General features: G+C 73.8%; 50 protein-coding genes, 1 pseudogene and 1 riboswitch (1 of these 52 running past the window's edge). Of the genes and pseudogenes, 31 read left to right on the forward strand and 20 right to left on the reverse strand.

Features of this window, described 5'->3' with window-relative positions; translation table 11 throughout:
• The 8 genes and pseudogenes from V2J63_RS12670 to purU all read right to left on the reverse strand — a co-directional run.
• A pseudogene (locus V2J63_RS12670) lies at positions 1–622 on the reverse strand (hypothetical protein); the annotation flags it as partial.
• 116 nt (positions 623–738) lie between these two features.
• A complete protein-coding gene (locus tag V2J63_RS12675) occupies positions 739–2190 on the reverse strand; it encodes a SulP family inorganic anion transporter (RefSeq protein WP_331231537.1) in 1452 nt (483 codons plus the stop codon).
• 140 nt (positions 2191–2330) lie between these two features.
• The gene (locus V2J63_RS12680) at positions 2331–3929 is read right to left on the reverse strand and encodes a peptide chain release factor 3 (RefSeq protein ID WP_331231412.1); all 1599 of its coding nucleotides are present in this window, start codon (positions 3927–3929) and stop codon (positions 2331–2333) included.
• 397 nt (positions 3930–4326) lie between these two features.
• Entirely contained in the window at positions 4327–5256 is a 930-nt protein-coding gene (locus V2J63_RS12685) for a carbohydrate ABC transporter permease (protein WP_331231413.1), read from the reverse strand.
• Position 5257: 1 nt separating this feature from the next.
• Positions 5258–6160, reverse strand: a complete 903-nt coding sequence (locus V2J63_RS12690) for a carbohydrate ABC transporter permease (RefSeq protein WP_331231414.1) — start codon at positions 6158–6160, stop codon at positions 5258–5260.
• A 92-nt stretch (positions 6161–6252) separates the two neighbouring features.
• The gene (locus V2J63_RS12695; protein ID WP_331231415.1) at positions 6253–7539 is read right to left on the reverse strand and encodes an ABC transporter substrate-binding protein; all 1287 of its coding nucleotides are present in this window, start codon (positions 7537–7539) and stop codon (positions 6253–6255) included.
• Between the two features lie 217 nt (positions 7540–7756).
• Positions 7757–8971 (reverse strand): ROK family transcriptional regulator, encoded by a 1215-nt coding sequence (locus V2J63_RS12700; RefSeq protein ID WP_331231416.1) that lies wholly within the window; start codon positions 8969–8971, stop codon positions 7757–7759.
• A gap of 323 nt (positions 8972–9294) precedes the next feature.
• Positions 9295–10158, reverse strand: a complete 864-nt coding sequence (gene purU / locus V2J63_RS12705) for a formyltetrahydrofolate deformylase (protein WP_331231417.1) — start codon at positions 10156–10158, stop codon at positions 9295–9297.
• Between the two features lie 182 nt (positions 10159–10340).
• Here purU and V2J63_RS12710 point away from each other — a divergent pair, with 182 nt between their 5' ends.
• The 4 genes from V2J63_RS12710 (at position 10341) to V2J63_RS12725 (ending at position 14046) form a co-directional block, all read left to right on the forward strand.
• Positions 10341–10838: a GNAT family N-acetyltransferase gene (locus V2J63_RS12710; RefSeq protein ID WP_331231418.1), complete on the forward strand. Its 498-nt coding sequence runs from the start codon at positions 10341–10343 to the stop codon at positions 10836–10838.
• A 43-nt stretch (positions 10839–10881) separates the two neighbouring features.
• Positions 10882–10970: riboswitch (ZMP/ZTP riboswitch) on the forward strand.
• Between the two features lie 57 nt (positions 10971–11027).
• The gene (glyA, locus tag V2J63_RS12715) at positions 11028–12329 is read left to right on the forward strand and encodes a serine hydroxymethyltransferase (RefSeq protein WP_331231419.1); all 1302 of its coding nucleotides are present in this window, start codon (positions 11028–11030) and stop codon (positions 12327–12329) included.
• Entirely contained in the window at positions 12326–13213 is an 888-nt protein-coding gene (locus tag V2J63_RS12720) for a bifunctional methylenetetrahydrofolate dehydrogenase/methenyltetrahydrofolate cyclohydrolase (RefSeq protein WP_331231420.1), read from the forward strand. Before glyA ends, V2J63_RS12720 begins: the two co-directional genes overlap by 4 nt.
• 8 nt (positions 13214–13221) lie before the next feature.
• Positions 13222–14046, forward strand: coding sequence for an exodeoxyribonuclease III (locus V2J63_RS12725; protein WP_331231421.1), 825 nt, complete (start codon positions 13222–13224; stop codon positions 14044–14046).
• A gap of 206 nt (positions 14047–14252) precedes the next feature.
• On the opposite strand, the gene galK is transcribed toward V2J63_RS12725, so the two are convergent.
• The 3 genes from galK to V2J63_RS12740 are packed head-to-tail and all read right to left on the reverse strand — an operon-like array spanning position 14253 to position 17531.
• Positions 14253–15479: a galactokinase gene (gene galK / locus V2J63_RS12730; RefSeq protein ID WP_331231422.1), complete on the reverse strand. Its 1227-nt coding sequence runs from the start codon at positions 15477–15479 to the stop codon at positions 14253–14255.
• The gene (gene galT, locus V2J63_RS12735) at positions 15476–16687 is read right to left on the reverse strand and encodes a galactose-1-phosphate uridylyltransferase (protein ID WP_331231423.1); all 1212 of its coding nucleotides are present in this window, start codon (positions 16685–16687) and stop codon (positions 15476–15478) included. Before galT ends, galK begins: the two co-directional genes overlap by 4 nt.
• Positions 16677–17531 carry a DeoR/GlpR family DNA-binding transcription regulator gene (locus tag V2J63_RS12740; RefSeq protein WP_331231424.1) on the reverse strand — a complete coding sequence of 285 codons (855 nt, stop codon included), beginning with the start codon at positions 17529–17531 and terminating at the stop codon, positions 16677–16679. Before V2J63_RS12740 ends, galT begins: the two co-directional genes overlap by 11 nt.
• 156 nt (positions 17532–17687) lie before the next feature.
• Between V2J63_RS12740 and V2J63_RS12745 the strand changes: the two genes are divergently transcribed.
• Both V2J63_RS12745 and V2J63_RS12750 read left to right on the forward strand, forming a co-directional pair.
• Positions 17688–18323, forward strand: a complete 636-nt coding sequence (locus V2J63_RS12745) for a 2'-5' RNA ligase family protein (protein ID WP_331231425.1) — start codon at positions 17688–17690, stop codon at positions 18321–18323.
• Positions 18320–19537: a YihY/virulence factor BrkB family protein gene (locus V2J63_RS12750; RefSeq protein ID WP_331231426.1), complete on the forward strand. Its 1218-nt coding sequence runs from the start codon at positions 18320–18322 to the stop codon at positions 19535–19537. Before V2J63_RS12745 ends, V2J63_RS12750 begins: the two co-directional genes overlap by 4 nt.
• An 88-nt stretch (positions 19538–19625) precedes the next feature.
• Here the strand turns inward: V2J63_RS12750 and V2J63_RS12755 are convergent, their stop codons facing one another.
• Genes V2J63_RS12755 through V2J63_RS12765 form a run of 3 tightly spaced genes read right to left on the reverse strand, consistent with a single transcriptional unit; the run spans position 19626 to position 23049 of the window.
• Entirely contained in the window at positions 19626–20369 is a 744-nt protein-coding gene (locus V2J63_RS12755; protein ID WP_331231427.1) for a succinate dehydrogenase/fumarate reductase iron-sulfur subunit, read from the reverse strand.
• The gene (locus V2J63_RS12760) at positions 20366–22333 is read right to left on the reverse strand and encodes a fumarate reductase/succinate dehydrogenase flavoprotein subunit (protein ID WP_331231428.1); all 1968 of its coding nucleotides are present in this window, start codon (positions 22331–22333) and stop codon (positions 20366–20368) included. Before V2J63_RS12760 ends, V2J63_RS12755 begins: the two co-directional genes overlap by 4 nt.
• 20 nt (positions 22334–22353) lie before the next feature.
• On the reverse strand, positions 22354–23049 hold the full coding sequence (locus V2J63_RS12765) for a succinate dehydrogenase cytochrome b subunit (RefSeq protein ID WP_331231429.1): 696 nt from the start codon (positions 23047–23049) through the stop codon (positions 22354–22356).
• Positions 23050–23157: 108 nt separating this feature from the next.
• Between V2J63_RS12765 and V2J63_RS12770 the strand changes: the two genes are divergently transcribed.
• From V2J63_RS12770 to V2J63_RS12800, 7 genes are all read left to right on the forward strand, one after another.
• Positions 23158–24279 (forward strand): mannose-1-phosphate guanylyltransferase, encoded by a 1122-nt coding sequence (locus V2J63_RS12770; protein ID WP_331231430.1) that lies wholly within the window; start codon positions 23158–23160, stop codon positions 24277–24279.
• Positions 24280–24325: 46 nt separating this feature from the next.
• Entirely contained in the window at positions 24326–25549 is a 1224-nt protein-coding gene (locus V2J63_RS12775; protein ID WP_331231431.1) for an amidohydrolase, read from the forward strand.
• 177 nt (positions 25550–25726) lie between these two features.
• Positions 25727–26938 carry a BMP family lipoprotein gene (locus V2J63_RS12780; RefSeq protein WP_331231432.1) on the forward strand — a complete coding sequence of 404 codons (1212 nt, stop codon included), beginning with the start codon at positions 25727–25729 and terminating at the stop codon, positions 26936–26938.
• Positions 26935–28512, forward strand: coding sequence for an ABC transporter ATP-binding protein (locus V2J63_RS12785; RefSeq protein ID WP_331231433.1), 1578 nt, complete (start codon positions 26935–26937; stop codon positions 28510–28512). The genes V2J63_RS12780 and V2J63_RS12785 overlap by 4 nt, the downstream gene beginning before the upstream one ends.
• Entirely contained in the window at positions 28509–29816 is a 1308-nt protein-coding gene (locus V2J63_RS12790; RefSeq protein ID WP_434056332.1) for an ABC transporter permease, read from the forward strand. The genes V2J63_RS12785 and V2J63_RS12790 overlap by 4 nt, the downstream gene beginning before the upstream one ends.
• A complete protein-coding gene (locus tag V2J63_RS12795) occupies positions 29813–31096 on the forward strand; it encodes an ABC transporter permease subunit (protein ID WP_331231434.1) in 1284 nt (427 codons plus the stop codon). Before V2J63_RS12790 ends, V2J63_RS12795 begins: the two co-directional genes overlap by 4 nt.
• Before the next feature lie 41 nt (positions 31097–31137).
• Complete coding sequence (locus V2J63_RS12800) at positions 31138–31563, forward strand: cytidine deaminase (RefSeq protein WP_331231435.1); 426 nt, start codon at positions 31138–31140, stop codon at positions 31561–31563.
• 13 nt (positions 31564–31576) lie between these two features.
• On the opposite strand, the gene V2J63_RS12805 is transcribed toward V2J63_RS12800, so the two are convergent.
• Complete coding sequence (locus V2J63_RS12805) at positions 31577–33100, reverse strand: threonine/serine exporter family protein (RefSeq protein WP_331231436.1); 1524 nt, start codon at positions 33098–33100, stop codon at positions 31577–31579.
• 117 nt (positions 33101–33217) lie between these two features.
• Between V2J63_RS12805 and V2J63_RS12810 the strand changes: the two genes are divergently transcribed.
• Genes V2J63_RS12810 through V2J63_RS12850 form a run of 9 tightly spaced genes read left to right on the forward strand, consistent with a single transcriptional unit; the run spans position 33218 to position 41099 of the window.
• Positions 33218–34153, forward strand: a complete 936-nt coding sequence (locus V2J63_RS12810; protein WP_331231437.1) for a hypothetical protein — start codon at positions 33218–33220, stop codon at positions 34151–34153.
• Positions 34150–34569, forward strand: coding sequence for a GntR family transcriptional regulator (locus tag V2J63_RS12815; RefSeq protein WP_331231438.1), 420 nt, complete (start codon positions 34150–34152; stop codon positions 34567–34569). Before V2J63_RS12810 ends, V2J63_RS12815 begins: the two co-directional genes overlap by 4 nt.
• Complete coding sequence (locus tag V2J63_RS12820) at positions 34566–35879, forward strand: thymidine phosphorylase (RefSeq protein WP_331231439.1); 1314 nt, start codon at positions 34566–34568, stop codon at positions 35877–35879. The genes V2J63_RS12815 and V2J63_RS12820 overlap by 4 nt, the downstream gene beginning before the upstream one ends.
• Positions 35879–36727, forward strand: coding sequence for a hypothetical protein (locus V2J63_RS12825; RefSeq protein WP_331231440.1), 849 nt, complete (start codon positions 35879–35881; stop codon positions 36725–36727). The genes V2J63_RS12820 and V2J63_RS12825 overlap by 1 nt, the downstream gene beginning before the upstream one ends.
• A complete protein-coding gene (locus V2J63_RS12830; protein WP_331231441.1) occupies positions 36717–36920 on the forward strand; it encodes a hypothetical protein in 204 nt (67 codons plus the stop codon). Before V2J63_RS12825 ends, V2J63_RS12830 begins: the two co-directional genes overlap by 11 nt.
• Positions 36921–36933: 13 nt before the next feature.
• On the forward strand, positions 36934–37947 hold the full coding sequence (deoC, locus tag V2J63_RS12835) for a deoxyribose-phosphate aldolase (protein WP_331231442.1): 1014 nt from the start codon (positions 36934–36936) through the stop codon (positions 37945–37947).
• A gap of 8 nt (positions 37948–37955) precedes the next feature.
• Positions 37956–39449, forward strand: coding sequence for an aldehyde dehydrogenase family protein (locus V2J63_RS12840; RefSeq protein ID WP_331231443.1), 1494 nt, complete (start codon positions 37956–37958; stop codon positions 39447–39449).
• Entirely contained in the window at positions 39449–40303 is an 855-nt protein-coding gene (locus V2J63_RS12845; RefSeq protein ID WP_331231444.1) for an aldehyde dehydrogenase family protein, read from the forward strand. Before V2J63_RS12840 ends, V2J63_RS12845 begins: the two co-directional genes overlap by 1 nt.
• 25 nt (positions 40304–40328) lie before the next feature.
• Positions 40329–41099: a CDP-alcohol phosphatidyltransferase family protein gene (locus V2J63_RS12850; RefSeq protein WP_331231445.1), complete on the forward strand. Its 771-nt coding sequence runs from the start codon at positions 40329–40331 to the stop codon at positions 41097–41099.
• Here the strand turns inward: V2J63_RS12850 and betT are convergent.
• Both betT and V2J63_RS12860 read right to left on the reverse strand, forming a co-directional pair.
• Complete coding sequence (gene betT, locus V2J63_RS12855) at positions 41056–43104, reverse strand: choline BCCT transporter BetT (RefSeq protein WP_331231446.1); 2049 nt, start codon at positions 43102–43104, stop codon at positions 41056–41058. The two genes, V2J63_RS12850 and betT, sit on opposite strands and share 44 nt — an antisense overlap.
• Positions 43105–43140: 36 nt before the next feature.
• On the reverse strand, positions 43141–43620 hold the full coding sequence (locus V2J63_RS12860; protein ID WP_331231447.1) for a pyridoxamine 5'-phosphate oxidase family protein: 480 nt from the start codon (positions 43618–43620) through the stop codon (positions 43141–43143).
• A 344-nt stretch (positions 43621–43964) separates the two neighbouring features.
• Here V2J63_RS12860 and V2J63_RS12865 point away from each other — a divergent pair, with 344 nt between their 5' ends.
• Positions 43965–45206: an ice-binding family protein gene (locus V2J63_RS12865; protein ID WP_331231448.1), complete on the forward strand. Its 1242-nt coding sequence runs from the start codon at positions 43965–43967 to the stop codon at positions 45204–45206.
• Positions 45207–45265: 59 nt separating this feature from the next.
• On the opposite strand, the gene V2J63_RS12870 is transcribed toward V2J63_RS12865, so the two are convergent.
• A complete protein-coding gene (locus V2J63_RS12870) occupies positions 45266–46996 on the reverse strand; it encodes a phospho-sugar mutase (RefSeq protein ID WP_331231449.1) in 1731 nt (576 codons plus the stop codon).
• Positions 46997–47046: 50 nt separating this feature from the next.
• Positions 47047–47889 (reverse strand): purine-nucleoside phosphorylase, encoded by an 843-nt coding sequence (locus V2J63_RS12875; RefSeq protein WP_331231450.1) that lies wholly within the window; start codon positions 47887–47889, stop codon positions 47047–47049.
• 176 nt (positions 47890–48065) lie between these two features.
• Between V2J63_RS12875 and V2J63_RS12880 the strand changes: the two genes are divergently transcribed.
• From V2J63_RS12880 to V2J63_RS12900, 5 genes are all read left to right on the forward strand, one after another.
• Positions 48066–49490 (forward strand): NAD(P)H-quinone dehydrogenase, encoded by a 1425-nt coding sequence (locus V2J63_RS12880; RefSeq protein WP_331231539.1) that lies wholly within the window; start codon positions 48066–48068, stop codon positions 49488–49490.
• A gap of 44 nt (positions 49491–49534) precedes the next feature.
• On the forward strand, positions 49535–50653 hold the full coding sequence (gene dapE, locus V2J63_RS12885) for a succinyl-diaminopimelate desuccinylase (RefSeq protein ID WP_331231451.1): 1119 nt from the start codon (positions 49535–49537) through the stop codon (positions 50651–50653).
• Complete coding sequence (locus V2J63_RS12890) at positions 50650–51459, forward strand: LOG family protein (RefSeq protein ID WP_331231452.1); 810 nt, start codon at positions 50650–50652, stop codon at positions 51457–51459. The genes dapE and V2J63_RS12890 overlap by 4 nt, the downstream gene beginning before the upstream one ends.
• An 80-nt stretch (positions 51460–51539) precedes the next feature.
• Positions 51540–51707, forward strand: coding sequence for a DUF3117 domain-containing protein (locus tag V2J63_RS12895; RefSeq protein ID WP_331231453.1), 168 nt, complete (start codon positions 51540–51542; stop codon positions 51705–51707).
• 21 nt (positions 51708–51728) lie between these two features.
• Entirely contained in the window at positions 51729–53312 is a 1584-nt protein-coding gene (locus tag V2J63_RS12900) for a leucyl aminopeptidase family protein (RefSeq protein WP_331231454.1), read from the forward strand.
• A 53-nt stretch (positions 53313–53365) separates the two neighbouring features.
• Here V2J63_RS12900 and V2J63_RS12905 read toward each other — a convergent pair whose 3' ends face one another.
• Positions 53366–53998 (reverse strand): O-methyltransferase, encoded by a 633-nt coding sequence (locus V2J63_RS12905; protein ID WP_331231540.1) that lies wholly within the window; start codon positions 53996–53998, stop codon positions 53366–53368.
• Between the two features lie 130 nt (positions 53999–54128).
• Between V2J63_RS12905 and sigE the strand changes: the two genes are divergently transcribed.
• The 3 genes in view from sigE to V2J63_RS12920 are tightly spaced (at most 36 nt apart) and all read left to right on the forward strand, a layout consistent with a single transcriptional unit that may run on beyond the window.
• On the forward strand, positions 54129–54734 hold the full coding sequence (gene sigE, locus V2J63_RS12910; RefSeq protein WP_331231455.1) for an RNA polymerase sigma factor SigE: 606 nt from the start codon (positions 54129–54131) through the stop codon (positions 54732–54734).
• Positions 54731–55564, forward strand: coding sequence for a zf-HC2 domain-containing protein (locus V2J63_RS12915; protein WP_331231456.1), 834 nt, complete (start codon positions 54731–54733; stop codon positions 55562–55564). The genes sigE and V2J63_RS12915 overlap by 4 nt, the downstream gene beginning before the upstream one ends.
• 36 nt (positions 55565–55600) lie before the next feature.
• On the forward strand, positions 55601–57179 hold the 5' portion of the coding sequence (locus V2J63_RS12920) for a S1C family serine protease (RefSeq protein WP_331231457.1). It continues 113 nt past the right edge of the window; the window shows 1579 of its 1692 coding nt (coding positions 1–1579); its start codon is at positions 55601–55603; its stop codon lies off the right edge, out of view.

Genomic DNA, 57179 nt, shown 5'->3' on the forward strand with positions numbered 1-57179 from the left:
TCATGCTCGGGCGCCGGGCCAGGTCCGCGGCGCTCATCGCGGCACGGGCAGCGGCCCAGGCCTGCTGGCGGCGGTAGGCGGCCACGACCTCGACCGCGGCGTAGTCCCCGACCCCACCGACGTCGATGCCCTCGAGCGCGGCGGCGAGCTGCGGGCCGGGCGCCAGGCCCGCGAGCCACTCACCCAGCGCCTCCCCACCATCAGCATCCGCCGCCGGCGGGACCAGTACACCCCCAGCCGGGGCAGCGGGCGCGGGCCCGGTCTCCTGGAGCCAGGCGGGCGGAGCGGCTGCGGGCACCACGGCTCCGGCCCCGGCCCCGGCTGCGGGAGCGGGCGCCGGGTCGTCCAGCCTGGCCGGACCAGCGGGGGCGGGCTCGGTCTCCTCGAGCCAGGCGGGCGGGACGGCGTCCTCGCCCGCGGACCACCCACCCCCGGAGGCCTCGTCGAGCCGCTCGTCGATCTCGCCGCGCGCACGCTCACGGGCGTTGAGCTCGGCGGTCTCCTGGGCGAAGAGCGCCCTCATGAACGCGACGTCGGCCTCGGTCTCCATCTCCGCCGCGCAGAGCGGATCCCACGGGCCGCACCTGCACCCCGTCGCCACCGACCCCTGCTCTTCGAACATGTGTCCACCCTAGAACGAGGGTCTGACATCAAGCACGAAGCCACCCCCGAGGGGTGGACAGACACGCAAGCCGCACCGAGCGCGAGCCAGCGCCGGCCCGCGGGGGCCACGGCCGCTCAGCCTCCGAGGTGCCCCGCGAGGCGCTGGTGGCGCTCGGCGCTCGCCTCGTTCATCCCGACGATCGTCGCCGTCTTCCCCTTGGCTGCGTACTTCGTGACGATGGCGTCGAGCGTCGCCACGGTCGACGCGTCCCAGATGTGGGAGCCGGACATGTCGATGACGACGTTCGCGGGGTCGCCCGTGTAGTCGAACTGGTAGACGAGGTCGTTGCTCGAGGCCCAGAACAGCTCCCCGACGACGGCGTAGACGCGGGTGTCGTCGTCGGGGTGGTCGACGTCGACCACCTGGGTGAAGTGGGCGACGCGCCGCGCGAACATGAGCGCGGCGACGACGACGCCCGTGACGACGCCGTAGGCGAGGTTGTGCGTGAGCACGGTGACGGCGACCGTCACGACCATGACCGTCGTCTCGGACCGCGGCATCCGGCGCAGCGTGGACGGGCGCACGGAGTGCCAGTCGAACGTCCCGACCGCGACCATGACCATGACGGCCACGAGGGCGGCCATGGGGATGAGCCCGACGACGTCGCCGAGCCCGACGACGAGGATGAGCAGGAACACGCCGGCGAGGAACGTCGAGATGCGGGTCCGCGCTCCCGAGACCTTGACGTTGATCATCGTCTGGCCGATCATCGCGCACCCGCCCATGCCCCCGAAGAAGCCGGTGATGACGTTCGCCGCACCCTGGCCGAGCGACTCGCGGGTCTTGTTCGAGTGCGTGTCAGTCACGTCGTCGACGAGCTTGGCCGTCATGAGCGACTCCATGAGGCCGACGAGCGCCATGGCGATCGCGTACGGGGCGATGATCTCGAGGGTCTCGAGAGTGAGCGGCACGTCCGGGAAGAACAGAGACGGCAACGACTCCGGCAGGTCGCCCTGGTCGCTGACGTCCGGCACGTCGAGAGCGGCCAGCAGGGTTACGCCCGTCAGCAGCACGATCGCGACGAGCGGCGCGGGTACGACCGTCGTCAGCCGGGGCAGCAGCACCATGATCGCGATGCCGACGGCGACCATCGCGTAGACCGGCCAGCCCACGCCCGTGAGGTAGGGGAGCTGCGCCGTGAAGATGAGGATCGCCAGGGCGTTGACGAAGCCGATCATGACGCTGCGCGGGATGAAGCGCGTGAGCCGGGCGACGCCGAGGAGCCCGAGGACCACCTGGATGAGGCCGCCGAGGATGACGGTGGCGATGAGGTAGTCCATGCCGTGGTCGCGCATGACCGGCGCGATGACGAGCGCGATCGCCCCGGTCGCCGCCGAGATCATCGCCGGCCGGCCACCGAGGAACGCGATCGAGACGGCCATGGTGAACGAGGCGAAGAGCCCGACGCGCGGGTCGACCCCGGCGATGATCGAGAACGAGATCGCCTCCGGGATGAGCGCGAGCGCGACGACGAGGCCGGCGAGCACCTCGGTCTTCAGCCGCTTCGGGGACCGGAGCGCGCCCATGACCGACGTGACGTCGGCGCTGCGGGCCTCGCGCCGCTCCTCCGGGGTCTGGCGAGCGGGCGTGGACGAGGGCAGCGGAGAGGTCATGGGAACTCCTTGGGCTCCGAGGTGCCGGGCGCAGAAGCACCCGGCGCGCAAGGTCAGGCGGCGACGAGCGGGGTGAGGTCGGCGTCGGGGTGACGGCGGAGCACCGACTGGAGGCGCCACTTGTCCGGGAAGAGCGCGAGGAGCTCGCCGTCGGGCCGCTCGAGGACCTCGACGCCGATCTCGCCGGCCAGGACCGCGCTCCACTCGCGCGTCGTGCGCATGGCCAGGCTGTAGGGGAGCGTCTCGAGGTGCACCGGCGCGTTGAACTCGGTCGCCATGCGCGACTCCGCCACCTCGAACTGCATGGGCCCGACGGCGGCGAGCACCGGCGCCTGCTCCCCGCGCAGGTCTGAGCGCAGGATCTGCACGACCCCCTCCGCGCCGAGCTGGGCGATGCCGCGCCGGAACTGCTTGTACCGACCCGCGTCCGCCGCGCGGCACACGGTGAAGTGCTCGGGCGCGAACGTCGGCAGCGGCGGGTACGTCACCGGCTTGTCGACGTAGAGGGAGTCCCCGACCTGGAGGTCGGAGGCGTTGACGAGCCCGACGACGTCGCCCGGGTAGGCCCGCTCGATCCCCGTGCGGTCCCGGCCGAACGCCTGCTGCGCGTACTTCGTCGCGAACGGGCGCCCCGTCCGGGACGACGTGACGACCATGCCGCGCTCGAAGACCCCGGAGCACACCCGGATGAAGGCGAGCCGGTCGCGGTGCGCGGTGTCCATCCCCGCCTGCATCTTGAAGACGAACGCGCTGAACGGGTCCTCGACGGACTGGGTGCCGCCGTCGGCGGTGGGCCGGTCGCCGGGGGAGGGGGCGAGGTCGACGAGGACGTCGAGGAGGCCGTGCACGCCGAAGTTCCGGACGGCGGAGGCGAAGAGGACGGGCGCCGAGACACCCGCCAGGAACGTCTCCTGGTCGTGGTCGCCGCCCGAGACGCCGAGCAGTTCGGCCTCCTCGACGGCGTCGATCCACGCCTGCCCCTCGCTCGCGGCGGCCTCCTCGGCGGAGAACCGCTCCTCGGGCGCGATGTGGGCGCCGCCCGCCGTGTGGGTGAAGCGCACGTACTCACCGGTGCGCCGGTCGAGCACGCCGCGGAAGTCGCCCGCGATGCCGACGGGCCACGTGAGCGGCGTCGGCGTGAGCCCGGTGCGGTCCGCGATCTCGTCCATGAGCTCGAGGGCCTCGCGGCCGGGCCGGTCCCACTTGTTGATGACAGCGATGACCGGGATCCCGCGGTGCTTGCAGACCGCGAACAGCTTCATCGTCTGCGGCTCGAGGCCCTTGGCGGCGTCGATGAGCATGACCGCGGCGTCGACGGCCGCGAGCACGCGGTACGTGTCCTCGGAGAAGTCGGCGTGGCCGGGGGTGTCGACGAGGTTGAGGACGGTGTCGCGGTAGGTGAGCTGGAGCGAGGCCGACGTGATGGAGATCCCGCGGTCCTGCTCGATCGACATCCAGTCCGAGACGGTGTGGCGGCGCCCGGTCTTGCCGCTCACGTGGCCGGCCTCGGTGATGGCGTGCGTGTGGAGGGCCAGCGCCTCGGTGAGGGTGGACTTTCCCGCGTCGGGGTGGCTGATGACGGCGAACGCACGCCGGCGTGAGGCCTGCGCCGTCACGTCCGTGCTCGCGGTCGTCCTGACGTCGTCCTGCACGTTCCTCCTCGTGGCCCCTGTGCGTGTGCGCCGGGGCGCTCGCTCGCTGCCTGCGGGGGAGGTCCCAATCTACCGCGACGACATGGGGCGGCCGGCGTCGTGACCAGGCTGGGGAGGGTGATGTGCACCGCCATGCGGTCGTGCCCGACGCCGGGTGGGCCGCCCGGGCGGCGGGTGCAGAGGTGCCCGACGGCGGTGGTGGCCGTGCGGGCGGCGGATGGTGGCTGCGGGCGACGGTCGTGCCCGCCTGGCCGGTCGTGCGCCCACCCGACGGTGTGGTTTCGGCCGTGCCGGACGACGCCGGCTGCCCGCTCCCGACGGCGGTCGCGCCCGCCCGTGGGAACACCGCAGGGGCGCCCCCGCGGTGCGGGGACGCCCCTGCCGGGGTGACGGACGCTCAGCCCTTGACGGAGCCGGACATGAGACCACCGATGAAGTACTTGCCGAGGACGATGTAGACGACGAGCGTGGGCAGGGACGCGAAGAGCGCACCCGCCATGGAGACGCCGTAGTTCTGCAGCAGGGCACCGTTCGCGAGGTTGTTGAGCGCGAGGGTGACCGGGCCGTTCTGGCTGGAGGAGAAGAACACGGCGAAGAGGAAGTCGTTCCACGCCGAGGTGAACTGCCAGATGAGGACGACGACGAAGCCCGGCGCCGAGATCGGCAGGATGACCGAGGCGTAGGTCCGCAGCATGCCTGCGCCGTCGACCCGCGCCGCCTCGATGAGCTCGTGCGGGACCGACTGGTAGTAGTTGCGGAAGATGAGCGTCGTGATCGGGATGCCGAAGATGACGTGCAGGATGATGAGCGAGGGAACGCCCGACGGGATGTTGGCCCCGAGCATGAGCTGGAGCATCGGGATCATGACGGCCTGGTAGGGGATGAACATCCCGAAGAGGATGACCGTGAAGACGATGTTCGCCCCGCGGAACGTCCACCGCGAGAGGACGAAGCCGTTCATCGACCCGAGGATGGCGGCGATGAGCGCGGCCGGGACCACCATCTGCAGCGTGCGCCAGATGGAGGGCGCGAGCGCGTTCCACGCGGCGACCCAGTTGTCGGTGGTCCACGTCGTCGGTAGCGCCCATGCCCGCGCGGGGGAGGCGTCGCCGGATCCCTTGAAGCTCGTGACGAGCAGGACGTATACGGGGATGAGGACGACGAGCAGGAAGAAGAGGAGGACGGCGTAGCGCAGCGTGCGGCCGAGGCTGAACCGGCCCCGGGTGGGGCGGGAGAGCCCGGGCGGCGGTGGCGGCGGCAGCGGCTTGCCGCCGCTCTCGCCGGCGTGGATGGGCGGGACGGGAACGGCGCCCGTGGTCGTCGTCATGTCAGCGCTTCTCCGCCCGGGCGTTGTGGATGAGGTACGGGATGATGACCGCCGCGACGATGATGAGCAGGATCGAGCCGACAGCGGCGGAGTTCGCGTAGTCGAAGCTCGACTTGTACACGTACATGTCGATGGCGGGCACCTTGGTCTGGTAGTTCGCGGGCTTCGAGATCGACATGATGAGGTCGAACGCCTTGAGCGACATGTGACCGACGATGACGAGCGCGCTCAGCGCCACCGGCGAGAGCTGCGGGAAGAGGACGTGGCGGTAGAGCTTCCACTCGGAGGCACCGTCGATGCGTCCCGCCTCACGCAGCTCCTCGGGGATCCCGCGGAACCCGGCGAGGAAGAGCGCCATGACGTAACCGGAGAGCTGCCAGATCGCCGGGATGGCGATCGCGGCGATGCCCCACGAGACGTTGTTCCACCAGGGGTTCTGGAGGAAGTCGAGCCCCATCATCTGGAAGAGACGGTTGAGCCCGCTCGCCCGCTCGCCCTCGTTGGAGTTGAGGAGCCAGCGCCACACGACTCCCGAGGCGACGAAGGACACCGCCATGGGGAAGAGGTAGACCGAGCGGAAGATGCCCTCACCCTTGATGGGCTTGTCGAGCAGCCAGGCCCAGACGAACCCGAGCACCATCGTGCCGACGAGGAAGACGACGGTGTAGAGGAGGAGGTTCTTCAGCGAGTGCTGGAAGGCCTCGTCCGCGAGGAGGGCGAAGTAGTTCTCGAAGCCGACCCCGTTGACCGGTGCCTGACCGGTCGCCTGCGGGGCGGTGTGGTTGTCGGTCGTCGACGTGAGGAAGTTCGCCCCGATGAGGCCGTAGACGAAGACGCCGATGAGGATGAGCGAGGGGGTGAGGAGGAGGACGGGTGGTCCCCACGTGCGGACGGTCCGGAACATCGATGCACCTCGGGAGTGAGCGACGGATGAAACATGCTGTGCGGGGCAGAATGGTGTCCCGGCCGCCCCACACTGCCTCGACGGTCAGCGGATCAGCCCGCGACCGCCGCCGCGAGCTCGCTCTGGTACGCCGCGAGGTCGGAGGCACCCACCGTGAACTTGCTCGTCGCGTCGGAGATCGCGTTGAGCACCGAGATCGAGCTGGCCGCGCCGTGCGCGAGCGAGGGCACGATCGCGTCCTGGCCGTAGGAGTCGATGGCGGTCTGCTGGTACTCGGAGAAGTCGGCCGGGTCGGCGTCGGTCCGCGCCGGGATGGAGCCCTTGGCCTGGTTGAAGGCCACCTGGCCGTCGAGGGAGCCGACGGTCTCGAGCCACGCCCTCGCGCCGTCCGGGTTCGGGGCGCCGACCGGCAGGGTGAAGGAGTCGGCGAGGAAGCCGAACATGCCGTCCGTACCGGGGACCGGGAAGTGCACGAAGTCCTCGACGCCCTGCTCCTCGAACGCGGCCACGGCCCAGTCGCCCATGACGTTGTACGCGGCGGTGCCGTCGATGACCATCTGCGTCGCCTCGGGCCAGTCGAGGCCGTCGCGGTCGGTGTTCGTGTAGCTCATGAGCTTCTCGAAGTCCTCGAGAGCGGCCGTGACCTCGGCGCCCTCCCAGTCGGTCGACCCGTCCCACAGGCCGTTGTAGGCCTCGGCGCCGAGACCGGCCATGAGGACCGTCTCGAGGAGGTTGACCTGGGTCCACGTCGTGGCGACCGAGAGCGGGACCTGGCCGGCGGCCTGGACGGCGTCGAGCGCCTCGAACCACTCGTCCATGTCCGCGGGGACCTCGGCCGGGTCGAGCCCGGCGCCCTCGAGGACGGTCGGGTTGGCCCACACGACGTTCGAGCGGTGGATGTTCGAGGGCACCGAGTAGATGGCGCCGTCGACCGTGAGGAGGTCGATGAGGTCCTGCGGGAAGGCGTCGGTGAGCCCGAACTCCTCGTAGAGGTCGGAGACGTCCTCGAGCTGGCCGGCGCCGATGTAGTCGGCGAGCTCCTCACCGGCGTGCGCCTGGAACGTGTCCGGCGGGTCGTTCGCCTGCAGCCGCGACTGCAGGAGGTCCTTCGCGGCGGAGCCGGCACCACCGGCGACGGCCCCGTTGATGAACTCGACGTCCGGGTGCTGCTCCTCGAAGACGGCCACCATGGCCTCGAGGCCGGCGAGCTCGGATCCCGCCGCCCACCAGGTGAAGACCTCGACCTCGCCGCCGCCTCCGCCCCCGGTCCCGTTGTCACCCGCGTCAGTCGCGCCGTCCGTGCCGCCGTCGTCGCTGCCGCAGGCCGTCAGCGCCAGGCTGGCTGCTGCGAGGGCCGCTACCACTGTCGTGCGTCGCATCGTCACTCCTTCGAAACTTCATCGTCTCCGGGCCGGGCGTCGAGCCTCGGCCTCGGCCGATCCGGATGTGGACCGGTCGGCGTCTCGGCGACAGTCTCGCCCATGAGGTACCCATCACGTCAACTAGTGGAGGAAACCGACACCAGTTTGTAACCTTGACGACGTCCGCAGACCCCGCGCCGAGGCGGGTGGGCGAGGACGTCGAGGAGCGAAGTGCTCAGGATCGACCAGCGGTCGCTCCCGTGTGCGCCCCGTGCGCGGCCTCGGCGGCGAGGGACACCGCCCCGAGCACCTCGGCCCGGGCGCCGAGCGCGGACGCCTCGACGCGCAGCCGTGACCCGATCGAGGGGATGCACGTGCGCCGGACGGTCTCGCGCACGGCGTCGAGCAGCGGCTCACCCGCGGCCGCCAACGGCCCGCCGAGCAGGACGAGCGCAGGGTCGAAGAGGTTGCCGAGGACGGCCACCCCGCGGCCGATGCTGCGCCCCACGTCCTCGAGGACGCGCTCGCAGGCCCGGTCGCCCCGGGCGGCGAGGGCCAGGACGTCGTCGAGGGTGAGCTGCGGACCGAGCGTCGGCCGCAGCATGTCGAGGATCGCCGTGACGGACGCGACGGTCTCGAGGCACCCGCGGCTGCCGCAGCGGCACACGATGCCGTCGGGGTCGAGCGGGGTGTGCCCGAGCTCACCGGCGCTGCCGACCGCTCCGCGGTGCAGCGCCCCGTTGATGAGGATCCCGGCGCCCAGGCCGGTCGAGACCTTGAGGTAGATGGCGTGCGCGACGTCCCGCGCCGCCCCGTGCCGCGACTCCGCGAGCATGCCGAGGTTGGCGTCGTTGTCGATGCTGACGGGGATCCCGAGCTCCGCGCGCAGGACCGAGACGACGTCGAAGCCCACCCACTCGGGGAGGATCGCGCCGACGCCGATGAGGTGCGTCGAGCTGTCCAACGGTCCCGGGAGGCCGATCCCGAGCGCGCTGAGGTCGCCCCGACCGGCGCCCAGCTCGTCGAGGAGCTCGTCGAGGACGTCGAGGACGAGGTCCGTCGTCAGCTCCCGGGCGTGCCCGACGGCGAGGGGCACGTCGCGCTCGGCGCGGATCTGCTCGTCCCGGTCGGCGAGCGCCACCCTGACGTGCCGCCGGCCGACGTCGACGCCGGCGAGGAGCCCGGGGGCGGTGGCGAGCCGGACCCGGCGTGCCGGCCGGCCACGACGCTGCGGCAGGGCCGGCTCCGCGTCCTCGACGACGAGGCCCTCGTCGACGAGCTCGGTGACGAGGCTCGAGGCCGTCGTCGGGGAGAGCGCGAGCTCGCGGGCCATGTCGGCGCGGGACAACGGGCCGCGCTCGCGCAGGAGGCCGAGGACGTCGGCCCGGTTCTGTGCCCGCAGCCGCCCCGCGCCGCGAGCTGGGTCGCCGCTCCGCACAGGATCGCCCACCGGGCCACCTTTCCTTCGCTCGATGAGGTAAAGAAGGCCCACGATAAGGCACGTCCCTGCAGTTTGTGAAGAAATGCACTCGGTCGGTGCGCAGGCGGGCGCTGCGCAGGCGGGCTCACGGGTCGCCTCCGGGACGCGAACAGCGGGCGCGCCAATGTCGGGATCGGGCGTGGCACCTGGCCCGACCGTCGGCGGGACGGGCTACCCGTGAGCGCGGTGGCGGTCGCCTGCCGTCGTCGCACTGCGGCGGACGTCGCGCTCCGACGGACGTGGCCTGCGGCGGACGTGGCGCCGCCGAACCGTGCTGTGGCGGCCCGGCGTCGTCAGCGGAAGACGACTGTCCTGCCGCCGTCGAGGAGGACCCGGTGCTCCGCGTGCCAGCGGACCGCCCGGGCGAGCACCCGCCGCTCGACGTCCTCACCGAGCGCGACGAGCTCGGCGACGTCGTCGCTGTGGTCGACGCGCTCGACGTCCTGCTCGATGATCGGCCCCTCGTCGAGGTCGGCGGTGACGTAGTGGGCGGTCGCGCCGATGAGCTTGACGCCGCGCTCGTGCGCCTGGGCGTAGGGGCGTGCGCCCTTGAAGCTCGGGAGGAACGAGTGGTGGATGTTGATGATGCTGCCGGCGAGCTCGCGGCACAGCGGGTCGGAGAGCACCTGCATGTACCGGGCGAGGACGACGAGCTCGACGTCGCGCTCCCGCACGAGCTCGAGCAGGGCCGCCTCTGCCTGCGGCTTCGTCTCCTTCGTCACCGGCACGTGGTGGAAGTCGTAGCCGTAGAAATCCGCCATCGGGGCGAGGACGGTGTGGTTCGAGACGACACCGACGACGTCGATCGGCAGGCGCTCGCTGCGCTCGCGGAAGGCGAGGTCGTTGAGGCAGTGGGCCGCCGTCGAGACGAGGACGAGGGTGCGCAGCGGGCGGCCGACGACGTCGAGGGTGAACGTCATGCCGAAGCCCTGCGCCAGCTCGGCGAGCGCCGCCTCGACCTCGGCGCGCGGCGCGGCGGTCTCGACCTGCACGCGCATGAAGAACAGGCCCGTCGCCGGGTCCCCGAACTGCTGTGACTCGGTGATGTTGCCGCCGTGCGCGGCGAGCAGCCCGGCCACCGCGGCGACGATGCCGGGCTGGTCCGGGCAGGACAACGAGAGCACCAGGTGGGTGCGGTCGGCGTTCGGCAGGCTCATCCGGCCGAGGCTAGTCCACCCGGCTGGCGCCGGGACCCTCGCGCCGCACCGCGGACGTGCTGCCCCTGCCGGGGCCGCGGCACGGACGCGGCGGCCCGGGCCGCGATCCGCGGTGCCGGGGGCGCCGGAGCCGCACCGTGGACCGCGGTCCGCGGCGCCGCTCGGGGTGCAAGGATGGACGCATGGACGACCTGCGCATCGACCTCGTCGACGACACCGCGGCCGGTGAGCTGCTCACGGTGCGGCGCGCCGCGTTCGTCACCGAGGCCCAGATCTACAACGACCCGAACATCCCGGCGCTGACGCAGACGCTCCCCGACCTCCGCGAGGACCTCGCCCGGGCGGACGTCGTCACCCTCGGGGCCTGGCGCGGCACCCGGCTCGTCGGCTCGATCCGCGTCGAGCTCGAGGAGGAGCGCGCGAACCTCGGGCGGCTCGCCGTCGTCCCGGACCTCCAGGGCAAGGGCATCGGCACCGAGCTCCTCATGGCGGTGCTGAACTACCTCCCGGAGCAGACCAAGGAGGTCTGGGTGTTCACCGGGCAGGACTCGAAGCAGAACCTGTCGATGTACGCCAAGCACGGGTACGAGCACCAGTACGACCAGCACACGGGCGACCTCACGTACGCCTACCTGCGCCGGATCCTCGGCGAGGACGAGGACGCACCCGCCGAGGCCTGAGCGCCGGCCCTGGTAGGCCCGGGGGCGCCCAGTTGGTAGGCTCGGTGACCGTCGCGACTGGCGCCTGAGGTGGATCACCACCGGGGAGCGGCAAGGAAGCAGACCTCGCGGTCGCCCGCCTGGGCCGAGGGTCACCCGAGGACGCGTGCGCGGCACGCGTCCAACGTGTGAGCACCCTGCGGAGGAAGCATGAGCCAGAGCACCACGAGCACGACGTCGGTGGCCGACCAGACGCTGTCCGAGCTCGACCCCGAGATCGCGGCCGTCCTCGAGGGCGAGCTCGACCGCCAGCGCGGCACCCTCGAGATGATCGCCAGCGAGAACTTCGTCCCGCGCGCCGTCCTGCAGGCGCAGGGCTCGGTCCTGACGAACAAGTACGCCGAGGGCTACCCCGGCCGCCGGTACTACGGCGGCTGCGAGCAGGTCGACATCGCCGAGAGCCTCGCGATCGAGCGCGCGAAGTCCCTCTTCGGGGCCGAGTACGCGAACGTCCAGCCGCACTCGGGCGCGACGGCGAACGCCGCCGTCCTCCACGCGCTCGCGACGCCCGGGGACACGATCCTCGGCCTGTCGCTGCCGCACGGCGGCCACCTCACCCACGGCATGAAGATCAACTTCTCGGGCAAGCTCTACGACGTCGCCGCGTACGGCGTCGACGAGCACACCCACCGGGTCGACATGGACCAGGTCCGCGAGCAGGCCCTGGCGACCCGGCCCAAGGTCATCATCGCCGGGTGGTCGGCCTACCCCCGCCACCTCGACTTCGAGGCGTTCCGCGCGATCGCCGACGAGGTGGGCGCGTACCTGTGGACGGACATGGCGCACTTCGCCGGTCTCGTCGCCGCCGGGCTCCACCCGAACCCGGTCCCGCACTCCGACGTCGTCTCCACGACGGTCCACAAGACCCTCGGCGGCCCCCGCTCGGGCATGCTGCTGAGCCGCGACGCCGCGCAGTTCGCCAAGAAGCTCGACTCCGCCGTGTTCCCCGGCCAGCAGGGCGGGCCGCTCATGCACGTCATCGCCGCCAAGGCCGTCGCGTTCAAGGTGGCCGCCGGCGAGGAGTTCGCCGAGCGCCAGCGCCGCACCCTCGAGGGTGCGACGATCATCGCCGACCGGCTCCTCGAGCCCGCCGTGCGTGAGGCGGGGGTCTCCGTCGTCACCGGTGGCACGGACGTCCACCTCGTCCTCGTCGACCTGCGCGCCTCCGACCTCGACGGCCAGCAGGCGGAGGACCTCCTCCACGCCGCCGGCATCACGGTCAACCGCAACGCCGTCCCGTTCGACCCGCGCCCGCCCCGCGTCACGTCGGGCCTGCGGATCGGCACGCCGGCCCTCGCCTCGCGCGGGTTCGGCGCGGCCGAGTTCACCGAGGTGGCCGACATCATCGCCACGGCGCTCACCCAGGGCGCCGGCGCCGACGTCGAGGCGCTGCGCACCCGCGTCGCGGCGCTGACGGACGCGTTCGACCTCTACCCGGGCCTCGTGCAGTGACCGCCCAGGTGCTCGACGGCAAGGCCACCGCCGCGACTATCAAGGGCGAGCTCGCCGAGCGCGTCGCCGCCCTGCGTGAGCACGGCGTCACCCCCGGCCTGGGGACCGTCCTCGTCGGCGACGACCCGGGCTCGCGCAGCTACGTCGCGGGCAAGCACCGCGACTGCGCGGAGGTGGGGATCGCCTCGCTGCGGGTCGACCTGCCCGCCACGGCCACCCAGGACGAGATCGAGGACGCCGTGGCCCGGCTCAACGCCGACCCCGCGTGCACGGGCTACATCGTCCAGCTGCCGCTGCCCGCCGGGATCGACACCAACCGCGTCCTCGAGCTCGTCGACCCCGCGAAGGACGCCGACGGGCTCCACCCGACGAACCTCGGCCGCCTCGTGCTCCGGGTCAACGAGCCGGTCACCTCCCCGCTGCCGTGCACGCCCCGCGCCGTCATCGAGCTCGTCGAGCGCCACGGCGTCGACCTCGCCGGCGCGCACGTCGTCGTCGTCGGGCGGGGGACGACGGTCGGGCGCAGCATCGGCCTCCTCCTCACCCGCCGAGCGGTCAACGCGACGGTCACCCTCACGCACACCGGTACGCGCGACCTCGCCGCCCTCGTGCGCCAGGCGGACGTCGTCGTCGCGGCCGCCGGGGTCCCGGGGATCGTCACGGCGGACATGGTCCGCCCCGGCGCCGTCGTCCTCGACGTCGGCGTCTCGCGCGTCGTCGACCCCGAGACGGGCAAGGCGAGCCTGCGCGGCGACGTCGGCGAGGGCGTGGCCGACGTGGCCGGGTGGCTCTCGCCGAACCCCGGCGGCGTCGGGCCGATGACCCGGGCGATGCTCCTCGCGAACGTCGTCGAGGCGGCCGAGCAGGCCGTGGCGGCGGGTTGAGCCGGGGGATGCTCACCGTCGCCACCGTCAACGTCAACGGCGTCCGGGCCGCGTTCACGCGCGGCATGGGCGCGTGGCTCGCCGAGCGGGACCCGGACGTGCTCCTCCTCCAGGAGCTGCGCGCGCCGGACGACGTCGTCGCCGACCTCCTCGGCCCGGACTGGCACGTCGCGCACGCGGCGTGCGACATCAAGGGCCGCGCCGGTGTCGCCGTCGCGACCCGTGCCCCGGCGACGGCGGTGCGGGTGGGTCTCGCCAACGGCACCCCCGAGGCCGCCGTCGACACGGGCAGGTGGGTGGAGACGGACGTCGTGGTCCCGGGGAGCGAACGCCCCCTCACGCTCGTCTCCGTCTACATCCACTCGGGCACGGCGACGGACCCGGACAAGATGGCGGCGAAGTACGCCCACCTCGACGCGGTGTCGGCACGGATGGCCGAGCTCGCCGCCCAGGCCCGGGCGGGGCAGCGTGACGTCGTCGTGGGCGGGGACGTCAACATCGTCCACCGTGCGCTCGACCTCAAGAACTTCAAGGGCAACCACAACAAGACGTCCGGGGTGCTCGACGCCGAGATCGCCTACCTCGACCGCTGGTTCGACGACCTCGGCTGGGTCGACGTGGGGCGGCGCCTCGCGGGCGACGTACCCGGGCCGTACACGTGGTGGTCGTGGCGCGGCAAGGCGTTCGACAACGACGCCGGGTGGCGCATCGACTACCAGCTCGCGACGCCCGGCCTGGCGGAGCGGGCCCGGGAGGCCGCGGTCGACCGCGCCGCGGCGTACGACCAGCGCTTCTCCGACCACGCGCCGTTCGTCGTCACGTACGACCTCTGACGGCGCCCCGGCCGGTGGCGGTCGGCGGCGCGCGGCAACGTGCGGCGGCGGGCGCCGAGCGCGTGCGTGCCGTTCTGCGCCCTCCGTGCGCCTCGACACGCGCCGTGCCCCTGGTAGACGGGGCGCACGGCGCGTGTCGAGGCGCACGAGGGTGCGAGACGGCCGAGCGTGCGGGCCGCGCGAGCGTGCGTGGTCGGTCCAGGCGGTCAGCCGATGCGCGCGGCCGGGCCGGCCGGCGTGGCGAGGAGGAACTCGGGCTCGGTGAAGCCGTGGGCGGCGAACGCCGCCCGGACCGCCCCGGCCACCGTCGTCGCCGAACCGGCGTCGACGAGCGCGATCGCCGAGCCGCCGAACCCGCCGCCCGTCATCCGTGCGCCGTGGGCGCCCGCGTCCCGGGCGGCCGCGACGGCGACGTCGAGCTCGGGTGCCGAGACCTCGTAGTCGTCGCGGAGCGAGGCGTGCGAGGCGTCCATGAGCTCCCCGGCGGCGCGCAGCCGCTCAGCCTCGAGCGGCCCGGCGCGCAGATGGGCGACGAAATCCTCGACGCGGCCGATCTCGGTGACGACGTGCCGGACGCGCCGCCGGTCGGTGGCGTCCGGGACCGCCGCGAGCGCGGCCTCGAGGTCCGTGACCTCCCGCAGCGTCGCGACGCCGAGCCCGGCGGCGGCACGCTCGCACGCCGCCCGCCGCGCGGCGTACTGCCCGTCGACGAGCCGGTGCTCGGCGCGGGTGTCGACGACGAGGAGCTCGAGGCCGGCGGCGGCGAGGTCGAACGGCACCTGGGCCGTGCCCCCGTCCCGGCAGTCGAGGAGCAGCGCGTGCCCTGGGGCGCAGCGCAGCGAGGCGGCCTGGTCCATGCCGCCCGTCGGCGCGCCGGCCACGTCGTTCTCCGCGCGCACGCACGCGGCGGCGAGCCGGGCGCGCCCGGCGTCCGAGCCGGCGAGGCCGAGCCCCGCGAGCGCGTCGATCCCGACGGCGACCGAGCACTCGAGCGCGGCGGAGGAGGAGAGTCCTGCCCCGTACGGGACGCACGAGTCGACGGCGACGTCGAAGCCGCCGAGCCCGTCCGCCGCCAGCCCCTCCGCCACGAGCGCCCATGCGACGCCCGTGACGTAGGCGGGCCAGCCGTCGACGGCGCCGGCGCTCCCGACCGGCCCGACCTCGGCGAGCCGGAGCTCGCGCACGCCCGGCTCCTGCGCTGAGGCCAGGCGAACGGCGTCGTCGTCCCGGCGGCGCATCGCGACGAAGGTACGGTGCGGCAGCGCGACCGGCAGGCACAGCCCGCCGTTGTAGTCGGTGTGCTCCCCGATGAGGTTGACCCGCCCGGGCGCGGCCCACACCCCGTCGGGGTCGGCGGAGAAGCTCACCGCGAACAGCGCGGTCACGCGGGCGGCGCCCTCGACGTCGTCCCAGGCGGGCAGGAACGCACTCACGGCATGACGTCCCGGAACCGGTCGGCGATCTTCTCCGGCGTCGTGTCGGAGACCCATGCCCCCATGCCGGACTCCGAGCCCGCGAGGTACTTGAGCTTGCCGGGCGCCCGCAGGACCGAGAAGAGCTGGAGGTGCAGGCGCAGGTCCTCGCGCCCCTCGTTCACCGGCGCCTGGTGCCACGCGGCGATGTAGGGCAGCGGCAGCGCGCTCTCCTGGCCGTCCGCACCGGAGGTGACGAAGAACTGGTCGCCCGCCCGCAGGATGCGCAGGTAGATACCCGCGAGGTCCTCGCGCTCGGCGTCGTCGAGGGCGGGGAGGTCGGGCACGTCGCGGCGCGGGGCGATGTGCACCTCGACGGGCCAGCGCGCCGCCGCGGGTACGTACGCGACCCAGTGCTCGGACTCGGCCACGACGCGCCGGCCGGAGCGCAGCTCGGCGTCGAGCACGTCGCGCAGGAGGTTGCGGCCGGTGCGGGCGCGGTGCTCGCGCGCCTGGCGGAGCATCGTGGCCGTGCGCGGGGTGAGGTAGGGGTAGGCGTAGATCTGGCCGTGGGGGTGGTGGAGCGTGACGCCGATCTCGCGGCCCCGGTTCTCGAAGCAGAAGACCTGCTCGATCCCGTCGAGCGCGCCGAGCTCGGCCGTGCGGTCCGCCCACGCCTCGATGACGGTGCGCATCCGGCGCTGCCCGACGCCCGCGAGCGAGGCCGTCGAGTCGGGGGAGAAGCAGATGACCTCGCAGCGCCCGGCGGCGGGGCGCACCGGCCACAGCTCCTCGCCGTCGACGTGGGAGACGGCGTCCTCCTGGCCGGGGACGCGCAGGAGGGAGGGGAAACGGTTCTCGAACACGACGACGTCGTAGTCCTCCGCCGGGATCTCGCCGTCGGAGTAGGCCGCTCCCGGCTTCGCGGGCGCGAGGGGGTTGGCGTCGGCCGGGGGCAGGTGCGTGCGGTTCATGCGGTGGCTCGCCATGGGGACCCACTCCCCGGTGAGGACGTCGTAGCGCATCTCGGGAGCGGTGACCGGGCGCTGCCCGCCGTCGGCGCCCGCGACGGGCGCGAAGCGGTCCGGCAGCGGGCGCGGGTCGTCGAGGCGGCGGGTCGCGCGGGCGGAGACGTACGGCTCGGAGTCGTCGAAGTAGATGAGCTCGCGCCCGTCCGCCAGCGTCGTGGCGGTCCGGCGGACCGGTGCGTGCTGCGGTTCAGGAGCCACCGATCGCCACCTCCAGGGAGAAGTCGTACGTTTCGGCCGCCGCGCGGGTCTCGTCGTCGGGCTCGACGTCGGTGACGAGCGCGGCGAGGTCGTCGGGCCGGCAGAACGTTCGCAGGCCGCGCACGCCCCACTTGCTCGAGTCCAGCACAGCGACGGCGGATCGGCCCGTCGACAGCAGGGCCGCATTCGTCTCGGCCTCCTGGAGGTTGGGCGTCATGAGACCGATGCCGGGGTCGAAGCCGTGCGCACCGAGGAAGACCCACTCGACGCGGATCGAGCGGAGGTAGTCCACGGTCGCGGGCCCGACGAGGGCGTCCGACCGGGTGCGCTCGCCGCCGGTGAGGACGACGGTGGGCGCCGCCTGCCCGGCCTCGCGGGCGGCCTCGGCCCCGGTGTGGAGGACCTCGGCCGCGGGCAGGGAGTTCGTGATGACGGTGAGCGTGCCGAAGGAGGGGAGGGCGGTGAGGGCGCGCGCGACGGCGAGCGTCGTCGTCCCGGCCGAGAGCGCGAGCGAGTCCCCCTCCTGGACGCGGGACGCTGCGAGGAGACCGATCCGCGTCTTCTCCTGCTGGTGCTGGGTCGACTTCACGGCGAAGCGCGGCTCCTGCGCGGAGCGGGTGGGGCTGACGGCGCCACCGTGCACCCGCGCGACGAGGCCGCGCTTGACGAGGCTCGTGATGTCCCGGCGCACCGTCATCTCGGAGACACCGAGCTGCTCGACCATCTCGGCCACGCGGACGCCCCCGTGCTGGCTCACGGCCGAGAGGATGTGGTTCTGGCGCTGGCGCGCGAGCAGCGGCGGGCCGTCGGCGGTGACGGGGGGCGCGAGGGCGTCCGGGCTCATGCGGCTATTGTGCACCAACTCCCAGAAGCGAACACGTCCTACCAGCACCGAGAACGGGCGGCGACGGGTGCGACCTGCGCGCACAGCCTGCGAGGATGGGAGCCATGACCCGTCTGTCCACGGCGCCGGGCGCCGCGCCGAGCGGGCGGGCCTGACGTGCACCTGCCCCCGCGCCGCGACGGCGAGCTCCGCATCGGGGTCGCCCTGCCCGTGCCCGAGCCGTACGGCCTGTGGCTCCAGAGCCTGCGGGCGCGCCTCGGTGACCCGATGGCCCGGCGCAGCCCCGCCCACGTGACGATGCTCGGCCCCACGGTGGTCGCGCAGGACGCGTTCGACGACGTCGTCGCCCACCTCCAGTCGGTGGCGCACGCGCACGCGCCGTTCGTCGTCAGTCTCGCCGGCCCGGGCACGTTCCGGCCGGTGAGCCCGGTCGTCTTCGCCCGGGTCGTCGCCGGGGCGCACGAGCTGGCGGCGCTCGAGAGCGCGGTGCGCTCAGGCGTCCTCGCGTACCCCACGCGGTTCGACTTCCACCCGCACGTCACCGTCGCCCACGAGGTCCCTCCCGCGACGCTCGACGAGGCGGCAGCGGCCCTCGCGGACTTCGCGGCGACCTACGTCGTCACGAGCCTCGCGCTCTACACCCACGCCGACGACGGCGTGTGGCGCACGGCGCGGGACGTGCCGCTCTCCGGGCCCCGACCGGAGCGGGACGCGGCTCTCGCGCCTGAGGCCCCGACCGCCGGGCCGGACGGCCCGGCGCCGGCTCCCGACGGCCGCGCGGGGGCGGCGTGACGCTCGCCGAGCGGGGGAAGGCGCTCGTCGCCCGCGGGCAGCGGATCCTCGAGTGGTACGAGCACGGGCGTGTCGGCCGCGCCGTCGCCCGCTACATCAAGGCCCGCGGGGGCCTCCTCGCGGGCGGCATCACGTACTCGGCGCTCTTCTCCATCGCCGCGGCCCTGACGATCGGGTTCACCGCCTTCACGCGCGTGCTCGGGGGCAACGACGAGCTCCGTGAGCGCGTCCTCGACGCCGTCAACGACGCCCTGCCCGGGATCCTCCAGACCGGAGCGGACGACGGGCTCCTCGCTCCCGACGACCTCGTCCTCGAGACGGTCCTCACCCCGGCGAGCGTCGCCGCCGCCGCCGTCCTCGTGTGGACCGCCGTGTCGATGATGCGCGCCCTGCGGCGCTCGGTCCGGGCGATGTTCGGCATCGTCACGCCGCGGGAGAGCATCGTGGCCGGCCGTGTGCGCGACCTCGGCGGGTTCGTCCTGCTCGCGCTCGCCGTCGTGCTCACCGCCGTGCTCGGCATCGCGGCCGGCGCGGCCGGGGAGTGGGTCATGGACCTCCTCGGCATCGAGGGGGCGATCGCGTCGTGGGGCCTGCGCCTCCTCGGGATCGGCGTCGCGCTCGCCGTCGACTCCGCGGTGTTCGTCCTCCTCTTCCGGGTCCTCGCCGGTGTCCGCGCGCCGCGCCGCGACCTCGTGCTCGGCGCCCTCATCGGCGGGCTCGCGGCGAGCACGCTGCGGCTGGCGGGGACGTCCGTCGTCGGGGGCGCCGACGACCCCCTGCTCGCCTCGGTCGCTCTCCTCGCCACCCTGCTCGTGTGGGTCAACCTGCTCGCCCGCATCCTCCTCCTCGTCGCGGCGTGGACGGCGAACCCGCCCGCACCCCCCAAGCCCGACAGCCCGGAGGACACGCACTACGACGAGCGGCCCAACTACGTCACCCTCACGGTGCCCGGGACGCTGGAGTGGGACTACCACGCGACGACGGGGGCGGTGCAGGCGTCGAGCACCGAGCGGGAGGCCACCCTGCGCCGCGACCTCGACCGGCTCGGCGAGGAGGGCCTGGCGATGATCGCCGCGCGGCGCGCGGCGGCCGAGGACCGCCGGCGGGCGGACGACCTCCTCGCCCGCGAGCGTGAGCGCGCGCAGGACGCGGCCCGGGCGGAGCCGGTGGGGCGGCTGACGGCGGCGTGGCGGCGCCTGCGCCGGCGCCGGTAGCGCGGCGGGCGGTGCCGGGGGCCCTCAGACGCCGACGGGCGGCCGCGCTGCTGCGCGACCGCCCGTCGTTGCCTGCCGACGCTGCTGCTCAGCGGCCCCGGCCGAGCGCGTGACGCAGGTCGAAGTTGAGCTGGGAGATGTTGTCGAGCGGGATGCCCACCGGGCACACCGCGGTGCACTCACCGATGTTCGTGCAGCCGCCGAAGCCCTCGTGGTCGTGCTGGTCCACCATGGCCACGACGCGCGCGTCACGCTCCGGCTGGCCCTGGGGGAGCTGCCCGAGGTGCGTGATCTTCGCCGCCGTGAAGAGCATCGCCGAGCCGTTCGGGCACGCCGCGACGCAGGCGCCGCAGCTGATGCACGCGGCGGACTCGAACGCACGGTCGGCGTTCTCCTTCGGCACGGGCGTCGCGTGGGCGTCCGGGGCGGAGCCGGTGTTCGCGCTGATGAAACCGCCGGCCTGGATGATCCGGTCGAACGCGCCGCGGTCGACGACGAGGTCCTTGATGACCGGGAACGGGTCGGCGCGCCACGGCTCGACCGTGATCGTGTCGCCGTCGGCGAAGGAGCGCATGTGGAGCTGGCAGGTCGTGGCGATCTCCGGGCCGTGGGCGACGCCGTCGATCATGACCCCGCACATGCCGCAGATGCCCTCGCGGCAGTCGTGGTCGAAGGCGACGGGCTCCTCACCACGGGAGATGAGGTCCTCGTTGAGGACGTCGAGCATCTCGAGGAACGACATGTCCTCGGTGACCTCGTCGAGCTGGTAACCGACCATGCGGCCCGGCGTCTCGGCGTTCTTCTGGCGCCATACCTTGAGCGTGATTCTCACTTGTAGCTCCGCTGCTTCATCTCGACGTGGGTGTACACGAGATCCTCCTTGTGCAGGACGGGCGCCGAGTCGGTGCCCTCCCACTCCCACGCGGCGACGTAGGCGAACTCGTCGTCGTGCCGCATGGCCTCGCCGTCCTCGGTCTGGCTCTCGCCCCGGAAGTGCCCGCCGCAGGACTCGCGGCGGTGGAGGGCGTCGATGCACATGAGCTCGGCGAGCTCGAAGAAGTCGGCGACACGCCCGGCCTTCTCGAGGGACTGGTTGAGCTCCTCCGCCTCACCGAGGACGCGGACGTCGGTCCAGTACTGGGCGCGCAGGGCGCGGATCCTCGCGATCGCGGTCCGCAGCCCCTCCTCGGTGCGCTCCATGCCGCAGTACTCCCACATGATCGTGCCGAGCTCCTTGTGGAAGGAGTCGACCGACCGGGTGCCGTTCGTCGACATGAAGGTCGCGATGCGGGCGCGGACGGCCTCGGCGGCCTCGACGACCTCGGGGTGGTCCGGCGTGATCTTCTCGAACGGCCCCGCGGCGAGGTAGTCGTTGATCGTGTTGGGCAGGACGAAGTACCCGTCGGCGAGGCCCTGCATGAGCGCCGAGGCACCGAGGCGGTTGGCGCCGTGGTCGGAGAAGTTCGCCTCGCCGGTGACGAAGAGCCCGGGGATCGAGGACTGGAGGTCGTAGTCGACCCACAGGCCGCCCATCGTGTAGTGCACGGCGGGGTAGATCCGCATCGGCACCTCGTAGGGGTTCTCCCCGGTGATGCGCTGGTACATGTCGAAGAGGTTGCCGTACTTGGCGCGCACCGCGGCGAGGCCGAGGCGCTCGATGGCGTCGGCGAAGTCGAGGTAGACGCCGCGGCGCACGCCCTCGACGGCGGGGCCGACCCCGCGCCCGTCGTCGCACACGTTCTTCGCCGCGCGCGAGGCGATGTCGCGGGGGACGAGGTTGCCGAACGCCGGGTAGATGCGCTCGAGGTAGTAGTCGCGCTCGTCCTCGGGGATGTCGCGCGGGTTGCGGGTGTCCCCGGCGACCTTCGGCACCCAGATGCGGCCGTCGTTGCGCAGTGACTCGCTCATGAGCGTGAGCTTGGACTGGTGCTCCCCGGACACCGGGATGCACGTGGGGTGGATCTGCGTGAAGCACGGGTTGGCGAAGTGGGCGCCCTTGCGGTGCGCACGCCAGATCGCCGTCGTGTTCGAGCCCATGGCGTTCGTCGACAGGAAGAAGACGTTGCCGTACCCGCCGGTGGCGAGGACGACGGCGTCGGCGAGGTGCGTCTCGATCGCGCCGGTCACCATGTCGCGGACGATGACCCCGCGCGCCTTGCCGTCGACGACGACGAGCTCGAGCATCTCGTGCCGGGTGTAGGTCTGGACCGTGCCGGCCGCCACCTGCCGCTCGAGGGCCTGATAGGCGCCGATGAGGAGCTGCTGGCCCGTCTGGCCCCGCGCGTAGAACGTGCGGGAGACCTGGACGCCGCCGAAGGAGCGGTTGTCGAGGAGGCCGCCGTACTCACGCGCGAAGGGCACGCCCTGGGCGACGCACTGGTCGATGATGTTCGCGCTGACCTCGGCGAGCCGGTAGACGTTCGACTCGCGGGAGCGGAAGTCGCCGCCCTTGACCGTGTCGTAGAAGAGGCGGTAGGTCGAGTCGTTGTCGTTGCGGTAGTTCTTCGCGGCGTTGATCCCGCCCTGGGCGGCGATCGAGTGCGCGCGGCGGGGGGAGTCCTGGTAGCAGAAGGACTTGACCTGGTACCCGGCCTCGCCGAGCGTGGCGCCGGCGGACGCGCCGGCGAGGCCCGTACCGACGATGATGACGCTCAGCTTGCGCCGGTTGGCCGGGTTGACGAGGCGGGCCCCGAACTTGCGCTCCGACCACCGCTTCTCGATCGGGACGTCGGGTGCCTTGGTGTCACGGATCGGCTCACCCTCGAGGTAGAGGCCGGCGACGAGCTTGTCAGTCATGTGCGGGGGGCTCCACGGTCCTAGTCGATGATGCCGAAGAAGATGGCGAACGCCGGGGCGAGGAAGCCGACGACGACGATGACCGCGACGGCGAGGGCCGCGCGCTTGATGTCGCGCTGGCGCTTGCCGCTGGACCACCCGAGCGTCTGGACGGCGCTCCAGATCCCGTGCCGCAGGTGCATGCCGAGGGCGACCATGGCGACGACGTAGATGAGGAGGATGTACCACTGCGAGAACCCGGCGATCATCCGGTCGTAGGGGCTGTCGAACGAGCCGCCCACCTCGATGGTCAGGGTGGTGAACTGCAGGATGTGGAAGACGATGAACGCGAGGAGGGCAAGACCGCCCCAGCGCATCGTGCGCGACGACAGCGTCGAGCCGACGGCCTTCTTCACCGTGTACCGCGTCCCGCGGGCGCGGCTCGCGCGGCGCCACAGGATGACCGTCGCCGTCACGTGGACGACGAGGCTGGCGACGAGGACGAGCCGCATGATCCACAGGAAGCCCGCGTACGGCAGGAGCGGCTCGCCGAGCTCACGCAGGTGCTCCGCGTAGCCGTCGAACGCCTCCTGCCCGGAGAGCACCTTGAAGTTTCCGTACATGTGGGCGAGGAGGAAGAGCACGAAGAGGACGCCGGTGACGGCCATGGCCATCTTGAGGGCGACCGTCGTGCGGCGGGCGGTGACCCGCTTCCTCGCAGACGTGGTGGTGGACACCAGTGCATCGTAGTCACTGCCGAACGGGGCCAGCACATCGCGGGCGCCGAGGTGGGGGACCTAGGGCCGGCGAGCTCCGCCCGTCCGTGGGCGTTCTAGGGTCGGCGCATGACCGACGTCACGCCCGCTGCCCCCGCCGTGATCCCCGGCTTCTACGCCGTCGTCCCCGCCGGCGGCGCCGGCACCCGGCTCTGGCCGCTCTCGCGGCGGGACCACCCGAAGTTCCTCCACGACCTCACCGGCTCCGGCCGCACGCTCCTCCAGGGGACGTGGGACCGGCTCGCGCCGCTCGCCGGCGCCGGCGGGGTGGTCCTCGTCACCGGGGCCGCGCACGAGCGGGCCGTGCGCGAGCAGCTGCCCGACCTCCGGCCGGACGCCCTGCTCGCCGAGCCGTCCGGGCGGGACTCGATGGCGGCCATCGGGCTCGCGGCCGCCGTCCTGCACGAGCGGCACGGGGACGTCGTCCTCGGCTCGTTCGCCGCCGACCACGTCGTGCGTGAGCCGGCCGCCTTCACGGTGGCCGTGCGCGAGGCGGTCGTCGCGGCGCGGGCGGGCTACGTCGTGACGATCGGGATCTCTGCCGACCACCCGTCGACGGCGTTCGGCTACGTCCGTACCGGCGACCCGCTCGGGCTCGGCGGCTCGCCGTCGGCCCGCCACGTCCTCGGGTTCACGGAGAAGCCCGACGCCGCCACGGCCGCCGCGTACCTCGCGACCGGGGAGTACCGCTGGAACGCGGGGATGTTCGTCGTCGGCGCACGCGTGCTCCTCGACCACCTCGCCCGCCTGCAGCCCACCCTCCACGAGGGGCTCGTCGAGATCGCCCGCGCGTGGGACGGCCCGGCGCGCAGCGAGGTCCTCAAGCGGGTGTGGCCCCGGCTCACACGCATCGCCATCGACCACGCCATCGCCGAGCCGGTGGCGGCCGAGGGGGGCGTGGCCGTCGTCCCGGCCGCGCTCGGGTGGGACGACGTCGGCGACTGGCACTCCCTCGCCGGCCTCGTCGCGCCCGGTCCCGACGGCGTGCGGGTGCTCGGCGACGCCGGCCGCGCGCTCGTCGTCGGGGCGGACGGCGCGCTCGTCGTGCCGGCGGCCGGGCGCCTCGTCAGCGTCCTCGGCATCCCCGACGCCGTCGTCGTCGACACGCCCGACGCCCTCCTCGTGACGACGCGCGCGCACGCCCAGGCCCTCAGGGCCGTCGTCGACGCCGTCCCCGACGCCCTGCGCTGAGCGGGCCCGGGAGGCCCCCGGCGGCGCGGGCGCTAGTGTTCCTGGGGTGAGTGAGCAGCCCCCGGCCGACCGCGTCGTCGAGATCGCGGCGGAGCTCGACGACGAGCTCCGCGAGATCCGGCGGCACATCCACGCCAACCCCGAGCTCGCCCGCATGGAGCACGAGACGACGGCGCTGCTCGAGGCCCGGCTGCGCGAGGCGGGCCTGTCGCCCCGTCGCCTCGAGGGCACCGGGCTCGTCTGCGACATCGGCGGCGACCCGCGCGAGCAGGGGCGGCGGCGCATCGGCCTGCGCGGCGACCTCGACGCGCTGCCCGTCACGGAGACGACCGGCCTGCCCTACGCCTCCCGCCGCCCCGGTGTCTCCCACGCGTGCGGCCACGACGTCCACGCCACCGCCGTCCTCGGGGCCGGGCTCGTCCTCGCGCGGCTCGACGAGGAAGGGCAGCTGCCCGTCGGCGTGCGGCTCGTGCTCCAGCCGGCGGAGGAGGTCCAGCCCAGCGGCGCCAAGGAGGTCCTCGACCAGGGGGCGATCGAGCCCGTCGAGCAGATCTACGCCCTCCACTGCGCGCCGAAGATCGACTGCGGGTCGATCGGCTCGCGCATCGGCCCCATCACGGCCGCCTCGGACACGGTGACGGTCCGGTTGACCTCGCCGGGCGGGCACACATCGCGCCCCTACCTCACGGGCGACGTCGTCTACGCCCTCGGTCAGGTCATCACTCAGCTCCCCGCCGTCCTCGGGCGCCGCCTCGACCCGCGCGCCGGCGTCAACCTCACGTGGGGGGCCGTCCACGCCGGCGAGGCCTCGAACACGATCCCGACGACCGGGTCCGTCACCGGCACGCTGCGCTGCCTCGACGAGGGCACGTGGGGACGCGCCGCGCGGCTCGTCGAGGACACCGTCGAGCAGCTGCTCGCGCCGTTCAACGTCGAGGTCCACCTCCAGCACCTGCGCGGCATGCCCCCGGTCGTCAACGACGAGCGGTGCATCCGCATGCTCGACACGGCGACGAAGCAGGTCGTCGGGCCGGACGCCGTCGTCCTCACCGAGCAGTCGCTCGGCGGGGAGGACTTCGCCTGGTACCTCACGCGGGTGCCCGGCGCCATGGTGCGCCTCGGCACGCGCACGCCCGGCGGCCCCGCCTACGACATCCACCAGGGTGACCTGCAGGTGGACGAGCGGGCGCTCGGGGTCGGCGTGCGCGTCCTCGCCCGGACGGCCCAGCTCGCCGGTCTGCGCCCGCCGACGCCGGTCACGAGCCCGTGATCGTCATTGCGTCGGTTGAGTAACAACTCGCCGCCGCGTCTCACCATCTGGCCCGATCGGTGCGTGACGCGGGCTACAGTCGGTGCGAAATCAGCCGACCCGGGGCTGGCACGGCACCGACGAACCCGCCGGACCCGCCCGCCCGCTCCCCGGCACGATCTTGAGCAGGAGACAAGCGTGAAGAAGAGCATCTACGCGACTGCGCTCGCGGCCACCGCCGCGCTGACGCTCGCGGCCTGCGGTGCCGCTCCCGAGGACGAGGAGACCGCCGCACCCGCGACCGACGGCGGGGAGACGACCGCCGCCGAGACCACCGGGGCGGCGGAGGAGGTCGACTACCTCGCCTGCCTCATCTCCGACCAGGGCGGGTGGGAGGACCAGTCCTTCAACCAGTCCGCCATGGAGGGCCTCGACCGCGCGGTCGCCGAGCTCGGCGTGCAGAAGGGGGACGCGGAGTCGCAGAGCGACGCCGACTTCGGCCCCAACGTCGACGCCATGGTCCAGGAGGGCTGCGACCTCACGATCGGTGTCGGCTTCCTCCTCGAGGACCCGATCCAGGCCGCGGCGGAGGGGAACACCGACCTCAGCTTCGGCCTCGTCGACGCGACGTTCTCCGACCCCGGCGCGACGGCGGACGACCCGCCGACCCCGGTCGAGCTCCCCAACGCCAAGCCCATCATCTTCAACACGGCCGAGGCGTCCTACCTCGCCGGCTACGTCGCCGCCGGCATGACGCAGACCGGGACCGTCGCGACGTTCGGTGGCCTGCCGATCCCGTCCGTCAGCATCTTCATGGACGGCTTCGTCGACGGCGTCGCCCGGTACAACGAGGACAACGGCACGGACGTCAACGTGCTCGGCTGGGACAAGGAGAGCCAGGACGGCAGCTTCGCCGGGACCTTCGAGGACCAGGCGCAGGGCGTCGCGCTCGCCGAGGGCTTCATCGCCCAGGGCGCGGACATCATCATGCCGGTCGCGGGCCCCGTCGGCCTCGGTGCGGCCTCCGCCGCCGAGTCCGCCGGTGACACGTGGATCATCGGCGTGGACTCCGACTGGTACGACTCGACCGACTACGGCTCCATCGTCCTGACCTCCGTGGTCAAGGAGATCGGCGCCGGCGTCTTCGAGACGATCGAGCAGGGCCTGGGCGGCGAGTTCAGCGGCGAGCCGTACATCGGCACGCTGGAGAACGGCGGCGTCAGCCTCGCCGAGTTCCACGACTTCGACGCCGAGGTCCCGGACGAGCTCAAGGACGCGGTCGCCGACCTGCAGGCGCAGATCATCAACGGCGAGCTCGTCGTCGAGACGGAGAACGCCCCGCGGTGCCCAGTCCTCGCGCCCGCCCGCCCCGCGCCGGTGGGCGCCGTCCCACGAAAGACGCTGACGTGAAGCTCGAGCTGCGCGGCATCACCAAGACCTTCGGGTCGCTCGTCGCCAACGACCACATCGACCTCGTCGTCGAACCGGGGGAGATCCACGCCCTCCTCGGCGAGAACGGGGCCGGCAAGAGCACCCTCATGAACGTGCTCTACGGCCTCTACGACGCCGACGGCGGCCAGATCCTCCTCGACGGCGAGGCCGTGACGTTCGCCGGGCCGGGGGACGCGGTGGCCGCCGGCATCGGCATGGTCCACCAGCACTTCATGCTCGTGCCGGTCTTCACCGTCGCCGAGTCGGTCGCGCTCGGGTACGAGGCGACCGGCCCGCTCGGGATCATCGACCTCAAGGAGTCGCGCCGCCGCGTCACCGAGATCTCGGACCGCTTCGGGTTCGACGTCGACCCCGACGCCCGGATCGAGGACCTCCCCGTCGGCGCCCAGCAGCGCGTGGAGATCATCAAGGCGCTCTCCCGGGACGCCAAGGTGCTCATCCTCGACGAGCCGACCGCGGTGCTGACGCCGCAGGAGACGGACGAGCTCATCGCGATCATGCGCCAGCTCAAGGCGCAGGGCACCTCCATCGTCTTCATCACGCACAAGCTGCGCGAGGTCCGCGCCGTCGCGGACAGCATCACCGTCATCCGTCGCGGCGCCATCGTCGGCGAGGCCAGCCCGACGTCGACGGAGACCGAGCTCGCCTCGCTCATGGTGGGCCGCACCGTCTCGATGGCCGTCGACAAGGCCCCCGCGCACGCAGGCGAGGAGGCCTTCACGGTCCGGGACCTCACGGTGCTGGACGCGAGCGGCAACGTCGTCGTCGACCGGCTCGACCTCGGGGTGCGCCGCGGGGAGATCCTCGCCGTCGCCGGCGTGCAGGGCAACGGTCAGACCGAGCTGACCGAGACGATCCTGGGGATCAGCGAACCCGTCACCGGCTCGATCACGCTCGACGGGACCGAGCTCGTCGGGCGCGGCGTCAAGGAGCGGCTGCGCGCGGGACTCGGCTTCGTCCCCGAGGACCGCTCGACGGACGGGGTCATCGCCGGCTTCTCCGTCGCCGAGAACCTCGTCCTCGACCTCTACGACACCGCGCCGTACGCCTCCGGGGTGGGGCTGAGCCCGCAGGTGGTGCGCGAGAACGCCACGCGCCGGGTGCGCGAGTTCGACGTCCGCCTGACCTCCGTCGACGACCCGATCTCCACCCTCTCCGGCGGCAACCAGCAGAAGGTCGTCCTCGCGCGGGAGATGTCGCGCGAGCTGCGGCTCCTCGTCGCCTCCCAGCCCACCCGCGGCCTCGACGTCGGCTCCATCGAGTTCGTCCACCAGCGGATCGTCGCCGAACGCGATACCGGCACCCCCGTCATCATCGTCTCGACCGAGCTCGACGAGGTCCTCTCGCTCGCGGACCGCATCGCGGTCATGTACCGGGGGCGGGTCGTCGGCGTCGTCGACGGCGACGCCGACCGGGACGTCCTCGGCCTCATGATGGCCGGGGTCCCGCTCGAGGAGGCGCGCGCACAGGCCGCCGAGCACCGCACGACGCTCGGCGCGGCCGATCTCACCACCGAGGAGGGCACGTCGTGAGCGACGAGCAGAGCACCCCCGCCGGGAGCCCGGCGGGCGACGTCGTCGCCCAGGCGGAGCAGTCCCCGGCGAGCGTGAAGCAGGTCCCGGCCGACGCGCCCGGGTCGCGCTCGTCGGCGTTCCTGCGCGACCTGCTCTCCGGGAGCTGGCTCGTCACCGTGCTCGCCATCGTCGTCGCCCTCCTCGTCGGTGGTGTCCTCATCGCCAGCGCGGACGAGCGGGTGCAGGAGACGGTGAGCTACCTCTTCGCGCGCCCCGGCGACTTCATCGGCGCCGTGTGGGACGCCGTGTACGGCGCCTACCGCGCGATGTTCCGCGGGGCGGTCTACGACTTCGAGGCGGCGAGCTTCGCGCGCGCCATCCGCCCGTTCACCGAGTCGCTCGTCTTCTCCGTGCCGCTCGTCCTCACCGGGCTCGGCATCGCCGTCGCCTTCCGCGCCGGCCTGTTCAACATCGGTGGCCAGGGGCAGATCATCCTCGGCGCGATGTTCGGCGGCTACATCGGCTTCACGTTCGACCTCCCCGTCGTCCTCCACGTCACGCTCGCCGCGACCGGCGCGGCGCTCGGCGGTGCGATCTGGGGCGGGATCGCCGGCGTGCTCAAGGCGAGGACCGGCGCCAACGAGGTCATCGTCACGATCATGCTCAACAACATCGCCGTCTACCTCATCGCGTGGGTGCTGACGACGCCGGCGTTCCAGGTGACCGGCTCGGCGCTGCCGAAGTCGCCCCCCATCCCGCCGGACTCCGCGACGTACCCGCTCCTCCTCGGCGAGCCGTTCCGGCTCCACGCAGGCTTCCTCCTCGCCATCGCCGCGACGATCGCCGTGTGGTGGCTCCTCGAGCGCTCGACGATCGGGTTCGAGCTGCGCGCGGTCGGCGCCAACCCGCACGCCGCCCGCACCGCGGGCATGTCGGTCCAGCGGGCGACGATCTTCGCCATGGTCTTCGCCGGCATGCTCGCCGGGCTCGGCGGCTCGGCGCAGGTGCTGGGCACCGAGCAGGTCCTCACGACCGGCGTGGCGGCGAGCTACGGCTTCGACGCCATCACGGTGGCCCTCCTGGGCCGGTCCCGCCCGCTCGGCACGTTCCTCGCCGGCGTCCTGTTCGGCGCCCTCAAGGCCGGCGGGTTCCTCATGCAGTCGACGACGTCGACCCCCATCGACATCATCCTCGTCGTGCAGTCCGTCATCGTCCTGCTCATCGCGGCGCCGCCGCTCGTGCGGGCGATCTTCCGGCTGCCGGCCCCGAACCGGGCCCGCGTCGTGCGCGCCACGCCCGCCGTCAAGGAGGCGACCGCATGAGCACCGCCACGACGACCCGCCCGGACGAGGCGACGGGGGTCATGCCTCCCGTCCGCTGGCGCAACCCGGTCACCTACATCGTCCTCACCCTCGTCGCGCTCCTCGGCTTCACCCTCTTCACCGAGGCGCAGACGCACACGACGTTCCAGTTCTCCACCCGGGGCGACCTCGCCCAGATCCCCAACCTCGCCGTCCCCGTGCTGGCCGGGCTGTGGGGCACCGTGCTCGTCATGGCCGCCGTCGCGGGGTACGCGACGTGGGCTGCCCTGCGCCGGCGGTCCGTGGGCTGGTGGGCGCCCGCTCTCTTCGGCCTCGCCTTCGTCACGGCGTTCCTCCTGTGGGTCGGCGGGGGCAGGGACACCCTCATCCCGGTGCCGACGCTGCTCGGCGGGGCGCTCGCGCTCTCCGTGCCGCTCGTCTTCGGCGCACTCTCCGGCGTCATGTGCGAGCGCTCCGGCGTCATCAACATCGCCATCGAGGGCCAGCTCCTCGGCGGGGCCTTCCTCGCCGCTGTCGTCGCCTCGCTCACGACGAGCGCCTACGTCGGGCTCGCCGCCGCGCCGGTGGCCGGCGCGCTCGTCGGCGTCCTCCTCGTCTTCTTCGGCGTGCGCTACTGGGTCGACCAGATCATCGTCGGCGTCGTCCTCAACGTCCTCGTCATCGGCCTGACGAGCTTCCTGTACTCGACCGTCCTGTCGGAGAACGACGGGTGGAACAACCGGCAGGACCTGCCCGACCTGCCCATCCCGTTCCTCTCCGACATCCCCGTCCTCGGTCCCGTGCTCTTCGACCAGAACATCCTCGTCTACCTCATGTACGCGGCCGTCGTCGTCCTCCAGGTCATGCTCTTCCGCAGCCGGTGGGGCCTGCGGGTGCGCGCCGTCGGTGAGCACCCCAAGGCCGCGGACACGGTGGGCATCAACGTCATCCGCACCCGCTGGGTCACGACGATCATGGGCGGCGCCCTCGCCGGCCTCGGTGGGGCCTTCTTCACGGTCGGCTCGGGGCTCGCCTTCGGCCGCGAGATGTCTGCCGGGAACGGGTACATCGCGCTCGCCGCGATGATCCTCGGCAAGTGGAACCCCGTCGGGGCGGTCGCGGCGGCGCTGCTCTTCGGGTTCTCCCGCAACCTCGCCAACGTGCTCGGCGCCATGGGCGGGGCCGGGATCCCCGGCGAGTTCCTCCTCATGCTCCCGTACGCCGTGACCATCCTCGCGGTCGCCGGGTTTGTCGGGCGCGTGCGGGCCCCGGCGGCGGAGAACCAGCCCTACATCAAGTGACCGCGCCCGGTACTCCCGGGGCGCGCAGGAGCGGAGCGATCATGGCTGACATCGACGACGGCACGTGGCGCGAGCTGCGCGAGGCAGCGCGCGAGATCATGCGACGGGCGTACGTGCCGTACTCGTCCTACCCGGTCGGCGCGGCGGCGCTCGTCGACGACGGGCGGCTCGTCACCGGCTGCAACGTCGAGAACGCCGCGTACGGGGTGACGCTGTGCGCCGAGTGCGGGCTCGTCTCCGCCCTCGCCGCCTCCGGTGGGGGGCGTCTCGTCGCCTTCACGTGCGTCGACGGTGCGGGCGCGACGATCGTGCCCTGCGGGAGGTGCCGCCAGCTCCTGTGGGAGCACGGTGGGCCCGACCTGCTCGTCGAGACGCCGAGCGGGATCCATCCCATGTCCGACGTGCTCCCCGAGGCGTTCGGCGTGGGGCACCTCCACGCCGCCGCGGACGGTACGTCCCCGGCCTAGGTGCGCCGGCGCCTCAGCGCGCCGTCTCATCGACGTCGCGACCGCTCCCGAGGTCCGCGGCCGCGTCCGGCGCGGGCTCGGCCACCGGGCCGTCCTCGTCCGGCGAGGGCGGGAGGATGCCCTCGATGACCTCGCGCTCCTCGGTGGCGCGACGCCGGGTCCGACCGAGGCGGAGGGGGCGGGCGAGGAACTCCCCGAGCGAGACGCCGGAGGCGAGGCCGAGGCCGATGAGCGCCGCGCTGAACAGCCCGGTGAGGCCCCCGACCGGGTCGGCCGTCGGCTCCCCGGCGAACGCGAAGAGGCTGCGGTAGATCGTCAGGCCCGGGAGCAGCGGCACGATCCCGCACACCGAGGTGACGATCGTCGGCACGCCCCACCGGCCACCGACCGCCTCGCTCAGCGCCCCGACGACGACGGCGGCGACGGCGCTCGCGACCGCCGGCCCGACGCCGAGCGCGGTGACGCCTGAGAAGACGAGCCACGCGAGGGCGCCCGCACCCCCGGCGACGGCCACGGCCCGGGGGCGGGAGTACGCGGCGACGGCCCACGTCGCCGCGCACGCGAGGGCGGCGAGGACCTGGACGAGGAGCGGGGACGTGTTGACCGGTGGGTCGACGAGCACGAGCGGGACACCGACGCGGCGGGCCATGTCGAGCACGCCGGCGATGCCGACGACGATGCCGAGGGTGAGCACGACGACCTCGAACGAGCGCGCGGCGGCCGTGATCGGGAACCCGCTGATCGCGTCCTCCGCCGCACCGACGAGCGAGAGGCCGGCGAGGAGCACGACGATGCCGGACGCGACGACGAGCGACGGTGGCAGGATCGCGGCGTCGACCGGCAGCAGAGGGAGGAGCTGGTAGAGGGCGACGGCGACGAGCGCCGCGACCGCCGCCCCGGCCGCCTGGGTGAAGAAGGCGGGCAGGCCCCAGCGCGCGAGCCGCCAGACCACGCGGTCGATGACGGCGGTCGTCGCGGCGGCCACGGCCGCGACGAGCAGACCACCGCCGAGGAGCAGCGCGACCGACGCGGCGAGCGCGGCGAGCGCGACCGTGACGACCCACCGCTGGTACTGCTGCGGGGCAGCCACGATCTCGTCGAGGTCGGCGTGGGCGCGCTCGAGGCGGTTGGGGGCGTCGGCGATCGGGATGCGCCCGTCAGTCACCTCCCGCGCCAGCTCCTCGACGCGCGCCAGGCGGCCGTAGTCCTGCACGCGCTCCTGGACGACGCGCATCATCGTCACGGGGGTGGAGTCCGGGCCGTGCCCGGCGGAGACGGTGATCGACGTGAACGTCAGGTCCACCTGGCTGCCCGCGAGGCCGAACGCGGACAGGACGCGGCGCACGGCGTCGGTGACGTCGACCGCCGCGGCACCGAGGGAGAGCATGGCCTCGCCGGTCCGCAGAGCGAGGTCGAGGACGCCGTGGACGGTGCGCGCGTCGAGCTCCTCCCGGCGCGAGCGCAGGCCCGCCAGGACCGTGGGTGGTCCGCCGGTCGCCCGCCGGGCCAGTCCTCGAGCACTCCACCGCTGTCGCACCCGTCGAGCATGACACGGCGGCCGGGCGGGACGTCGAGCGGGGTCGTGCTTGACAGGGTGGCGTTCGCGCCGAGAAGATATATTGAAGCAATCAATCGACTCATTGGAGCCGTTGTCATGGCCGCTGCTGCCTTCCTCTCGCTCGGCTTCGTCCTCGCGGCCGGACTCGTCGTCGGCCTCCTCGTGGCCGCCCTCGTCGCCGCCGGTCGGGGTGCCCGTCCCGCGGACACGCCCGCAGCGACCCTCGTGGCGGCCCGTCGGCACGCCAGGGTGTCCGCCGCGCTGGCGCTCGTCGGGGGCCTCGTCGTCACGCTCGTCCTCGTGAGCCAGGGGGACGGAGCCGGTCCCCTCCGGCTCGCCGGGGTGCCGGGGCTGCCGGCGGCGCTGGGACCCCTGGCGGGCGGGCTCGTCTCCCTCGCGCTCCTCGCGGTGGGCGAGCGCACGTGGCCACGGCCCGTCGGCAGCGTCCGTACCGCGTCGTTGCGGCGGCGCGGCGTGGCCGAGCTCGCCGCGCGACGCGGCCGGCTCCTCGCCGGGACGACCGCGACCGGGCTCGGGTGCCTCCTCGTCCTCACCCTCACGGCTGACGCGTCCGGCCGTGCCGTACCGGCGCTCATCACGAGCGACGCCGCTGCCCGCGGCTCCCTCGGTGGGGCGTCCGGGCCGTACCCGGGAGCGCCCTACGCCCTTCCGCTCGGCGGGGCGCTCGTCGCCGTCGCCGTCGTCGCCTGGGCCGTGCTCCACCTCGTGGCGCGTCGTCCGGCCGTCGCGGGCACGCGCGAGGGCGACGACCTCGCCCTGCGGCGCACGAGCGCCCGGTGGGTGCTCGGCGTGGCACAGCTCGCGAGCGGCGGCACCGTCGCCGTCGTCGTCCTCGTCGCGAGCGCGGCGCTGCTCCGCGCGGGTTGGCACCTCGGGGGGTGGGCCGGGCTGGCTCTCGGTCTCGCGACGGGGCTCGTCTCCCTCGGCGCCGCCGGGAGCGCGTGCATCCCGAGTCCCTCCGTGCCGCGCGGCTCCGCCCCCGCCAGGCCCGAGGTGGGTGCGCGGCCGTGAGCGGCCTCGTCACCGTCGACCTCGCCTCCGGTGTCCCGCCCTACGAGCAGATCCGCAGCCAGGTCACGGCCCTCGTCGCCGCCGGTGGGCTCGTCCCGGGGCAACGGCTGCCCACGGTGCGGGACCTCGCGGCGGACCTCGGTGTCGCCGTCGGGACGGTGCAGCGGGCGTACCGCGAGCTCGAGGCCGGCGGGCTGGTCGAGTCCCGCCGCCGGACGGGCACCGTCGTGGCTCCCGGGGCCGGCACGGGCGGTCCCGCAGCGGGCGTCCGGGCCCGCGCCCACGCGTTCGTCGCCGAGGCGCGGGCGGCCGGGCTGAGCGACCCCGAGGTCCTCGACCTCGTCCGCGGCGCCCTCATGGCCGCACCCGGCGAGGCCGTGCCCGCCCCTGGGGGACGACCTACAGTGGGCGCATGACCGAGCCCTTCGACACCGTCGACGTCATCCGCACGAAACGAGACGGGGCGGCGCTCTCCCCGACGCAGATCGACTGGGTCATCGACGCCTACACGCGGGGCGTCGTCGCGGACGAGCAGATGTCCGCGCTCGCCATGGCGATCTACCTCAACGGGATGGACCGGGAGGAGGTCGCCCGCTGGACGGCCGCGATGATCGCCTCGGGCGAGCGGATGGACTTCTCCGCGCTCGGCCGCCCGACGTCGGACAAGCACTCCACCGGCGGCGTGGGCGACAAGATCACGCTCCCGCTCGCCCCCCTCGTCGCGGTCTTCGGCGTCGCGGTGCCCCAGCTCTCCGGCCGCGGGCTCGGCCACACCGGCGGGACGCTCGACAAGCTCGAGGCCATCCCGGGGTGGCGGGCCGCGCTGAGCAACGAGGAGATCCTCGCCCAGCTCGCCGACGTCGGCGCCGTCATCTGCGCGGCCGGCTCCGGGCTCGCCCCGGCGGACAAGAAGCTCTACGCCCTGCGGGACACGACCGCGACGGTCGAGGCCATCCCGCTCATCGCCTCCTCGATCATGAGCAAGAAGATCGCCGAGGGGACTGACTCGCTCGTCCTCGACGTCAAGGTGGGGTCCGGGGCCTTCATGAAGGACCTCGACCGGGCCCGGGAGCTCGCCGAGACGATGGTCACGCTCGGGACCGACGCGGGGGTGCGTACCGTCGCCCTCCTCACGGACATGTCGACCCCGCTCGGGCTCACCGCCGGGAACGCGCTCGAGGTCCGCGAGTCGGTCGAGGTCCTCGCCGGCGGGGGCCCGGCCGACGTCGTCGCGCTCACCGTCGCGCTGGCCCGGGAGATGCTCACGGCGGCAGGCCAGCCGGACGCGGACCCGGAGGCGGCCCTCGCCGACGGGCGCGCCATGGACGTGTGGCGGCGGATGATCCGTGCCCAGGGCGGCGACCCGGACGCGGACCTGCCCCGCGCCGCGCACACGGAGGAGGTGCGGGCCGAGACCGACGGCGTCCTCGCGCGCCTCGACGCCTACGACGTCGGCATCGCCGCGTGGCGCCTCGGTGCGGGCCGCGCGCGCAAGGAGGACACCGTCCAGGCCGGCGCCGGCGTCGAGCTGCACGCCAAGCCGGGGGACACGGTGCGCGCCGGGCAGGTGCTCATGACGCTGCACACCGACACCCCGGAGCGGTTCGCCCGCGCGCACGAGGCGCTCGCCGCTGCCGTCGGCATCGACGCCGGCGGCGGGACGGGCACGGGTGGTGCGACGGGCGCCGGTGGCGGGGACGTCGTCCTCGACCGGGTGGCGCGCTGATGCCCGGGTCGTGGCACCGCTGGCAGCTGACGGCGCCGCTCGCGGCGGTGAGCCGCCCGGTGCGGGCCGACCTGCCCGCCACCCCCGCTCCCGCGACGGCGCCCGCGGCGCCTTCTCCCGTGGGGATCCCGGTCCACCTCGGGGGCGCACCCGCCCGCCAGGTCGACGAGACGACGTGCGGCTCGGCCGTGCTCGTCATGCTCGCCGCGACGGGTGACCCCGTCCTTGCGACGTGGCTCGAGACCGGCGCGCTCCCGGACTCGGCCGGACTCCCGCCCGAGGTGCCGCTCGAGCGCGACGGCCTGGACGCGGCGGGCCGGTTCGCGGCCGCGCAGGAGCGGGTCAAGGCCGCGACGGGCCGGCGCGCCCTCGGGCCGCTGCCCTGGCCGGCCGTGTACGGCACGCCCCCGTGGACGGCCGCCCGCGAGGCGCGCTTCCCGGGCGTGCGGTACCGCGTGCGCCCGCTCGACGACGGTTCCCGCGGTGGCGCGTCGGTGCTCGCCGCCGTCCGCAGCGCGACGCTGCGCGGCATCCCCGTGCCGCTGTACACCGGCGGTGACCTGCGCTCCGGCCTCGCGACCGCCGTGCCGCGCCACGTCGTCCTCGCCGTCCCGCTCCCCGCGGGCGCGCGGGACGCCGCCGCGGACGTGCTCCACCTCTACGAGCCCGGGCGCGGCACCGTCTACCGGGTGCGCACCGAGGACCTCCTCGACCGCACCGAGCCGCACCCCGCTCTCGGCGGGTGGGCGCACGTCGTCGCCGCGCTCCTGCCCGTCCCCGACCGCCTGCGCCCCGCCGGGGCGCACACCACACTGGGTGAGACCATAGGAGGCACGCATGAGCGTTGAACCGACACCCGAGACGGGCATCGAGCCGACGACCGACGTCGAGGAGCTCGCGCCCACCGAGGACGCGGCCGCCGCGCCCGAGGACTACGAGCCCCCGGCCGAGGTGAGCGCCGACTCCGACGGCTCCGAGGGTGACAAGCTCGAGCAGTCGCTCGAGGTCCCGCTCGACGAGGACGACGAGGTGCCGTCCTGAGACAGGAGAAGTCATGACCACGAAGCCGGGCTCGACCGCGCTCGCCCCCGCCGAGCGCGCCGTCCGCGCGCTCGGCGGGGAGCTGACCGAGAAGAGCCTGCGGCTCCACCTCGAGGGACTGCCCGGCGTCGACGCCGTCGGCCTCGAGCAGCGCGCTGCCGGCCTCGGCACCCGCTCGATCAAGACGACGTCGAAGGCCTGGGCGCTGGACACGATCATCTCGCTCGTCGACCTCACGACCCTCGAGGGGGCGGACACCCCGGGCAAGGTTCGCTCGCTCGTCGCCAAGGCGCGCACGCCCGACGCGACCGACCTCAGTACCCCGCGCCCGGCGGCGGTCTGCGTGTACGGCGACATGGTGCCCTACGCCGTCGAGGCCCTCGGTGAGCTCAAGGGGCTCGACGCGGGCGGCATCAACGTCGCCGCGGTCGCGACGGCGTTCCCGAGCGGGCGCGCCTCGCGCGCGGTCAAGCTCGCCGACACGGCCGACGCCGTGCGGGCCGGCGCGGACGAGATCGACATGGTCATCGACCGCGGCGCGTTCCTCAGCGGGCACTACGGGCAGGTCTTCGACGAGATCGTCGCCGTCAAGGAGGCGTGCCGGCGCGAGGACGGCACCGCCGCCCACCTCAAGGTCATCCTCGAGACGGGCGAGCTGCGCACGTACGACAACGTGCGGCGCGCCTCGTGGCTCGCGGTCCTCGCGGGCGCCGACTTCATCAAGACCTCGACGGGCAAGGTCTCCCCGGCGGCGACGCTGCCCGTCACCCTGCTCATGCTCCAGGTGGTCCGGGACTGGCACCGGCTCACGGGCGAGCGCGTCGGTGTCAAGCCCGCCGGCGGGATCCGCACCTCGAAGGACGCCATCAAGCACCTCGTCACCGTCGCCGAGACGGTGGGGGAGGAGTGGCTCACCCCGCACCTGTTCCGCTTCGGCGCCTCGAGCCTCCTCAATGACGTGCTCCTCCAGCGCCAGAAGCTCACCACGGGCCGCTACAGCGGGCCGGACTACGTGACGATCGACTAAGGACCACCATGCGATTCCTCGACTACGCCCCGGCCCCCGAGTCGACCGCCGTCCTCGACCTGCGCACCAGCTACGGCCTCTTCATCGACGGCGAGTTCGTCGACGGCCACGGCGAGGCGTTCACGACGATCTCGCCCGCCACGGAGGCGCCCATCGCCGAGATCGCCGCCGCGAACGCCCACGACGTCGACCTCGCCGTCGCCGCCGCGCGCCGGGCGTACGAGCGCACGTGGCGCACCATGAGCGGCGCGGACCGCGGCAAGTACCTGTTCCGCATCGCGCGGCTCGTCCAGGAACGGGCACGCGAGCTCGCCGTCGCCGAGAGCCTCGACAACGGCAAGCCCATCAAGGAGAGCCGCGACGTCGACGTCCCGCTCGTCGCCGCGTGGTTCTTCTACTACGCGGGCTGGGCCGACAAGCTCGACCACGCGGGCCTCGGCCCCGACCCCCGCGCGCTCGGCGTCGCGGCGCAGGTCATCCCGTGGAACTTCCCGCTCCTCATGCTCGCGTGGAAGATCGCGCCGGCGCTCGCGGCCGGCAACACGGTGGTGCTCAAGCCCGCCGAGACGACCCCGCTCACCGCGCTCCTCTTCGCCGAGATCCTCCAGCAGGCGGACCTGCCCCCGGGCGTCGTCAACATCATCAGCGGGGCGGGGGCGACGGGGGAGGCGCTCGTCAACCACGACGACGTCGACAAGGTCGCCTTCACCGGCTCGACCGCCGTCGGGCGCGCGATCGCCCGCTCGGTGGCGGGCACGCAGAAGAAGCTCACGCTCGAGCTCGGCGGCAAGGCCGCGAACATCGTCTTCGACGACGCCCCCATCGACCAGGCGGTCGAGGGGATCGTCAACGGGATCTTCTTCAACCAGGGCCACGTGTGCTGCGCCGGCAGCCGTCTCCTCGTCCAGGAGAACATCCACGACGACGTCGTCGCCCGGCTCAAGGACCGGCTCTCGACGCTGCGCCTCGGGGACCCCCTCGACAAGAACACCGACATCGGCGCCGTCAACTCGCGCGCGCAGCTCGAGCGGATCCGCACCCTCTCCGACATCGGTGAGGCGGAGGGCGCCGAGCGGTGGACCGCCAGCTGCGCCATCCCCGAGAACGGGTTCTGGTTCGCGCCGACGATCTTCACCGGTGTCGCGACGAGCCACCGCATCGCGCGTGACGAGGTCTTCGGGCCCGTCCTGTCGGTGCTCACCTTCCGCACCCCCGACGAGGCGGTGGCCAAGGCGAACAACACGCCCTACGGGCTGTCCGCCGGCATCTGGAGCGACAAGGGCAGCCGCATCCTCGCCGTCGCCGACCGGCTGCGTGCCGGCGTCGTGTGGGCGAACACGTTCAACCGGTTCGACCCGGCCTCGCCGTTCGGCGGGTACAAGGAGTCCGGCTACGGCCGCGAGGGCGGCCGGCACGGGCTGGCGGCCTACCTCAGCACGGGAACCGCCGCGCTCCCCGAGGCGACCGTGCGCACGACCTCCCCGACGAAGGGCGCCAAGTGATGTCGAGGCTGACGATCCCCAAGACCTACAAGCTCTACATCGGGGGGACGTTCCCCCGCAGCGAGAGCGGGCGCACGTACGAGGTGCGTACCCGTGCGGGCGACTTCCTCGCCAACGCCGCCCAGGCGAGCCGCAAGGACGCCCGGGACGCGGTCGTCGCCGCGCGCAAGGCCGTGGCCGGGTGGTCCGGGGCGACGGCGTACAACCGCGGGCAGGTCCTCTACCGGATCGCCGAGCTCCTTGAGGGCCGGCGCGAGCAGTTCGCCGCCGAGCTCGTCGCCGTCCAGGGGGTCAGCGCCGAGGAGGCCGCGGCCGAGGTCGACGCGGCCGTCGACCTGTGGGTCTGGTACGCCGGGTGGGCGGACAAGTACGTCCAGGTCGCCGGGAACGCCAACCCCGTGAGCGGCCCGTACTTCAACATCTCGAGCCCGGAGCCGACGGGCGTCGTGGCGGTGGTCGCGCCCCAGCGCTCGGCGCTGCTCGGGCTCGTCTCCGTCGTCGCGCCGGCGCTGGTGGCCGGCAACACCGTCGTCGTCGTCGCCGCGCAGGACGCCCCGCTCAGCGCCATCAGCCTGAGCGAGGTCCTCGCGACGAGCGACGTGCCGGGCGGGGTCGTCAACGTCCTCACCGGCTCGCCCGGGGAGATCGCGCCGTGGCTCGCGTCGCACGCCGACGTCAACGCCCTCGACCTCACCGGCGCGGGCGACCTCGACTGGGTGGACCTCAAGATCGCCGCCGCCGAGACGCTCAAGCGCGTCCTCGACCCCGAGCCCGGGGTCCCGGCCCGTTCGCTGGCGCGGATCACGATGCTCACGGAGACCAAGACGGTCTGGCACCCCAAGGGGATGCTGTGAGCGTGCGTCCCGTAGCCTCGCGGGGATGAGCCAGGTACGGGTCGAGACCGACCGTCGCGACGCCGCGCTGCCCGCACCCGCCAGAGGCCTGCGGGCCGCCGGCTGGGCGGTGCACCTCTACACCGCGAGCGGGACCGTGCTCGCCCTCCTCGCGATCATCGCGGCCGTCGAGGGCGAGGCCGTCCGGGCGCTGTGGATCCTGCTCGCCGCCCTCGTCATCGACGGCACGGACGGCATGCTCGCGCGCCGCCTGCGGGTCAAGGAGACGATCCCCGGTTTCGACGGCGCGCGCCTGGACGACATCGTCGACTACATCACCTACGTGCTCGTACCCGTCATCCTCCTGTGGGCGGGCGGCTACCTCCCGGAGGGGGCGTGGGGGACGGCCCTCGCCGCCGTCCCGCTCCTCGCCTCGAGCTACCAGTTCTGCCGCACCGACGCCAAGACCGAGGACCACTACTTCCTCGGCTTCCCGAGCTACTGGAACGTCGTCGCCTTCTACGTCGTCGTGCTGGACCTGCCTGTCGTCGTCACGGCCGTCGTCATCCTCGCGTGCGCCGTGCTCGTCTTCGTGCCCGTCAAGTACGTCTACCCCTCGCGGACGAACGCCTTCCGGGCGCTCAACGTCGCCCTGGCCGCGGCCTGGATCGTGCTCTACGCCGTCGTCCTCGCTGGCTTCCCCGAACCGCACCCCGCCGCGGTCGGGCTCTCCCTCGCCTACGTCGCCTACTACGCCGTCGTGAGCGTCTACCTCACGCTCGCGGGCCGTCGGGCTCGGGCAGGCGCGCGGCCGTGAGGTGCCGCTCGTACTGGTCGAGGACGTCGTCGACGATCTGGGTGTGCGCGGAGCCCATGACGTCGTACCCGGAGGCGTCCTCACCGAGCCGCACCTCGAGCCGGTAGTACGTGTCGTCCCCGCGCGGCAGGCTGGGCGCGTACACCGGGAGCGGGACCTCGCGCAGGCGGACCCGGTAGCGGAACGGGTCCGTGCCTGCGGGGTCCGCGACGAGCTGGACGGCGGGGACGCCCTCGTCCGTGACCCGGTAGGCCTGCGCCGCGACGTCCCGGTCGTGCAGCTCGCGGGCCGCCTCCGCGAGTGCAGGCGCGGCCACGTCCTCGAGGAACTCGCGGGCGCGCGCCTCCTGGGGGAAGGCGATAGCCCGGCCCAGACGCATCCAGCGGCTCCGGGTACCGCGGGTGCCAGCGCGCGCCCGCGTGCCCGGCGGACGGCCGGGGCTGCCCTCGGCGCGGGCCGGGGCGCTCTCCGTCTCGACCTTGAGCGCACGGTGGAGCCCCACCATGACGAGCACCATGACGAACGCGAACGGCAGGCCCATGATGATCGTCGCGTTCTGGAGCGCCGGCACGCCGCCGACGACGAGCATGGCCGCGGTGAGGACACCGGTCGCCAGCGCCCAGAAGATACGCACGCCGCTGCGGGCGTCGTCCCGCGGGGACCTCAGCCGTGAGGAGAGGTTGGCCATGACGAGCGCGCCCGAGTCCGCCGAGGTGACGTAGAAGAGGAGCCCGACGAACGTTGCGATCGAGGCGACGAGCGGGAACGCGGGGTACTCCATGAGGAGGGTGTAGAACCCGCGCTCCGGGGTGTTCATCGCGAGCTGCCCGAAGGCGGCGTTGCCGTTGCGGATGGCCTCGATCGCGCTGTTACCGAAGATCGAGACCCACATGAGGATGTAGCTGAAGGGGATGAGCAGGGTCCCGACGACGAACTGGCGGATCGTCCTGCCGCGCGAGATCCGGGCGAGGAACAAGCCGACGAACGAGGCCCAGGCGATCCACCAGGCCCAGAAGAAGAGCGTCCAGCCGCTGAGCCACTCCACCGGCCGCTCGAACGCGAACGTCTCCATCGTCAGCCCGGGGAAGGAGCTGACGTAGTCACCGACGTTGAGCACGAGCGCGTTGAGCAGGAACGCGGTGTCGCCCGTGACGAGGAGGAAGCCCGCGAGGCCGATGGCGAGGATGACGTTGAGCTGCGAGAGGCGCTTGATGCCCCGGTCGATGCCGCTCACCGCGGAGACCGTCGCGACGAGGACGGCCAGCGCGATGAGCCCGATCTGCGCGGCGCGCCCCTCGGGGATGCCGAAGAGGACGTCGAGGCCGAAGTTGAGCTGGACGACGCCGATCCCGAGCGACGTCGCGACCCCGAAGATCGTCCCGAGCACCGCCGCGAGGTCGACGGTGTCACCGAGCGCCCCGTGGATGCGCTTGCCGACGATGGGGTAGAGCGCGGACCGGACGGCGAGCGGCAGGTTCATCCGGTAGGCGAAGTAGGCCAGCGCCATCCCCATGAGGGCGTACATGCCCCATCCGCTGATCCCGTAGTGGAACAGCGTCCAGACGGTGGCCTCGCGCGCCGCCGCCGCCGTCTGGCCCTCGCCGACCGGCGGGGCGAGGTACTGCGTGACCGGCTCGGCGACCGCGAAGAACATGAGGTCGGTGCCGATGCCCGCCGCGAAGAGCATCGAGGCCCACGCGAACGTGCTGAACTGCGGCTCCGAGTGCGCCGGGCCGAGCCTGATGCGCCCGTAACGGGACAGGCCGATGCTGATGACGAAGACGAGGACGACGGTGGCGAAGAGGATGTAGAACCAGCCGAACCACTGCGAGGTCCACCCGACGAGCGCGCCGATGGTCTCCGCGGCCGACCCCGGGGCGAGGATCGCCCAGAGCGCGATGGAGACGACGCCCGCCGCGGCGCCGTAGAACACCGGCGGTCGGATCCGGGCCGGTGGTGCTGCCTGGGCGGCGTCGGCGACGGCAGCGTCGGTCCGGTCTTCCATGGGCTCCCCTGTGTCGGCCGTGCTCCGGACCGGAGGCTACAGCTCGACCTTGCCCATGTCCGCCTCGAGGCGCTTCCCGGTGACCTTCGCCTTGACGAGGTTGGCCACCTGCGTGACCTTGGCGCCGGGGGAGTCCCAGTACTCCGCGGACTCGGCGCTGACGTGGAGGAGGACGTTGCCGGGGTCGTCCGGCCCACCCGTGAGCCAGGCGTCCGTGAAGGTGTCCCACAGCTCGGCGAGCTTCGCCTCGTCGTCGACGACGCGCGCGGTGCCGGAGACCGAGACCCACGTCGAGCCGTCGACGTACGCGACGTTGACGGCCGGGCTGGCGGTGACGTCGGAGACGACCGAGGAGTGGCGCTCGACGATGAAGTAGACGTCGCCGTCGAACTCGACCTGCTGCGGTGCGAGCGGGCGCGAGCGGAGACCGCCTTCGACCGAGGTCGTCGTCACCATCGCGACGTGGATGCCTGTGATGAGCTCGCTGACCTTGGCCCGTCCGTCCGTGTCCGTCATCGTCGCGCTCCTTCTGGTCCGTGGGAGGCCGGGTCGCGTGGCGCTGGCCCGGTCTTCGGCGTTCACGCTAGGTCGGCGCCCGGGGACCCGCCACCCCACGGCGGACAGGTACCGGAGATGTTCTGCTGGCAGCACAATTGACGTGTTTCCGCTCACTATCATCCATGTGCCCGCGACCATGGCGTACATTCATTGCAGGGAGCGCAAGGTTGCAAATCGGGCGGTGATCGTCCGGCGCCCTGCACTCCCATCGCGCACGCGGGGTTCACCCGGAGATCGTCGACGGAAGGCACCCTATGGGCGCGCACTCAGCTCGAGAACGACCGACCACGAGGCGTAGCTCCGTGCGACGGCGCGCAGGTGCAGGGGCCCTCGCCGTCGCCGGGGCGCTCCTCCTCACCGGCCTGGGGCAGGGCGCTCTGGTCGCGGTCGCGGCCGAGGCGCCCGTGGGACTGGGCACCGCAGTGAGCTACTCCGTCCTCGGCGGCGAGACCGTGACGAGCACAGGTGCGACCGTCCTCGACCGCGACCTCGGCGTGAGCCCGGGCACCGCGATCGTCGGGTTCCCCCCGGGCATCGTCGGTGGAGCACTGCATGCGGGCGACGCGCACGCCGCACAGGCGAAGGCCGACCTCGTCATCGCCTACGACGACGCGGCCTCGCGCGGGCCGGCGACGTCCGTCAGCGGCGACCTCGTCGGGCGGACACTGACGGCCGGGGTCTACGGCTCGACGAGCACGCTCGCCCTCGGCGGGACGCTGACGCTCGACGGGCAGGGTGACCCGAGCTCCGTCTTCGTCTTCCAGGTCGCCTCCGCGCTGACGACAGCGACGTCGAGCGACGTCGTGCTCGTCAACGGCGCCCTGGCCTGCAACGTGTACTGGCAGGTCGGCAGCTCCGCGACGCTCGGCACCGGCTCCACCTTCGTCGGCAGCATCCTCGCGCTGACCTCCGTCACCGCGAACACCGGTGCCGTCATCGACGGACGCCTGCTCGCACGCAACGGCCAGGTGTCGCTCGACGCGAACGTCGTCCGTGCGCCGGGCTGCGAGCCCGCGCTCCCGACCGACGAGCCGACCGAGGACCCGACCGACGAGCCGACCGAGGACCCGACCGACGAGCCGACCGAGGACCCGACCGACGAGCCGACGGTCGTCCCGACCGACGAGCCGACCGAGGAGCCGACGGTCGCCCCGACCGACGAGCCGACGGACGTCCCGACCGACGAGACCACTGAGCCGACGGACGTGCCGACGGAGGCCACAGATGTCCCGACAGAGGCGACCGATGTCCCCACCGACGGTGTGACGCCGCCGACCGACGGACCGAGCACGCCGACCGGGTTGGCCGTCCCGCCCACGGACACCGCGACGCCGGGGATCGACACGCCCACGGACAGCAGCATCTTCCGCGGACCGGGCACGCCGGGAACCCCCGGGACCCCCGGGACGCCGGTCGTCCCCGGCACGCCCGGGAACCCCGACCTGCCGCGCACGGGCCTCGACCTGCCTGTCGCCGCGCTCGCCGGTTCGGCGGGGCTCCTGCTCGCCGGCCTCCTGCTCGTCAGGCGCGCCCGGCTGAGCTAGTCACGGACGTACCACCAGGGGCGGGACCGGCATCGCGCCGGCCCCGCCCCTCGGTCGTGCTAGAGGCCGACGGCGCCCGCGACGTCGGCCCGGATCGCCGCCAGCCGCTGCCCGGCGGCCACGCGGGCGGCAGGGACGGCCTCGACGGTCGAGACCGGGAGGACGACCTCGAGGTAGCACTTGAGCTTCGGCTCGGTGCCGCTCGGACGGATGATGACGCGGTCGTCGGCCGCGGTGAGGTAGAGCAGCCCGTCCGTCGGCGGGAGGCCGTCGTAGCCCTCGGCGAGGTCGACCGTACGAACGACCGGGGACCCGGCCAGCGTCGTCGGGCCGGCCGTGCGCAGCCGTGCCATCGCGGCACCGATGAGGCTGAGGTCCGCCACCCGCACGGACAGCGGCGCGGTCGCGTGCAGCCCGTGCCGCACGGCGAGGTCGTCGAGCGCGTGGTCGAGGGTGCGACCGCGCTCGCGCAGGAGCGCGGCGAGCATGGCGACCCGGACCGCGGCGCTGATCCCGTCCTTGTCGCGCACGGAGGCCGGGTCGACGCAGTAGCCGAGGGCCTCCTCGTACCCGAAGACGAGTCCCTCCTCGCGGCTGATCCACTTGAAGCCGGTGAGCGTCGTCCGGTGCTCGAGCCCGTGCGCCGCGGCGATGCGGGCGAGCAGCCTGGAGGAGACGACCGAGCTGGCAAGGACGCCGGTGCCCGTCATCGCTCCCACCGTCGCGGCCTGCTGGCCCAGGAGCGCCCCCACCTCGTCGCCGGTCAGCTGGCGCCAGCCGGTGGAGGCGTCGCCGTCGGGGACGGCGACCGAGCACCGGTCCGCGTCGGGGTCGTTGGCGATGATGAGGTCCGCCTCGACGCGCCGCGCGAGGTCCATGGCGAGGTCGAGCGCGCCCGGCTCCTCGGGGTTGGGGAACGCGACCGTGGGGAAGTCCGGGTCCGGCTCGGCCTGCTCGGGCACGAGGTGGACGTCGGTGAAGCCCGCGCGGCGCAGCGCCTCGAGCGCGGTCGCCCCGCCCACGCCGTGCAGCGGCGTGAGGACGATGCGCAGGGCGGCGACCGACTGGTTCGCCGGGACGAGGGACGCGACCCGGGTGAGGTACTCCTCGACGAGGCCGCCGGAGAGCACGTCCCACCCGCCGTCGGCCATGCGGACCTCGCGCAGCGGGCCCACCGCGGCGATCCGGGCGGCGATCTCGGCGTCCTGCGGGGGGACGATCTGCGCGCCGCGCCCGCTGCCGGGCACGACGCGCCCGCCGAGGTAGACCTTGTAGCCGTTGTCCTGCGGCGGGTTGTGGCTCGCGGTCACCATGACGCCCGCGTCGGCGTCGAGGCGGCGCACCGCGAAGGCGAGCACGGGCGTGGGCAGGGGTGAGGGGAGGAGCAGCGCCTTGCCGCCGGCCGCGGTGACGACGGCGGCCGTGTCCCGGGCGAACTGCTCGGAGTTGTGGCGGGCGTCGTAGCCGATGACGACGCGGAACGGGTCGGTGCCGACCTGCTCGGCGAGGAACGCGCTGAGCCCGGCCGCGGTGCGGATGACGACGACGCGGTTCATCCGGTTCGGCCCGCCCCCGAGCGCGCCCCGGAGACCTGCCGTGCCGAACTCGAGCGGGCCGGAGAACCGGTCCGCGAGCTCGGCCCGCGCCGCGGCGACGTCACCGGCCGACGGCCCGTCCGCGTCGTCCGGCGTGGGTTGCGCCGTCGCCGCGGCGAGGAGCTCGGCGAGCTCGGTGGCCGTGCGGGGGTCGGGGTCCTCGTCGATCCAGGACTGGACGGCGTCGGCGTTCATCGGGGCACGGGCCTCTCTGGGTGGGGTGCTGGGGTCATGGTCGCCCGCCGTCACATCGCGCGGACGATCGCGGCGAGGAGCTCGCTCACGCGCGGCCCGGCCGCACGCCCGGCGGCGAGCACCTCGGTGTGGGAGAGCGCCTCGGGGGAGATCCCGGCCGCCGGGTTGGTGACGAGCGAGAGGCCGAGGACCTCGAGGCCGACGTGGCGGGCCGCGATGGCCTCGAGCGCCGTCGACATCCCGACGAGGTCGCCGCCGAGGACGCGGGCCATCCGCACCTCGGCGGGCGTCTCGTAGTGGGGACCGGGGAACTGGACGTACACGCCCTCGGGCAGCGAGGGGTCGACGGCGCGGGCCACGTCGCGCAACCGCGCGGAGTACAGGTCCGTGAGGTCGACGAACGTCGCGCCCTCGAGCGGCGAGGTGCCCGTGAGGTTGATGTGGTCGGAGATGAGCACCGGCGTGCCGGCAGGCCACGCCGGGTCGAGCCCGCCGCAGCCGTTCGTCAGGACGAGGGCGCGCGCGCCGGCCGCGGCGGCCACGCGGACCCCGTGCGCGACGGCGCGCACGCCGCGGCCCTCGTAGTAGTGGGTGCGGGCGCCGAGGACGAGCGCGTGCCGGGGCTCGCCGTCGCCGTCGTCGGCGATGCGCACCGAGCGGACCGTCCCCGCGTGCCCGACGACGACGGAGGGGTGGAAGCCGGGCAGCTCCGCCGCGGGGACCTCGGCGACGGTCGCGCCGAGCAGGTCCGCGGCCCCGCCCCAGCCGGACCCGAGGACGAGCGCGACGTCGTGCCGGGCGACCCCGGTGAGCTCGGCGAGGCGCTGCGCGGCCGCGGCGGCCAGCTCGAACGGGTCGCTGCGGGCGGTGTCAGGACCGGTGGCTGCGCTCATGCGCCTGACGCTACCCGGCCGGGCAGGTCGGTGCGCAGCCCCGCGTCGGGGACGGCACAATGCCAGGGGTGAGCACCCAACAGCCGCCCGCAGCCGCATCCACCCCCCAGGCGCCGGCGCCCCGCCCCGCCCCGGTCGAGGGCCGGCGCGCCCAGGAGGCCGCCGGACCGTCGCCCGTGCGTGAGGGCAGCCGCGTCGTCATCCTCGGCGGCGGGCCCGGCGGCTACGAGGCGGCGCTCGTGGCCGCCCAGCTCGGCGCACGGGCCACGGTCGTCGAGCGCCAGGGCATCGGCGGCTCCGCCGTCCTCACCGACGTCGTGCCGTCGAAGACGCTCATCGCGACCGCCGAGTGGATGACGATCGCGGACTCCGCAGCCGAGCTCGGCATCACCGCCGACGGCGGCACGGACGGCGAGGTCGGTGGGCTCAGGGTCGACCTCCGCGTCGTCAACGAGCGGGTCGTCGAGCTCGCCGCGCGCCAGTCGCGCGACATCCACGCCCGCCTCGAGCGCGAGGGCATCGAGGTCATCGACGGCGAGGGCCGGCTCGACGGGGGCCTCGGCAGCGACGGGACGCGCCACGTGCTCGTCCGCACGGCCGACGGCGGAGAGCGCCGGCTCACCGCCGACGTCACCCTCGTCGCGACCGGCGCCGTGCCCCGCGTCCTGCCCGACGCCCAGCCCGACGGCGAGCGCATCCTCACGTGGGCGCAGATGTACTCCCTCACCGCGCTGCCCGACCACCTCGTCGTCGTCGGGTCCGGCGTCACCGGCGCGGAGTTCGCCGGCGCGTACAACGCCCTCGGCGTGCCCGTCACCCTCGTCTCGAGCCGTGACCGTGTGCTCCCGGGGGAGGACGAGGACGCCGCCGAGCTCATCGAGAGCGTGTTCCGCAGCCGCGGGATGACCGTCCTGTCCCGCTCGCGCGCTGCCGCCGTGCGCCGCACGGGCGACGTCGTCGAGGTCGAGCTCGAGGACGGCCGCGTCGTCGAGGCCTCCCACTGCCTCGTCGCGGTCGGGGGCGTGCCGAGCACGGCCGGCCTCGGGCTCGAGGAGGCCGGGGTGGCCGTCGCCGACTCCGGGCACATCCAGGTGGACCGCGTCTCGCGGACGACGGCGCTACGGATCTACGCGGCCGGCGACTGCACCGGCGTCCTGCCCCTGGCCTCGGTGGCGGCGATGCAGGGCCGGATCGCCATGTGGCACGCGCTCGGGGACGCCGTCGCGCCGCTCGACCGCTCCGCCGTCGCGGCGAACATCTTCACGGCCCCGGAGATCGCGACGATCGGCGTCACGCAGGCCGACGTCGAGGAGGGGCGCGTCGACGGGACGGTCACGCGCCTGCCGCTCGGCCGCAACCCGCGGGCGAAGATGCTCGGCATCCGCGAGGGCTTCGTCAAGGTCATCGCCGACACCTCCTCCGGCGTCGTCATCGGCGGTGTCGTCGTCGCCCCCCGCGCGAGCGAGCTCATCTTCCCGCTCGCCGTCGCCGTGACGCAGCGGCTCACCGTCGACCAGCTCGCCAACGTCTTCACCATCTACCCCTCGCTCTCGGGGTCCATCGCCGAGGCAGCGCGCACGCTCCACCTGCGCGAGCAGTAGCGGGACGCCCGGCGCGGCCGGCCGGCGCCCTCTACCCTCGAGGGGTGATCGATCATCCCTCGCACGCCCTGCCGGACCTCGCCGGCGCCGACGTCGTCGAGCTCGCCCGCGCGCTGTGCGACATCCCGTCCGTCTCCGGCGACGAGCGTGCCGTCGCCGACGCCGTCGAGGCGGCGCTCGCCCCGCTGCCGCACCTCGAGGTCCTGCGCGACGGGGACGCCGTCGTCGCCCGCACCCGGCTGGGACGGGAGCGCCGTGCCGTCGTCGCCGGCCACCTCGACACGGTCCCCATCAAGGACAACGTGCCGGCCGAGCTCCGCACCGTCGACGGCGCGGAGGTCCTGTGGGGGCGGGGCAGCGTCGACATGAAGGCGGGCGTCGCCGTCGCGCTCCACCTCGCCGCCGCGCTGCGCGAGCCAGCGTGGGACGTCACGTGGGTCTTCTACGACCACGAGGAGGTCGACGCGGCGCTCAACGGGCTCGGGCGCCTCGCCCGCCGTCACCCCGACTGGCTCGCGGGCGACTTCGCCGTCCTCGGCGAGCCGAGCCGCGCGGGGATCGAGGGTGGCTGCAACGGCACGCTGCGCGCGAGCGTGCGCACGTCCGGCCGGGCGGCGCACTCGGCCCGCGCCTGGCGGGGGGAGAACGCCATCCACGCCGCCGCCGACGTCCTGGCCCGGCTGAGCGCGTACGTGCCGGCGCAGGTCGAGGTGGACGGCCTCGTCTACCGCGAGGGCCTCAACGCCGTCGGCATCACGGGCGGCATCGCGACGAACGTCATCCCCGACGCGTGCACCGTCACCGTCAACTACCGGTTCGCGCCGTCCCGCACGCCCGCGCAGGCCGAGGCGCACGTGCGCGAGGTGTTCGCCGGCCACGAGGTCGAGGTCACCGACCTGGCCGCGGGTGCCCGGCCCGGGCTCGACGACCCCGCCGTCGCGGACTTCGTGCGCGCCGTGGGTGCGGTGACGGGCGGGGCGCCCGGGCCGAAGTACGGGTGGACGGACGTCGCCCGGTTCAGCGAGCTCGGCATCCCGGCCGTCAACTTCGGCCCGGGGGACCCGTCCCTCGCGCACGCCGACGACGAGCACTGCCCGACCGACCACATACGAGCGTGCGCCACCGCCCTGGCGGCGTGGCTCACCGGAGGGACGAACGCATGAGCGAGATCCACAACGGCCGGCGCGGGGACGTCTACCGCAAGGGGCCCGTCTCCCTGCGGGGCGACCAGATCCCCGAGCAGACGACCGACGAGAGCCTCCTGGCGAAGAAGTACGGTGCCGACTGGGTCCACGACGACCCGTGGCGGGTCCTGCGCATCCAGAGCGAGTTCGTCGAGGGCTTCGGCGCGCTCGCCGAGCTCGGCCCGGCCGTCAGCGTCTTCGGCTCGGCCCGCACCCCGCGCGAGGCGCCCGAGTACGCCCTCGGGGTGGAGGTGGGACGCCGCCTCGTCGAGGCCGGCTACGCCGTCATCACCGGCGGCGGGCCCGGCGTCATGGAGGCCGCGAACAAGGGTGCCTGCGACGCCGGCGGGGTCTCCGTGGGCCTCGGCATCGAGCTGCCCTTCGAGCAGGGCATGAACTCCTGGGTCGACCTCGGCGTCAACTTCCGCTACTTCTTCGTGCGCAAGACGATGTTCGTCAAGTACGCCGAGGGGTTCATCGTGCTCCCGGGCGGGTTCGGGACGATGGACGAGCTCTTCGAGGCACTCACCCTCGTCCAGACGCAGAAGGTCAAGTCGTTCCCCCTCGTCCTCATCGGCTCGAGCTTCTGGGGCGGGCTCGTCGACTGGCTCCGGACCTCGATGCTCGCGGCGGGCAACATCTCCGCCGCGGACCTCGACCTCATCCAGGTGGTCGACACCGCCGAGGAGGCCGTCGAGCTCGTCCGGGCGAGCGCGGAGCTGCTCCGGAGCGAGGTCGCGGCGCAGGCGGCCGCGGCTGAAGAGGCGTCCACGTCAGCGCGTTGATCTAAGATGGACCCAGCACGCCGGCGCCGTGGACCCACGGACGGACCGCGCGGGACGACGACGAACGATAGGGGTGCCAGATGGCCGCGATGAAGCCGAGGACCGGGGACGGCCCGATGGAGGTCACCAAGGAGGGGCGCGGCATCGTCATGCGCGTCCCGCTCGAGGGCGGCGGCCGGCTCGTCGTCGAGCTCACCCCGGCCGAGGCCGGTGAGCTGAGCCAGGCGCTCAGCTCCGTCGCGTCCTGACGGGCGGGGACCTCCTCACCCATGCCGATCACTGAGGTCCCGGGCCTGAGCGTGCTCCCCGACGTCGCCGTCGTGGCCGGCTCGCTCGCGCAGGACGGCCCGTGGACCGACGGCGGGTCCGTCCAGGCCGTCGCCGTCGTCGTCGACCCGCCCGCCGAGGGGGAGGACGACGTCCAGCCCCGCCCGGGGACGGTCGACGCGGCCACGCGGTACGGCGTCGACCTCCTCGACCTCGCCCAGCGCGAGGGCCTGCGGGGCAAGGCGGGGGACGTCGCGAGCCTCGACCTCCCGCGCGCCCTCACCGGCGGCCCGGCCCTCAGCTGGGACGGCCTGCCCGCCCGCCTCGTCGTCCTCGGTGTCGGTGACGCGGGCCCGGACGCCATGCGCCGGGCCGGCTCGGCACTCAGCCGCGCGACGCAGGGCCTCACCGGCGTCGTCACCACCGTCGCGCAGAGCGCGGACGCCGCCGGTGTCCGCGCCTTCGTCGAGGGCTTCCTCCTCACCTCCTACCGCGTGCCGCGCACCGCGACGACGGACGCAGCCGGCAAGCCGCCCGCGGAGCGTCTCGTCCTCCTCGGACCCGGCGGTCCCGCCGTCGAGGAGGCGGTCGCCGCCGCGCGCACCGCCGCCGCGGCCACCGTGCTCGCCCGGACGCTCACGGCCACGCCGTCGAGCACGAAGAACCCCCAGTGGGTCGCCGACCAGGCGCTCGCCCTCGCGGCAGGCGTCGACGGCGTGCGCGCCGAGGTCCACGACGAGGAGTGGCTGCGGCGCACCGGCCTCGAGTGCCTCCTCGCCGTCGGGTCCGGCTCGGCGACGCCCCCGCGCCTCGTCACCGTCACGTACACCCCGGCGCGGGCGACGGCGGCGACGCGGACCGTCGCGCTCGTCGGCAAGGGCATCACGTACGACACGGGCGGTATCTCGATCAAGCCGCGCGACGCGATGATCCCCATGAAGACGGACATGGCCGGCGCCGCCGTCGTCCTCGCTGCCGTGCTCGCGGCGGCGCAGAAGAGGCTCCCGCACCGGGTCGTCGCCGTCCTCCCGCTCGCCGAGAACGCCATGGGCGCGGGGTCGTACCGCCCCGGTGACGTCCTGCGGGCCGTGGACGGCACGACCGTCGAGGTGACGAACACCGACGCCGAGGGCCGCCTCGTCCTCGCCGACGCGATCGCGTGGGTGCGGGCGACGCACGACCCCGACGTCGTCGTCGACGTCGCGACGCTCACCGGTGCCGCGACGCTCGGCCTCGGGCGCACGCACGCCGCCCTCTACAGCGACGATGACGCCCTCGCGGCGGCGCTGACCGCCGCCGGCGAGGAGAGCGGCGAGCGCGTCTGGCGCATGCCCCTCGTCGAGGAGTACCGCGCCTCGCTCGCCTCCGACGTCGCGGACCTGTGCCACCAGAGCACCGACCCTCACATCAGCGGCGGGTCGATCACCGCGGCGCTCTTCCTCCAGCACTTCGCCCGCGGCAGCGCGTGGGCGCACCTCGACATCGCCGGAGCGGCGCGCTCGCCGAAGGCGCGCCACGAGATCCCCGAGGGCGCAACGGGCTACGGCGCGCGCCTGCTCCTGCGCTGGCTCGACTCGCTCGCCTGAACGTAGCCCCCCGAGCGCAGCGGCCCCCCCGCCGCTCGCCCGACCGTCCCGGGCTAGCGGCGGACGGCGACGAGGAGCCCGTCGCCGACGGGGAGCAGGGCGGTGACGAGGCGCTCGTCCTCCCGGACGGCCCGCCCGAGCTCCCGCATGGCGACGGTCGGCTCGTCGCGGCGTGCCGGGTCCGCGACCCGGTCGTGCCAGAGCGCGCCCGGCACGGCGAGCAGGCCGCCGGGCCGCAGCATCCGCACCGCCTGCGCGACGCACTCGGTGGCCTCGGCCGGGTCTCCGTCGACGAGGACGACGTCGTAGGCGGCGTCGGCCAGCCGCGGCAGGACGTCGAGCGCCCGGCCGGAGATGAGGCGGGTGCGGGCGGGGCGTACCCCGGCCGCGGTGAAGGCCTCACGGGCGGCGCGCTGGTGCTCCACCTCGACGTCGATCGTCGTCAGCACGCCGTCGGTGCGCATGCCCCCGAGCAGCCACAGCCCGCTCACCCCCGTCCCCGTGCCGATCTCGGCGACGGCGTGGGCGCCGACCGCCGCGCTCAGCGCACGGAGCGTGGCGCCGGTGCCGGGGGTGACGGCCCCGCACCCGAGCTCCTCGGCGCGGTCCCGGGCCTCACGCATGATGTCGTCCTCGGGGACGAACTCCTCGGTGTACGCCCAGCTCTGGGCCTTGTCGGCAGCGATGGTGGGCCTCCGTGGTGGTGCGCCGGTGATGGGCAGTGCTCGTGGCGATCGTAGCGCCGTGCGGCGCTCTCAGGCGGCACTCAGGTGACGTCCGTAGGGTTGAGGTCCAGAACGGACCGAGGAGCCCCGCATGGACGACCCCCGCCACCCGACTCCCGAGTGGGTCGCGCCGTCGTGGGAGGAGATCGTGCGGGAGAACTCCGGGCGGGTGTACCGCCTCGCCTACCGGTTGACGGGGAACCGCGCCGACGCGGAGGACCTCACGCAGGAGACCTTCATCCGCGTCTTCCGGTCCCTGTCGAGCTACCGCCCCGGGTCCTTCGAGGGCTGGATGCACCGCATCACGACGAACCTCTTCCTCGACATGGTCCGCAAGCGCTCCCGCGCGCGGCTCACGCACCTCGGTGAGCACGCCGAGGCGGTCCCGGCCGCGCACGAGCAGGCCGACCTCCACCGGCGCTTCGAGCACAGCAACCTGGACCCGGACATCCAGGCCGCGCTCGACGCCCTGCCGCCGCGGTACCGCGTCGCGGTCGTCCTGTGCGACATCGAGGGGTTGTCCTACGAGGAGATCGGGCAGACCCTCGGCATCAAGATGGGCACCGTGCGCTCGCGGATCCATCGCGGACGCGCCCTGCTCCGCGAGTCGCTCGCCCACCTGCGGCCGTCGGTGCCGCTCGCCGATTCGCACGTCCCGGGCGCGCTCGCGGGACCGGGGCGGGGTGAGGCCTCATGAGCCACCTCGGACGCCGGCTCAGCGCGCTCGCCGACGGCCAGCTCTCCGCCGCCGAGACGGACCAGGCCCTCGCGCACGTCGCAGGCTGCCCGGACTGCGCCGGCGAGCTCCGCGCCGAGCGTCTCGCCCGCCGTGCGCTGGCCCAGTCGTGCGACGAGCACCCGAGCGCGGACCTCACCGCCCGCCTCCTCGCCCTCCCGGGGGCGCCGCCCCCGCCCACCCCGCGCGCCTGGCCCCGCCGCGCCGTGCTCGCCTCCGCCGGGGTGCTGGGTGCGTCGGCGGTGGCCCTCGGCGGTCTCGTCGTCGTCGGGAGCGTGCAGGACCCGCGTGCCGACCCCCACGCCATGCTCACCTCGGTCGCCGGGGAGGCGGGCTCCAGCCCCGAGGGGCTGACGGAGTCCCCCGGCGAGCCCTCCACCGAGGAGGTCCTCGCGTGGATGCGCGAGCACGGGTGGAGCGCGCCGGAGTCGCTGCCCGCGGGGATGCGCGTCGTCGACGTCCAGGTCCACGGGGTGGAGGGCGGGGACGTCCTCGAGGTCGAGCTCGCCGGGTCGATGGCGCACGTGCGCCTGCTCGAGCACCGCGGACGGCTCGACGTCGAGCAGACCTCGGGCGTGCGCGAGATGGGCGCCCACGCGCACGTCCTGCCCACCGGCACCGGGCCGGTCGTCATGCAGGGCGCCGCGGCCGTCGTCGTCGTCACCGCGGCCGAGGACGAGGCGGTCGCCGAGCAGATCCTGCGGTCCATCCCCGCGGAGCCCTACGACACCTCCCTCGGTGCCCGGCTCGAGCGCGGCTGGGACACCGCGGTGGGATGGGTCTCGCCGTGAGTACCGTCGCGGCGCCACGCACGCAAGGATGGGGCCATGACTGATCGCCGCGAGGACCCCGAGGGCTGGCCGGGTGCGGGCCCGCAGACACGGCCGTGGTGGCAGGCCCCGCCCACGCCGGCCGCCCCCTCGGGCGCGTCCGACGGGGGGCGCGCCGCGCCCGACGACGCACGCCCCGCTCCCGCCTACGGGCGGACGGCCCCCGACTACGGGCGGACGGCCCCCGACTACGGGCCCGCACCGACGCCGGGGCCCGAGCCGTACCACCGGCAGGTGGGGCCGGGTGCCCCCGTGCCGGGGGTGACGGCGCCCGGTGCCGGTACGCCGGCCCCGTCGCCCTCCGCGGGCCCCGCCGCCCAGCCGGTCGCGCCGCGCTGGCCGACGGAGCCGGGCGAGGGGTGGCCCGCCGGTTCCGGCGAGGCCCGGCCCGGCGACCGGCGGGCCGGTGACTCGTGGACGGACCCGCAACCCGCCGGCGGGCGGGACCGGGACGGCGTCGGCGGCGCCCTGCCGTGGTCCCGGCCGGGTGGTGGCGCCGTCGGCGGCCCAGCGCTCGGTGCCCCGGGCGCAGGGGGCCGGCCGGGCGGCTGGCAGCCCGGTGCGCCCGGGGACGACGCGCCGGACGGCGGACGCGGTGACGACGGACGCGGTGGGCGACGGCGGGTGAGCCTGGGCGTCACGGTCCTCCTCGTCGTGCTGGCGCTCCTCGTCGGCGTCATCGCCGGCGCCGTCGGGGGGCGAGAGGTGTTCGCCACCTCCAACCTGCCCTCGGCGGGCTCCGGGGCGAGCAGCGGCCGCGCTCCGGACAGCGTCGCGGGCATCGCCGCGACCGCCCTGGAGAGCACGGTCTTCATCCAGACCCGGACGGGGAGCACCGGCTCGTCGGGAAGCGGGATGGTGCTGCGCGAGGACGGCTACATCATCACGAACAACCACGTCATCGCCCCGGCCGCCGTTGACGGCGGGCAGGTGCTCGTCACGTTCTCCGACGGCACGGAGGAGCTCGCCGAGATCGTCGGGCGCACCGCCGACTACGACCTCGCCGTCCTGCGCGTCGACCGTGAGGGCCTCACCCCCCTCGTCCTCGCCGAGTCGGACGCCGTCGTCGTCGGTGACCCCGTCGTCGCCATCGGGGCCCCGCTCGGGCTCGAGGGCACGGTGACGAGCGGGATCGTCTCGGCGCTCAACCGCCCCGTCGAGGCCGGCGGCAGCGACGACACCTCCTTCATCAACGCGATCCAGACCGACGCCGCCATCAACCCCGGCAACTCGGGCGGGCCCCTCGTCGGGGTCTCCGGAGAGGTCATCGGGATCAACACGGCCATCGCGCAGGCGGCGGGCCGTACGACGGGCAGCATCGGCCTCGGCTTCGCGATCCCCTCCAACCAGGTGCGCCGGACCGCGGAGCAGATCATCGAGACGGGGACGGCCACCTACCCGGTCATCGGGGTCGCGCTCGACACGCGCTACTCGGGCGTGGGCGTCCAGGTCATCTCCGCCGACGCGCCGGACGCCCCGGCGGTGACGCCCGGCGGGCCCGGCGACGAGGCCGGCATCGACCCGGGCGACGTCATCACCCACATCGACGGTCAGCCGGTCACGGCGCCGCAGGAGC

It is taken from the genome of Georgenia wangjunii, from assembly GCF_036421975.1.
GTDB classification, from domain to species: domain Bacteria; phylum Actinomycetota; class Actinomycetes; order Actinomycetales; family Actinomycetaceae; genus Georgenia_A; species Georgenia_A wangjunii.

Bases quoted from the DNA above. Each gene is read 5' to 3' on its own strand.
- betT (WP_331231446.1), bottom strand. From the start codon at position 43,104: ATGGAAGACCGGACCGACGCTGCCGTCGCCGACGCCGCCCAGGCAGCA.
- V2J63_RS12740 (WP_331231424.1), bottom strand. From the start codon at position 17,531: ATGAGCCCGGACGCCCTCGCGCCCCCCGTCACCGCCGACGGCCCGCCG.
- V2J63_RS12690 (WP_331231414.1), bottom strand. From the start codon at position 6,160: ATGTTCCGGACCGTCCGCACGTGGGGACCACCCGTCCTCCTCCTCACC.
- sigE (WP_331231455.1), top strand. From the start codon at position 54,129: ATGGACGACCCCCGCCACCCGACTCCCGAGTGGGTCGCGCCGTCGTGG.
- V2J63_RS12795 (WP_331231434.1), top strand. From the start codon at position 29,813: ATGAGCACCGCCACGACGACCCGCCCGGACGAGGCGACGGGGGTCATG.
- V2J63_RS12770 (WP_331231430.1), top strand. From the start codon at position 23,158: ATGACCGACGTCACGCCCGCTGCCCCCGCCGTGATCCCCGGCTTCTAC.
- V2J63_RS12900 (WP_331231454.1), top strand. From the start codon at position 51,729: ATGCCGATCACTGAGGTCCCGGGCCTGAGCGTGCTCCCCGACGTCGCC.
- V2J63_RS12860 (WP_331231447.1), bottom strand. From the start codon at position 43,620: ATGACGGACACGGACGGACGGGCCAAGGTCAGCGAGCTCATCACAGGC.
- V2J63_RS12890 (WP_331231452.1), top strand. From the start codon at position 50,650: ATGAGCGAGATCCACAACGGCCGGCGCGGGGACGTCTACCGCAAGGGG.
- deoC (WP_331231442.1), top strand. From the start codon at position 36,934: ATGACCACGAAGCCGGGCTCGACCGCGCTCGCCCCCGCCGAGCGCGCC.
- V2J63_RS12695 (WP_331231415.1), bottom strand. From the start codon at position 7,539: ATGCGACGCACGACAGTGGTAGCGGCCCTCGCAGCAGCCAGCCTGGCG.
- V2J63_RS12800 (WP_331231435.1), top strand. From the start codon at position 31,138: ATGGCTGACATCGACGACGGCACGTGGCGCGAGCTGCGCGAGGCAGCG.
- V2J63_RS12875 (WP_331231450.1), bottom strand. From the start codon at position 47,889: ATGAGCGCAGCCACCGGTCCTGACACCGCCCGCAGCGACCCGTTCGAG.
- V2J63_RS12895 (WP_331231453.1), top strand. From the start codon at position 51,540: ATGGCCGCGATGAAGCCGAGGACCGGGGACGGCCCGATGGAGGTCACC.
- V2J63_RS12825 (WP_331231440.1), top strand. From the start codon at position 35,879: ATGCCCGGGTCGTGGCACCGCTGGCAGCTGACGGCGCCGCTCGCGGCG.
- V2J63_RS12820 (WP_331231439.1), top strand. From the start codon at position 34,566: ATGACCGAGCCCTTCGACACCGTCGACGTCATCCGCACGAAACGAGAC.
- V2J63_RS12685 (WP_331231413.1), bottom strand. From the start codon at position 5,256: ATGACGACGACCACGGGCGCCGTTCCCGTCCCGCCCATCCACGCCGGC.
- V2J63_RS12840 (WP_331231443.1), top strand. From the start codon at position 37,956: ATGCGATTCCTCGACTACGCCCCGGCCCCCGAGTCGACCGCCGTCCTC.
- V2J63_RS12675 (WP_331231537.1), bottom strand. From the start codon at position 2,190: ATGGGCGCGCTCCGGTCCCCGAAGCGGCTGAAGACCGAGGTGCTCGCC.
- V2J63_RS12710 (WP_331231418.1), top strand. From the start codon at position 10,341: ATGGACGACCTGCGCATCGACCTCGTCGACGACACCGCGGCCGGTGAG.
- V2J63_RS12810 (WP_331231437.1), top strand. From the start codon at position 33,218: ATGGCCGCTGCTGCCTTCCTCTCGCTCGGCTTCGTCCTCGCGGCCGGA.
- V2J63_RS12915 (WP_331231456.1), top strand. From the start codon at position 54,731: ATGAGCCACCTCGGACGCCGGCTCAGCGCGCTCGCCGACGGCCAGCTC.
- purU (WP_331231417.1), bottom strand. From the start codon at position 10,158: ATGAGCCTGCCGAACGCCGACCGCACCCACCTGGTGCTCTCGTTGTCC.
- V2J63_RS12850 (WP_331231445.1), top strand. From the start codon at position 40,329: ATGAGCCAGGTACGGGTCGAGACCGACCGTCGCGACGCCGCGCTGCCC.
- glyA (WP_331231419.1), top strand. From the start codon at position 11,028: ATGAGCCAGAGCACCACGAGCACGACGTCGGTGGCCGACCAGACGCTG.
- V2J63_RS12845 (WP_331231444.1), top strand. From the start codon at position 39,449: ATGTCGAGGCTGACGATCCCCAAGACCTACAAGCTCTACATCGGGGGG.
- V2J63_RS12760 (WP_331231428.1), bottom strand. From the start codon at position 22,333: ATGACTGACAAGCTCGTCGCCGGCCTCTACCTCGAGGGTGAGCCGATC.
- V2J63_RS12830 (WP_331231441.1), top strand. From the start codon at position 36,717: ATGAGCGTTGAACCGACACCCGAGACGGGCATCGAGCCGACGACCGAC.
- V2J63_RS12870 (WP_331231449.1), bottom strand. From the start codon at position 46,996: ATGAACGCCGACGCCGTCCAGTCCTGGATCGACGAGGACCCCGACCCC.
- V2J63_RS12725 (WP_331231421.1), top strand. From the start codon at position 13,222: ATGCTCACCGTCGCCACCGTCAACGTCAACGGCGTCCGGGCCGCGTTC.